57 protein-coding genes and 3 pseudogenes (1 of these 60 cut by a window edge) are annotated in these 55,366 nt (G+C 69.6%); 29 read left to right on the top strand and 31 right to left on the bottom strand.

Features of this window, described 5'->3' with window-relative positions:
• On the bottom strand, positions 1 to 641 hold the beginning of the coding sequence (dnaK, locus tag AC07B0_RS38210) for a molecular chaperone DnaK (RefSeq protein WP_356878969.1). It extends 1,261 nt beyond the left edge of the window; the window shows 641 of its 1,902 coding nt (coding positions 1-641); its start codon is at positions 639 to 641; the stop codon falls past the left edge of the window.
• A gap of 315 nt (positions 642 to 956) precedes the next feature.
• Between dnaK and AC07B0_RS38205 the strand changes: the two genes are divergently transcribed.
• Positions 957 to 2,744 (top strand): PucR family transcriptional regulator, encoded by a 1,788-nt coding sequence (locus tag AC07B0_RS38205; protein ID WP_469382434.1) that lies wholly within the window; start codon positions 957 to 959, stop codon positions 2,742 to 2,744.
• 69 nt (positions 2,745 to 2,813) lie between these two features.
• Here the strand turns inward: AC07B0_RS38205 and uvrA are convergent, their stop codons facing one another.
• The 4 genes and pseudogenes from uvrA to AC07B0_RS38185 form a co-directional block, all read right to left on the bottom strand.
• A complete protein-coding gene (gene uvrA / locus AC07B0_RS38200; RefSeq protein ID WP_469382433.1) occupies positions 2,814 to 5,282 on the bottom strand; it encodes an excinuclease ABC subunit UvrA in 2,469 nt (822 codons plus the stop codon).
• A gap of 729 nt (positions 5,283 to 6,011) precedes the next feature.
• Positions 6,012 to 6,173: pseudogene (locus AC07B0_RS38195) on the bottom strand (pirin); the annotation flags it as partial.
• Between the two features lie 229 nt (positions 6,174 to 6,402).
• Complete coding sequence (locus AC07B0_RS38190) at positions 6,403 to 7,227, bottom strand: hypothetical protein (protein ID WP_469382432.1); 825 nt, start codon at positions 7,225 to 7,227, stop codon at positions 6,403 to 6,405.
• A gap of 865 nt (positions 7,228 to 8,092) precedes the next feature.
• Entirely contained in the window at positions 8,093 to 8,770 is a 678-nt protein-coding gene (locus AC07B0_RS38185) for a hypothetical protein (RefSeq protein WP_469382431.1), read from the bottom strand.
• A gap of 524 nt (positions 8,771 to 9,294) precedes the next feature.
• On the opposite strand from AC07B0_RS38185, the gene AC07B0_RS38180 reads away from it, so the two are divergent.
• Both AC07B0_RS38180 and AC07B0_RS38175 read left to right on the top strand, forming a co-directional pair.
• Positions 9,295 to 9,453, top strand: a complete 159-nt coding sequence (locus AC07B0_RS38180) for a hypothetical protein (protein ID WP_469382430.1) — start codon at positions 9,295 to 9,297, stop codon at positions 9,451 to 9,453.
• A 99-nt stretch (positions 9,454 to 9,552) separates the two neighbouring features.
• Positions 9,553 to 9,786, top strand: a complete 234-nt coding sequence (locus AC07B0_RS38175; protein WP_469382429.1) for a GlsB/YeaQ/YmgE family stress response membrane protein — start codon at positions 9,553 to 9,555, stop codon at positions 9,784 to 9,786.
• A gap of 233 nt (positions 9,787 to 10,019) precedes the next feature.
• Here the strand turns inward: AC07B0_RS38175 and AC07B0_RS38170 are convergent, their stop codons facing one another.
• The gene (locus AC07B0_RS38170) at positions 10,020 to 11,552 is read right to left on the bottom strand and encodes a serine hydrolase domain-containing protein (protein WP_469382428.1); all 1,533 of its coding nucleotides are present in this window, start codon (positions 11,550 to 11,552) and stop codon (positions 10,020 to 10,022) included.
• 162 nt (positions 11,553 to 11,714) lie between these two features.
• On the opposite strand from AC07B0_RS38170, the gene AC07B0_RS38165 reads away from it, so the two are divergent.
• The 4 genes from AC07B0_RS38165 to AC07B0_RS38150 all read left to right on the top strand — a co-directional run bounded on the left by AC07B0_RS38165 (position 11,715) and on the right by AC07B0_RS38150 (position 14,072).
• Complete coding sequence (locus tag AC07B0_RS38165; protein ID WP_469382427.1) at positions 11,715 to 12,365, top strand: TetR/AcrR family transcriptional regulator; 651 nt, start codon at positions 11,715 to 11,717, stop codon at positions 12,363 to 12,365.
• Between the two features lie 41 nt (positions 12,366 to 12,406).
• A complete protein-coding gene (locus tag AC07B0_RS38160) occupies positions 12,407 to 12,571 on the top strand; it encodes a hypothetical protein (protein ID WP_469382448.1) in 165 nt (54 codons plus the stop codon).
• 169 nt (positions 12,572 to 12,740) lie between these two features.
• Positions 12,741 to 13,397 (top strand): M15 family metallopeptidase, encoded by a 657-nt coding sequence (locus AC07B0_RS38155; RefSeq protein WP_469382426.1) that lies wholly within the window; start codon positions 12,741 to 12,743, stop codon positions 13,395 to 13,397.
• Between the two features lie 378 nt (positions 13,398 to 13,775).
• On the top strand, positions 13,776 to 14,072 hold the full coding sequence (locus AC07B0_RS38150; RefSeq protein ID WP_469382425.1) for a hypothetical protein: 297 nt from the start codon (positions 13,776 to 13,778) through the stop codon (positions 14,070 to 14,072).
• A 768-nt stretch (positions 14,073 to 14,840) separates the two neighbouring features.
• Here AC07B0_RS38150 and AC07B0_RS38145 read toward each other — a convergent pair.
• Entirely contained in the window at positions 14,841 to 15,212 is a 372-nt protein-coding gene (locus AC07B0_RS38145) for a serine hydrolase (protein ID WP_469382424.1), read from the bottom strand.
• A 203-nt stretch (positions 15,213 to 15,415) separates the two neighbouring features.
• Positions 15,416 to 15,838, bottom strand: coding sequence for a winged helix-turn-helix transcriptional regulator (locus AC07B0_RS38140; protein WP_467300746.1), 423 nt, complete (start codon positions 15,836 to 15,838; stop codon positions 15,416 to 15,418).
• Between the two features lie 87 nt (positions 15,839 to 15,925).
• Between AC07B0_RS38140 and AC07B0_RS38135 the strand changes: the two genes are divergently transcribed.
• From AC07B0_RS38135 to AC07B0_RS38120, 4 genes are all read left to right on the top strand, one after another.
• Positions 15,926 to 16,741 carry an NAD(P)H-binding protein gene (locus AC07B0_RS38135; protein ID WP_469382423.1) on the top strand — a complete coding sequence of 272 codons (816 nt, stop codon included), beginning with the start codon at positions 15,926 to 15,928 and terminating at the stop codon, positions 16,739 to 16,741.
• A gap of 791 nt (positions 16,742 to 17,532) precedes the next feature.
• Positions 17,533 to 19,221, top strand: coding sequence for an SWIM zinc finger family protein (locus AC07B0_RS38130; RefSeq protein WP_478900300.1), 1,689 nt, complete (start codon positions 17,533 to 17,535; stop codon positions 19,219 to 19,221).
• 685 nt (positions 19,222 to 19,906) lie between these two features.
• Complete coding sequence (locus AC07B0_RS38125) at positions 19,907 to 20,212, top strand: barstar family protein (protein ID WP_469382421.1); 306 nt, start codon at positions 19,907 to 19,909, stop codon at positions 20,210 to 20,212.
• 196 nt (positions 20,213 to 20,408) lie between these two features.
• Positions 20,409 to 20,861 (top strand): NUDIX hydrolase, encoded by a 453-nt coding sequence (locus tag AC07B0_RS38120; RefSeq protein ID WP_469382420.1) that lies wholly within the window; start codon positions 20,409 to 20,411, stop codon positions 20,859 to 20,861.
• A 169-nt stretch (positions 20,862 to 21,030) separates the two neighbouring features.
• Here AC07B0_RS38120 and AC07B0_RS38115 read toward each other — a convergent pair whose 3' ends face one another.
• Positions 21,031 to 21,468, bottom strand: coding sequence for an NUDIX hydrolase (locus AC07B0_RS38115; RefSeq protein ID WP_469382419.1), 438 nt, complete (start codon positions 21,466 to 21,468; stop codon positions 21,031 to 21,033).
• Positions 21,469 to 21,915: 447 nt separating this feature from the next.
• Here AC07B0_RS38115 and AC07B0_RS38110 point away from each other — a divergent pair.
• The 8 genes and pseudogenes from AC07B0_RS38110 to AC07B0_RS38075 form a co-directional block, all read left to right on the top strand.
• Positions 21,916 to 22,273 (top strand): annotated as a pseudogene (locus tag AC07B0_RS38110) (hypothetical protein); the annotation flags it as partial.
• Between the two features lie 66 nt (positions 22,274 to 22,339).
• Positions 22,340 to 22,813: an NUDIX domain-containing protein gene (locus tag AC07B0_RS38105; protein WP_469382446.1), complete on the top strand. Its 474-nt coding sequence runs from the start codon at positions 22,340 to 22,342 to the stop codon at positions 22,811 to 22,813.
• Positions 22,810 to 24,108: an MFS transporter gene (locus tag AC07B0_RS38100; protein ID WP_469382418.1), complete on the top strand. Its 1,299-nt coding sequence runs from the start codon at positions 22,810 to 22,812 to the stop codon at positions 24,106 to 24,108. The genes AC07B0_RS38105 and AC07B0_RS38100 overlap by 4 nt, the downstream gene beginning before the upstream one ends.
• Positions 24,105 to 24,686, top strand: a complete 582-nt coding sequence (locus AC07B0_RS38095; RefSeq protein ID WP_469382417.1) for a class I SAM-dependent methyltransferase — start codon at positions 24,105 to 24,107, stop codon at positions 24,684 to 24,686. Before AC07B0_RS38100 ends, AC07B0_RS38095 begins: the two co-directional genes overlap by 4 nt.
• Before the next feature lie 53 nt (positions 24,687 to 24,739).
• Complete coding sequence (locus AC07B0_RS38090) at positions 24,740 to 25,894, top strand: bifunctional class I SAM-dependent methyltransferase/NUDIX hydrolase (protein ID WP_469382416.1); 1,155 nt, start codon at positions 24,740 to 24,742, stop codon at positions 25,892 to 25,894.
• Between the two features lie 203 nt (positions 25,895 to 26,097).
• Complete coding sequence (locus AC07B0_RS38085; RefSeq protein WP_469382415.1) at positions 26,098 to 26,691, top strand: NUDIX domain-containing protein; 594 nt, start codon at positions 26,098 to 26,100, stop codon at positions 26,689 to 26,691.
• Between the two features lie 50 nt (positions 26,692 to 26,741).
• A pseudogene (locus AC07B0_RS38080) lies at positions 26,742 to 27,488 on the top strand (PIG-L deacetylase family protein); the annotation flags it as partial.
• A gap of 1,061 nt (positions 27,489 to 28,549) precedes the next feature.
• Positions 28,550 to 29,362, top strand: coding sequence for a class I SAM-dependent methyltransferase (locus AC07B0_RS38075; RefSeq protein WP_469382414.1), 813 nt, complete (start codon positions 28,550 to 28,552; stop codon positions 29,360 to 29,362).
• Here the strand turns inward: AC07B0_RS38075 and AC07B0_RS38070 are convergent.
• A complete protein-coding gene (locus AC07B0_RS38070) occupies positions 29,349 to 29,540 on the bottom strand; it encodes a hypothetical protein (RefSeq protein ID WP_469382413.1) in 192 nt (63 codons plus the stop codon). The two genes, AC07B0_RS38075 and AC07B0_RS38070, sit on opposite strands and share 14 nt — an antisense overlap.
• A 1,077-nt stretch (positions 29,541 to 30,617) precedes the next feature.
• Here AC07B0_RS38070 and AC07B0_RS38065 point away from each other — a divergent pair.
• From AC07B0_RS38065 to AC07B0_RS38050, 4 genes are all read left to right on the top strand, one after another.
• Complete coding sequence (locus AC07B0_RS38065; protein WP_469382412.1) at positions 30,618 to 31,361, top strand: DUF1775 domain-containing protein; 744 nt, start codon at positions 30,618 to 30,620, stop codon at positions 31,359 to 31,361.
• 309 nt (positions 31,362 to 31,670) lie between these two features.
• Positions 31,671 to 32,006, top strand: a complete 336-nt coding sequence (locus AC07B0_RS38060; RefSeq protein ID WP_356878351.1) for an ArsR/SmtB family transcription factor — start codon at positions 31,671 to 31,673, stop codon at positions 32,004 to 32,006.
• Positions 32,006 to 32,773 carry a cation diffusion facilitator family transporter gene (locus AC07B0_RS38055; RefSeq protein WP_469382411.1) on the top strand — a complete coding sequence of 256 codons (768 nt, stop codon included), beginning with the start codon at positions 32,006 to 32,008 and terminating at the stop codon, positions 32,771 to 32,773. Before AC07B0_RS38060 ends, AC07B0_RS38055 begins: the two co-directional genes overlap by 1 nt.
• Complete coding sequence (locus tag AC07B0_RS38050; protein WP_469382410.1) at positions 32,770 to 33,402, top strand: methyltransferase family protein; 633 nt, start codon at positions 32,770 to 32,772, stop codon at positions 33,400 to 33,402. Before AC07B0_RS38055 ends, AC07B0_RS38050 begins: the two co-directional genes overlap by 4 nt.
• Here AC07B0_RS38050 and AC07B0_RS38045 read toward each other — a convergent pair.
• A complete protein-coding gene (locus tag AC07B0_RS38045) occupies positions 33,333 to 33,815 on the bottom strand; it encodes an alpha/beta fold hydrolase (RefSeq protein WP_469382409.1) in 483 nt (160 codons plus the stop codon). The genes AC07B0_RS38050 and AC07B0_RS38045 overlap by 70 nt on opposite strands.
• A 38-nt stretch (positions 33,816 to 33,853) precedes the next feature.
• Between AC07B0_RS38045 and AC07B0_RS38040 the strand changes: the two genes are divergently transcribed.
• Positions 33,854 to 34,801 (top strand): cation diffusion facilitator family transporter, encoded by a 948-nt coding sequence (locus AC07B0_RS38040; RefSeq protein WP_469382408.1) that lies wholly within the window; start codon positions 33,854 to 33,856, stop codon positions 34,799 to 34,801.
• Between the two features lie 479 nt (positions 34,802 to 35,280).
• Here AC07B0_RS38040 and AC07B0_RS38035 read toward each other — a convergent pair whose 3' ends face one another.
• The 11 genes from AC07B0_RS38035 to AC07B0_RS37985 form a co-directional block, all read right to left on the bottom strand.
• Positions 35,281 to 35,742, bottom strand: coding sequence for a DUF3093 domain-containing protein (locus AC07B0_RS38035; RefSeq protein WP_469382407.1), 462 nt, complete (start codon positions 35,740 to 35,742; stop codon positions 35,281 to 35,283).
• A 50-nt stretch (positions 35,743 to 35,792) separates the two neighbouring features.
• The gene (locus tag AC07B0_RS38030; protein ID WP_469382406.1) at positions 35,793 to 36,146 is read right to left on the bottom strand and encodes a carbonic anhydrase; all 354 of its coding nucleotides are present in this window, start codon (positions 36,144 to 36,146) and stop codon (positions 35,793 to 35,795) included.
• Positions 36,143 to 36,811 carry a DsbA family protein gene (locus AC07B0_RS38025; RefSeq protein ID WP_469382405.1) on the bottom strand — a complete coding sequence of 223 codons (669 nt, stop codon included), beginning with the start codon at positions 36,809 to 36,811 and terminating at the stop codon, positions 36,143 to 36,145. Before AC07B0_RS38025 ends, AC07B0_RS38030 begins: the two co-directional genes overlap by 4 nt.
• 191 nt (positions 36,812 to 37,002) lie before the next feature.
• Positions 37,003 to 37,161 (bottom strand): cytochrome c oxidase assembly protein, encoded by a 159-nt coding sequence (locus AC07B0_RS38020; protein ID WP_469382445.1) that lies wholly within the window; start codon positions 37,159 to 37,161, stop codon positions 37,003 to 37,005.
• Positions 37,161 to 37,649 (bottom strand): copper resistance CopC family protein, encoded by a 489-nt coding sequence (locus AC07B0_RS38015; protein ID WP_469382404.1) that lies wholly within the window; start codon positions 37,647 to 37,649, stop codon positions 37,161 to 37,163. The genes AC07B0_RS38020 and AC07B0_RS38015 overlap by 1 nt, the downstream gene beginning before the upstream one ends.
• 84 nt (positions 37,650 to 37,733) lie before the next feature.
• A complete protein-coding gene (locus AC07B0_RS38010) occupies positions 37,734 to 38,408 on the bottom strand; it encodes a hypothetical protein (protein WP_469382403.1) in 675 nt (224 codons plus the stop codon).
• Positions 38,409 to 38,608: 200 nt separating this feature from the next.
• Positions 38,609 to 39,433, bottom strand: coding sequence for a CbtA family protein (locus AC07B0_RS38005; RefSeq protein ID WP_469382402.1), 825 nt, complete (start codon positions 39,431 to 39,433; stop codon positions 38,609 to 38,611).
• A gap of 20 nt (positions 39,434 to 39,453) precedes the next feature.
• Positions 39,454 to 39,678, bottom strand: a complete 225-nt coding sequence (locus AC07B0_RS38000; RefSeq protein WP_341622146.1) for a CbtB domain-containing protein — start codon at positions 39,676 to 39,678, stop codon at positions 39,454 to 39,456.
• A 545-nt stretch (positions 39,679 to 40,223) separates the two neighbouring features.
• Positions 40,224 to 42,137 (bottom strand): copper resistance CopC/CopD family protein, encoded by a 1,914-nt coding sequence (locus AC07B0_RS37995; protein WP_478900292.1) that lies wholly within the window; start codon positions 42,135 to 42,137, stop codon positions 40,224 to 40,226.
• Positions 42,138 to 42,446: 309 nt separating this feature from the next.
• A complete protein-coding gene (locus tag AC07B0_RS37990) occupies positions 42,447 to 42,977 on the bottom strand; it encodes a hypothetical protein (RefSeq protein ID WP_469382400.1) in 531 nt (176 codons plus the stop codon).
• Positions 42,978 to 42,994: 17 nt separating this feature from the next.
• Positions 42,995 to 43,252: a hypothetical protein gene (locus AC07B0_RS37985; protein WP_469382399.1), complete on the bottom strand. Its 258-nt coding sequence runs from the start codon at positions 43,250 to 43,252 to the stop codon at positions 42,995 to 42,997.
• Between the two features lie 95 nt (positions 43,253 to 43,347).
• Here AC07B0_RS37985 and AC07B0_RS37980 point away from each other — a divergent pair, with 95 nt between their 5' ends.
• From AC07B0_RS37980 to AC07B0_RS37970, 3 genes are all read left to right on the top strand, one after another.
• Positions 43,348 to 43,992, top strand: coding sequence for a hypothetical protein (locus AC07B0_RS37980; RefSeq protein ID WP_469382398.1), 645 nt, complete (start codon positions 43,348 to 43,350; stop codon positions 43,990 to 43,992).
• 488 nt (positions 43,993 to 44,480) lie between these two features.
• Complete coding sequence (locus tag AC07B0_RS37975; protein ID WP_356878365.1) at positions 44,481 to 45,029, top strand: EF-hand domain-containing protein; 549 nt, start codon at positions 44,481 to 44,483, stop codon at positions 45,027 to 45,029.
• Positions 45,023 to 46,072, top strand: a complete 1,050-nt coding sequence (locus AC07B0_RS37970; RefSeq protein WP_469382397.1) for a terpene synthase family protein — start codon at positions 45,023 to 45,025, stop codon at positions 46,070 to 46,072. Before AC07B0_RS37975 ends, AC07B0_RS37970 begins: the two co-directional genes overlap by 7 nt.
• A gap of 38 nt (positions 46,073 to 46,110) precedes the next feature.
• On the opposite strand, the gene AC07B0_RS37965 is transcribed toward AC07B0_RS37970, so the two are convergent.
• The 4 genes from AC07B0_RS37965 to AC07B0_RS37950 form a co-directional block, all read right to left on the bottom strand.
• Positions 46,111 to 46,326 (bottom strand): hypothetical protein, encoded by a 216-nt coding sequence (locus AC07B0_RS37965; protein ID WP_469382396.1) that lies wholly within the window; start codon positions 46,324 to 46,326, stop codon positions 46,111 to 46,113.
• A gap of 618 nt (positions 46,327 to 46,944) precedes the next feature.
• Complete coding sequence (locus AC07B0_RS37960) at positions 46,945 to 47,175, bottom strand: DUF5133 domain-containing protein (RefSeq protein ID WP_356878368.1); 231 nt, start codon at positions 47,173 to 47,175, stop codon at positions 46,945 to 46,947.
• A gap of 455 nt (positions 47,176 to 47,630) precedes the next feature.
• Positions 47,631 to 48,095, bottom strand: coding sequence for a hypothetical protein (locus AC07B0_RS37955; protein WP_469382395.1), 465 nt, complete (start codon positions 48,093 to 48,095; stop codon positions 47,631 to 47,633).
• Positions 48,092 to 48,274 (bottom strand): DUF3693 domain-containing protein, encoded by a 183-nt coding sequence (locus AC07B0_RS37950; protein WP_469382394.1) that lies wholly within the window; start codon positions 48,272 to 48,274, stop codon positions 48,092 to 48,094. Before AC07B0_RS37950 ends, AC07B0_RS37955 begins: the two co-directional genes overlap by 4 nt.
• Positions 48,275 to 48,761: 487 nt before the next feature.
• Between AC07B0_RS37950 and AC07B0_RS37945 the strand changes: the two genes are divergently transcribed.
• Complete coding sequence (locus AC07B0_RS37945; protein ID WP_356878409.1) at positions 48,762 to 49,316, top strand: GNAT family N-acetyltransferase; 555 nt, start codon at positions 48,762 to 48,764, stop codon at positions 49,314 to 49,316.
• Positions 49,317 to 49,462: 146 nt separating this feature from the next.
• On the opposite strand, the gene AC07B0_RS37940 is transcribed toward AC07B0_RS37945, so the two are convergent.
• From AC07B0_RS37940 to AC07B0_RS37925, 4 genes are all read right to left on the bottom strand, one after another.
• Positions 49,463 to 50,323 (bottom strand): hypothetical protein, encoded by an 861-nt coding sequence (locus AC07B0_RS37940; RefSeq protein ID WP_469382393.1) that lies wholly within the window; start codon positions 50,321 to 50,323, stop codon positions 49,463 to 49,465.
• Entirely contained in the window at positions 50,320 to 50,847 is a 528-nt protein-coding gene (locus tag AC07B0_RS37935) for a SigE family RNA polymerase sigma factor (RefSeq protein ID WP_469382392.1), read from the bottom strand. Before AC07B0_RS37935 ends, AC07B0_RS37940 begins: the two co-directional genes overlap by 4 nt.
• Before the next feature lie 150 nt (positions 50,848 to 50,997).
• Positions 50,998 to 52,185, bottom strand: a complete 1,188-nt coding sequence (locus tag AC07B0_RS37930) for a right-handed parallel beta-helix repeat-containing protein (RefSeq protein ID WP_469382391.1) — start codon at positions 52,183 to 52,185, stop codon at positions 50,998 to 51,000.
• Between the two features lie 547 nt (positions 52,186 to 52,732).
• Complete coding sequence (locus tag AC07B0_RS37925; RefSeq protein ID WP_356878373.1) at positions 52,733 to 53,290, bottom strand: TetR/AcrR family transcriptional regulator; 558 nt, start codon at positions 53,288 to 53,290, stop codon at positions 52,733 to 52,735.
• A gap of 93 nt (positions 53,291 to 53,383) precedes the next feature.
• On the opposite strand from AC07B0_RS37925, the gene AC07B0_RS37920 reads away from it, so the two are divergent.
• On the top strand, positions 53,384 to 53,986 hold the full coding sequence (locus AC07B0_RS37920; protein ID WP_469382390.1) for a DUF2867 domain-containing protein: 603 nt from the start codon (positions 53,384 to 53,386) through the stop codon (positions 53,984 to 53,986).
• Here AC07B0_RS37920 and AC07B0_RS37915 read toward each other — a convergent pair.
• Positions 53,983 to 54,893, bottom strand: a protein-coding gene (locus tag AC07B0_RS37915; RefSeq protein WP_469382389.1) for an IS5 family transposase whose coding sequence is annotated in 2 segments (ribosomal slippage) — positions 53,983 to 54,545 and positions 54,545 to 54,893 — 912 coding nt in all. Because the reading frame shifts where the segments join, the coding sequence is not laid out codon by codon here. The genes AC07B0_RS37920 and AC07B0_RS37915 overlap by 4 nt on opposite strands.
• Between the last annotated feature and the right edge of the window lie 473 nt (positions 54,894 to 55,366).

Genomic DNA, 55,366 nt, shown 5'->3' with positions numbered 1-55,366 from the left:
GTGGAGCGCACCTCCACCACGCCGTCGCCGACGTCGAGGATGCTCACGTCGAAGGTGCCGCCGCCCAGGTCAAAGACGAGGACGGTCTCGTGCTCCTTCTTGTCCACGCCGTACGCGAGGGCGGCCGCCGTCGGCTCGTTGATGATCCGCAGCACTTCCAGTCCCGCGATCCGTCCGGCGTCCTTGGTGGCGGTGCGCTGCGCGTCGTTGAAGTAGGCGGGCACCGTGATGACCGCCTCCGTAACCCGCTCCCCCAGCTGCTTGGAGGCGTCGTCCGTGAGTTTGCGCAGCACCTGTGCGCTGATCTCCTCGGGCGCGTACAGCTTGTCGCGCACCTTGAAGCGAGCCGCCCCGCCGTCGCCCTCGACGACGTCGTACGCCACCGCCCTGGCCTCGTCGGAGATCTCGTCGAAGTGCCGGCCGATGAACCGCTTGGCCGAGTAGATGGTGCCCTTGGGGTTGAGGATCGCCTGGCGCCGGGCCAGCTGGCCCACCAGGCGTTCCCCGGTGTCGGTGAAGCCCACCACGGACGGTGTCGTGCGGTTGCCCTCGCTGTTGGGCACGACGGACGGCTCTCCGCCCTCCCACACGGCAATCACCGAGTTGGTGGTGCCCAGGTCGATGCCCACTGCCTTGGCCATGAGGAACTCCTCCCGGTACGGCGCCTGCGCCGACTGTCCGGATCACGTTCGTTCAGGTACGGGCGCAGGTACGGGCGGGACCTCTGCCAGTGCTCTGCAGCCCGCCGATCAGCCCTGCGGCCTCGTCGGAGACTCCTCGTCCACGACGCCCTCAGGGTGGCGGGCCCAGCGGCTCCACGCCTGCGCCTGGCGGGTCGGAAAGGCACGGGGCCGGTCACCCCACGAGTACGAGAGGAGGAATCCGAACTTCTCGCACGAGCAGCCCGACCACGCACCACCGCTCGGCTGTAGGCTCGAAGAGGACGGAGTGATCCCATGGCCAGCAGCCGGGCGCCTAACCTGTACCGCCGCCGCTGCGACCGGGAGAGCAGCCTTCCGCGGCACAGCGGCGGGCGGCTCCCCATGGCCGCGCGTAGAGGGTCTCTCCCGGCCGACCGCGTCCCCCACGAGCTGATGGTGTTCTCCAGCGCCCTGCTCGACACTGTGGACACCCTGGACGAAGGCGAGATCCTGAGCCTGGCCATGGACCACGTAGCCGCCGCAGGGCCGTACGGCGCCGAGGCCGGATACCTCGAGGTGGACGGCGCCCTGGTCCCCAGCCCGAAGAACGGGCAGGTCCATGCCGTGGCCGTGGACCGGAGGGTACGGGAGCTGACCGGGGAGGACGGCCCGGTGAGCGTGCCCGGCCGACCCTGGGGCCGGGCCCTGGGGCTGCGCGGGTTCGGGAGGCTCCACGGCTACCTCGTGGTGACGTCCCGCTCCCGGCCCACCGACGCCGAGCGCTCCCTGCTCGCCACGCTCGTCCGGCACACTGCCGCTGCACTGTCCGTCGCCTTCGCACACCGCCTCCGACGCGAGGATGCGCTGGAGCTGCACCGGCTGAGGGAAGAGCGGACAGCCCTCCAGGGGCAGCTGATCTCCGTCGTGGCCGAGATGGGGTACCAGCGGTCCGTTCACGCGCTCATGGCCGACGTCGCCGCCTCGGGCGGCGGCGAGGAAGCCATCACCCGCGTACTGCACGGGCTCACGGGACTCCCCGCGCTGGTCGAGGACCGCTTCGGTCGGCTGAGGTCCTGGACCGGTCCTGATCGGCCCGACCCCTATCCCGAACCGGACCCCGTGCGCCAGGACGAAATGCTGCACGCCGTTGGCCGTCAGGCCGGGCCGGTGCGGGTGAAGGACCGGCTGGTCACCCTGGTCCGCCCGCATGGCGAGATCCTGGGCGTGCTGGCCCTGGTCGACGTCCGGGGCAAGGCCGACGAGCACACCCTGCGTGCGCTGGAGGACGGCGCCGCGTCGCTCGCCCCGGAGCTGGCGCACCTGCGCAATCTGGCCGAATTGGAGTCGAGGCTGCACCGCGAGGTGGCCGACGACCTCCTGGCAGGGACGGACGAGGCGAGCGCCTACGCCCGGTCCGAGGCCGTCGGACACGACCTGCACCGCCGCCACTACGTCGTCGTGGTGCAGTGGTCGAACCGGACCGCGGACGGTCCCTTCGAGCAGACCGTGAGCCGGGCGGCCTCTGCCGTGGGCATGCACTCGCTGCTCACCCGGCGGGCCGACCACGTGGTCCTGATCGCCGACGACAGGCCGCACGCCCGCGCACTGTACGAGGCGCTCGCCCGGGAGACCGGGACACGGTCCGGGACCATCGGCGTGAGCTCCCTGTGCGACTCCCCGGATGACATCCCCCACCGCTACGAGGAGGCGCAGCGCGCCCTGGAAGTAGGCCGCCACTCCCGCGAGCACTACGGCACGACATTCTTCGACGAGCTGGGCCTCTACCGCATTCTGGGACCCGGCAACGATTACCGTGAACTGGAGACGTTCGTCCACGAGTGGCTCGGGCAGCTGATCGACTACGACTCCCGGCACCACACGGCCTTGGTGGAGACGCTGTCCCAGTACTTCGACTGCGGCGGCAACTACGACGAGACCGCCGAATCCCTCGCGATCCACCGCAGCACGCTGCGCTATCGGCTCCAGCGCATCCGCAACATCAGCGGCAACGACCTCGCGAACGTCGAAAGCCGGCTCAACCTCCAGGTGGCGACCCGGGTGTGGAAGATCGTGCTGGGCGAACAAGCAGGACGACGTCGTTGAACGCGATACAGCATGAGTCCGATCCGGCCCCGAACCCGGCTGACCGGTGCGCAGCCCCTCGCGCCGTCGTCAGGAGCGCGCGAGTCGGGCCGCGAGGTAGGGCGCGGTGGCGCTGCGGCGGGCTCTCGCCACCTTGGCCGGTGGGCCCGCCGCGACCACCCGTCCGCCCGCGTCGCCGCCGCCCGGCCCGAGGTCGATGACCCAGTCGGCGGTGGCGATCGTGTCCAGGTCGTGCTCGACGAGGACGACCGTGTTGCCGGCGTCGACGAGCCGGTGCAGCTGTCGCAGCAGCAGCGCGATGTCCGAGGGGTGGAGCCCCGCCGTCGGTTCGTCGAGCAGGTAGAGCGCGTGGCCGCGGCGGGCTCGCTGCAGTTCGGTGGCCAGTTTGATGCGTTGCGCCTCACCGCCACTGAGCTCCGTCGCGGGCTGCCCCAGCCGCAGGTACCCCAGTCCCACCTCGCGCAACGTCTCCAGACTGCGGGCGGCGGCCGGGACGGCGGACAGGAATGCGGCCGCGGCGTCGACGGACAGGCCCAGCACTTCCGCGATGTTCTTGCCTCGGTAGGTGACGTCCAGGGTTTCGGCGTTGTACCGGGCGCCGTGGCAGGTCGGGCACGGTGCGTAGGTGCCGGGCAGGAAGAGCAGTTCCACCGCGACGAATCCTTCGCCCTGGCAGGTCTCGCACCGGCCTTCGGGCACGTTGAAGGAGAACCGCCCGGCCGAGTAGCCGCGCGCCCTGGCCTCGTCCGTCGACGCGTACAGCTTGCGCACCGCGTCGAACATGCCCGTGTACGTGGCCAGGTTGGAACGGGGAGTCCGGCCGATGGGCCGTTGGTCGACCCGGACCAGCCGGTCGAACGACTCGACCCCCGACGCGTCCTGGACGTCGACCACCAGCTGCGCCTCATCAGGCTCCTCGGGTACGAGTCCGAGGTGGCCGCGGACGACCTCGGCGAGCACCTGCGTCACCAGTGTCGACTTTCCGGAACCGGACACGCCCGTCACCGCCGTCAGCACGCAGAGCGGTAGGTCGACGGACACGTCGTGCAGGTTGTGGCGGGAGACGCCGCTCAGGTGCAGCCAGCCCTGCGGTGTGCGCGGGCGGTGATCGAGCGGTTCGGCGCGCCCGAACAGGTACTGGCTCGTGGCCGACTCCGCGACCCGCTCCAGACCTGCGACGGGGCCGCTGTACAGCACGCGCCCGCCGCCCTCGCCCGCGCCGGGGCCGATGTCGACCACCCAGTCCGCGCGCCGTACGACGTCCATGTCGTGCTCCACGACGAACAGCGAGTTCCCCGCTGCCTTGAGACGCTCCAGCACGTCCAGCAGCGGTTCCGCGTCAGCGGGGTGCAGGCCCGCGGAGGGTTCGTCGAGGACGTAGACGACGCCGAACAGCCCCGAGCGCAGCTGGGTGGCGATCCGCAGGCGCTGCGCCTCGCCGGGCGACAGGGTCGTCGAGCGGCGCCCGAGGCTGAGATATCCGAGGCCCAGGTCGAGCAGTACGTCGACCCGCGCGAGAAGATCGCCGCAGATCCGGACCGCGACCTCGGTCGTCTCCCCGGATCGGGCGGTCGAGGTGGTGGCGTCGGGCTCGGACCGCCCCGCGACGGGCCGCAGCAGCCTCACGACCTCGGTGAGCGGCATCGCGTTGATCTCGGCGATGGAACGTCCGGCGAAGGTCACGGCGAGCGCCTCGGGCCGCAGTCCGCTGCCGTGGCACTCGGGGCAGGGCACGCTCCTGACGAACCGGAGCGCCCGTTCGCGCATCTTCTCGCTCTTGGAGTCGGCGAGGACGTGCATGACGTGCTTGCGGGCGCTCCAGAACTTGCCCTGGTAGCCGTAGTCGACGCGGTCCTCCTCCGGCTCGATGTACACGGAGGGCTGCTCGTCGGTGTACAGCAGCCAGTCCCGGTCCTTCTTCCTGAGCCTGCGCCACGGCCGGTCGATGTCGATCCCCAGGCCGTTCACGACACTGCGCAGGTTGGCTCCCTGCCAGGCGCCCGGCCAGGCGGCGATCGCCCCCTCGCGGATGCTCAGCGAGGGGTCCGGGACGAGCAGGTCCTCGGCGACGTCGTGCACGACGCCCAGTCCGTGGCATTCGGGGCAGGCACCGGCCGTGGTGTTGGGCGAGAACGACTCGGCTTCCAGCCGTGCCGCCCCGCGGGGATAGGTGCCGGCGCGGGAGTACAGCATGCGCAGCAGATTCGACAGCGTGGTGAGGGTGCCGACCGTCGAGCGCGAGCCGGGCGACCCGCGTCGCTGCTGCAGGGCCACGGCCGGTGGCAGTCCTGTGATCTCCCGCACGTGAGGTGCGCCGACCTGCTGCAACAGCCTTCGGGCGTACGGGGCCACGGACTCGAAATAGCGCCGCTGGGCCTCCGCGTAGAGCGTCCCGAACGCGAGCGAGGACTTGCCCGAACCGGAGACGCCGGTGAAGGCGACCATCGCGTCCCGCGGAACGTCGACGTCGATGTTCCGCAGGTTGTTCTCACTGGCGCCCCGGACATGCACGAAGGGATCGGTCGCGTCCTTGCTCACCCTTCCTGACTACCTGATCCCGCCGGGAACCGCGCGACAGGCGCCGTCCCCGGGCCTCGCTCACACGAGCGTCCGGACCGTTGATTCGATTGGACCCAGCAGCCGCAGTGCACGCGCCTGCCCTCGCGGGCCATGACACTCGTCGGCACGGGCTGGGTGATCATTACCGCACGGTACGTTCGCCAGACCCCGAGGCGGCCCGGCTCTTGGTCGACCCCGCGGCCTACACGCTGGACCATTCACCCGACCCCGCCTCTCGTACGAACCTTCCGCGACTGGTGGCTGCGCAGCAGCCAGGGAACGCACGCGCCTGGCGCGACACGGCCGGCGCCCACTGGCGCGCGTACCTCAACGGGCACGGCCAGGGCGGCAGCACTCGATAGACACCGACAGCGGCATGAATGTCGGAGCGGCCTACCTGAGTGACCGGTCGAACGCCGCAGGCAGCCCTTCATCCAGGCCATGCGACGAAACCTCAGACGACTACGCTCCGTACAACCCGTCGCACCGCGTCCGAGAACCCCACCCACGACTCCTTCACGGCCCCCGGAATCGATGAAGCGAGCTGACGAACTGTCATCAAAGTCAGCGTTGGGTCAGCATGGGTCCGGGCAGAGCTGACCCCAGCTGGAGCCTCCCGTCGCCCGCCCCGCGGGAACGATCTCCGCACGGGAAGCGGCCTCTCCTCGGCTGATGTCGACTGATCGACCTACTGCAGAAAAGCGCAGCTCAGCGCGCCCGTCCGCGTGCTTTCAGGGGAACCGCCGGGAGCTGCGGAGCGGGGATCGGGGGGCCGTCGTAGCCCTTCACTTCGCCGTAGCGGGTGCCTTCCATCCAGTCCTTGCAGGCTTGTACGAACTCCTCGATGCTCCGGCCGATCCAGTTCCAGAACCACTTTCACCCGTCACCGACAGAGGGGAAGCTGCAGCCTCGGGCACGGTGATCGGTCGCTTGTGCGTGTTCGGACCACGAGCGGAGCCGCCGCTGCCAGGAACGCGCCCTCTTGCGGGTCCTGGTGGGAAGGCAGGGCTGACGCCCGCCGGCCGCGCGAAGGGATTTCGCAGGAATGCCGCACCCAGGTTCGCCCGGGCACGGCATTCGCCGACGCGATGCCTGGGCGTCAGGGGCGCTGGGAGCTCTTCGCGAGTTCCTTCTTGGCCGGGCTGGGGTGGTTCAGCCGTGGCGATGCGCCACCCTTGACGAACGGTCCGCCGGCCACCGGCTGGATGGTGACCAGTTGCCATCTCCTCGGGGCGGTCGCGGTGCCGCAGTCGAGGGTCGTGCCGTTGGAGGAGCACTGAAGCTCGTACACGTCACCGGTCGTGGTCAGTACCTTGAAGTTCGTCACCTGACCGAGCGACGAGATGGTGGCGTCACAGACGGTGGCGGGGGCGGGGTAGCCGGGGTTCTGCGTGGGGGTGGTGAGATCCTCGCGCTTGTAGTTTCCCGTCTGAGGGTCGTCCCGGTGCCCCCCGTACGTGACACCGTTGATCAGGAAGACGCTGAATTCCTCGGTGCTGTTGGAGAGGATGGAGTCGATCGAGTTTCCGCAGCCGCTGGCCCCTGCCGGTCCGGGAGGACCCGCCGGTCCAGGAGGCCCTGCCGGTCCGGGAGGACCTGCCGGACCCGTGGCCCCCTTGCACTTGTCCCGGTCGTGACGGTCACCCCCGCCCCTTGCGTCAGGCCCGTCCTCGTCCTCCTCTTCGTCGTATCCGTAGTCGTAGTCGTAGTCGTCCTCCTCCCGCCCGTCGTGGCACTTGTCGTCACCCGATGGGCTGGTCGGCGCTGCTGCTCCGGCCGCCTGAGGCGGTTCGGGGGCCGCCTGCGCAGGGCCGGCGAAGCCGAGAACTACCGCGGCCAGCGACGCCACCACACTCCCCACGATCCGGCCGCCCTGACAGGTCAGCGGACCGAGACGTGCGACCGGCCTTCTCTCAGAACTCATGCGCTTTACTCCTCGTGGAACCGAACGGAGTGATCTTGAGGAGCTTGTGCGCCTCAGTCGGCATGGTTTTATCCGCAGGCGGAACGTGTGACCCTGCCACGCGGACCGATCAACATATTGGCCCACGTATTTGATCCAACTGAGTGGACCAGCCCGACAACCGGTCCTCCCCCTCGACATCGAGGGCCGGAGTGAAGAAGGGGTCATCCAACCGGAACGTCCTCGTACCACCACCGGAGCGCGCCACCAGGAGTTATGCCGTCGGATCCGGGCGGGCACCTCGATTTCGTGGTGGGCCAGGAGCCACGCCAGTACAGCGGCGCGGCCGAACTCCGGATGCACGTCCGTACCGGCGACCGGGTCGGGGAAGCCGCCGGGGCGACGGCGCCACCGCACCACCGGCGCGGGATACCCGGGCCTCACCAGTACGTCGAAGTCGGTCCTGCGGGCGCCGAGGCGGACCGCGGCCTGGTCGGGACCGAGGGGGAGGTGCCGGTCCAGGAGAGCCGGCAGGTCCCCCGCGGGGACGGGCGATGGAGCCGCGACTGCATGCTCCAGCTCAATGGACCGCGTGCGCGAGGCGTGGGCGCCGGCCGGGGCCCGGTGTGCGGGAGCCCCTCCGCCGGGCTCCGCCGGTCTCGCCCATGTCGGAGGCCGCCGGCATCTGGGCCCGTGCTGCCGGGTGCAGGTCCAGGATGAACCTGCGGGCGGCCTCGGTCCCGCTCGCTCCGATGCCCGAATCGGCCGCCAGGGGCTGTCGGCGATGTACTCCACCGCAATCTCATCCCGGTCAGCGGCCCAGCACCTCGGCGTCTGGCCGTGCCTTCCACACCAGGATCGCGCCCTGCAAAAAACGTCGGCTGACTCACCTACCGCCAGGCACGGTGCGTTGCTGGAGGTGCAGCCAGGCCGTCAGTGCTGCCTGGAGCTCGGCTGCTTCGCTGGGGTTGAGGGTCTGGCTGGTCGTGCTGGTGTGCAGGCGTACTCCCGTGGCCGTGACCGTCCAGGCTGGACCGCGTCGCGGCGCGGAGGTCAGGGCTCCGCCCTCGGCCAGGGTGCGCAGCGCCTCCCGTATGCGCGCGGGTACACGGCCGGTGCCGGACGGGAAGGGGGTACGGAGCCGGGCAGTCAGGCCGATCACCGTGTAGAAGGCGGTCAGGGCGTCCTCGAGCGAGCCGGGGCCGGCGGGTGCGGCGCCGGTGAAGTCGGTGATGAGTTCCGGGTGCGGGCGCGGGGCGTGCGGACCGAACGGCCTGTCGTGCAGGGGATACTCGTCGGTTTCCAGACGTACGCATGCGGGCGCGATCAGTTCGCGGGTGTAGCCGCGGGCGAGCAGGGCCGCGTAGACCCTGCGCAGCTCGGCCGCCTGGCGCGGTACCGGATGCGGGTCGGGGGTGACAGGCGGGTGGGGTTTCGCGGGCCGGGGCGCCATCCCGAGAAGGCCCGTGCTCTGGTGCAGCACGCCTGCCTGAGTGAGCACCAGCGTCGCCTGCCGCCCCTTCGTGTCCGAACCGAGCCGGAAACCGACCACCATCGTGCCCATCTCGCGCCGCCCTCCGCTGACCGCCGCATCCGTCTCACCACGCTAGCCAGACCGCACGCACTCCGGGACGGGATGGCGATGTTCCCCTGGGGCGGGAGCCGCACGTGCTAAGAACCCGCTCCGGCATCCGAGGCGCGCTCCCGGTGCGGCAAGGCCGGCTCCGGCCCTGGTCATACGCCGGGCCGGGCGACCGCGCCGGTATGCCGGTAAGCGTTGGCTGGCTGTTTCTGTTGCTGGACTGGCGGCGCCACAGGTGTACATGTACCGGTATGGCTCGTCAACGGATCTGGTGGCCCCCGAATGAATTCCGTGCCGCATGCTCTGGCTTTCACGGAGTTGGACACGGCTGCTGCGCCGAGCAGCAGAAGCGGCTGACCGAGCTCGGCGTACGGCCCACCCAGGCCCCGCCTCCGGCCCCGGCGGCCGATCGTACGGCGAAGGGGCCGAGCAAGGCGCACCAGGCATTCCAGCGGGGCCTGGCGGCCCTCACGCAATGGGTAGAGCGGGAGGGCGCGGACCGGCCGGTGCCGCACGACCACGGGGAAGAGGTCGCGGTCGAGGGCGAAACGGAGCCGGTGATCGTGATGCTGGGGGTGTGGGTCTCCGACACCAAGACCCGGCACGACAAGCTCACCACCGACCAGCTCGCAGCCCTCGCGCGGCCAGGGGTGGACTGGGCGTGACAGGTTGCCTGGCTCGTCCGGGTGCGGGTGGTTGCGGTACAGGCAGTGCCGCCGAGATTGATCATGGTCGGCTAGCACGCGGGACGCGGCTGCTGCTGGGTGGCCGGCACCCTCGCCAAAATTCTGCTACCCGGACGCGACCCCGGGGGCCTGGTCGGCACCACGGCGATCGGCGTCGCCGGAGCGTTCCTCGGCGGGTGGCCATCGGCCACCTTCCTCGCCAAGCCGGTGAAGAAGCACTTCTTCGACCTCACCACGTGGGGCGCGGCCATCGGCGGTCGCTGTCCCCTCCTGATCGGCTACCGCGTCCTCTTCGGCCAGTTGCGCGACTGACCCCCGCGTCCGCCGTGCCGCTGTGCGCAATGGCGCCCAGTCAGAATTGCCGCCTCCGTGACACCCAGGCACCCCCCCCTTGAGCCATACGCCCCTCGGGGGGGGCTCCGAGAGAGTGGCGGGAGTGGTTGAGACCCTCTTCAGCACGTTTGACGTGCGGCCCCTCCGCGGTACCGGCCCGGCGCCGGTAACGACTCGTACGTTGCGCATTTTTACAAACAGAATGGCGCTAACTATCTGGTCGCCACCGGGTGGACACTGCTGACTTCCGCCGCGTTGCGTTCGGCCCGCTCGACCCGGCCCTGCCGTCGCAGACTCGTCAGCGCCCGGATCGTCATACCAGCCCGCAGCGGCGCGAGCACCAGAGCGAGCGCCGCCGCAACGACGAGCAGCCACCCCGCATCCGGCACGAACAACAACGCCACCTTCAAGTTCCCGCCCATCTGCTGAGGGAGGACGAAACAGGTGGCCGCGGCAGTCAACATGCAGAGAGCCATCGCCGCGACACCGCCGATCACGACCCGCAAGGCGCCGCAACGCAGTTCGCGTCGGGGGTGTACGACACGGAATGCCGACCATCCGACAGCTGCGGCGAGCGCAGCCACAACCGTGCTGAGCACCACCAGGATCCACGTCAACCACGAGTCCTCATCGGCCGGCCGGGGCTCGGCACCGAGCAGGATGCGGGCGACCCCGAAAGCGGTGTTGTTGAGCAGGTTCTCCTTGGCGAGCCCGGCGGCGTTGTACTGCACGACGACCGCGAGGTTGTGCTCGGGCAACAGGACCACGATGCCGTGATAGCCGGGGGTCGCCCCCGAGTGCCAAACCATCCGTTCGTCCAGTCCGTCCATTTCGTCGTCGCGCCAGCCGAAGCCGTAGCGATGGCGGTCGTGGACGGAGACCGTACCCTCGTGCATCTGCCGGAAGCCGTCCCGGGACAGCACGCCCTTTCCACCGCCCGTCAGTTGAGCAGAGGCGAAGGCGCTCAGGTCCTTCAGACTGGCGCCCAAATAGCCGTACGGCACACCCGAGGTGTCGTACCCGAAGTCGAACCTCTTCGACTGACCGAAGAAGAACCGGTGCCCGGGGGCGAGCGCCGCCCGCTCGGCTTCCTCGCTGTTGGTGAGCGCACCGTCCATCCCCAGCGGCTTCAGCACGTTCTCCCTCAGCTGCTGATCGAACGGCTTCCCGGTGACCTCCTCCAACAGCGCCCCGAGCAACATGTAATTGGCGTTGCTGTACTCGTGCCGCTCGCCGGGCGCCGCGGACAGCGAAACGTCAGCCAGGTCCCGGGCTACGCGCTGGATGCCGCCCGGCTCGTTGTCGAAGCGGTCGGCGCGCGTGATGCCGTCCCGCTCGGACAGTCCGCTCGACTGGTTGAGCAACTGCCTTACGGTGACGGGCTTCTGTCCTTCACCCTTCGGATGGAACCAGGGTAGGTACCGCCGTACCGGCGCGTCCAATTCGACCTTGCCCGCCTCGACCTGTCGCATCACCGCGAGCGCGGTGACCGGCTTGGCCAGGGAGCCGACAAGGAAGGGCGTACGCGTGGTCACGGGATCACCCCGGCCGTCCTCCCCGTACGTCCCGCTGTGAATCAACTCGTGGCCGCGGACGACCGAGTACGCCACTCCGGGAACATCCGCGCGCTCCTTCTGCTCCCGCACGAACCGGTCCACCTTCGCGAACACCGCCCCCTCGGGTGCGGGCTCGGCAGCGGATGCGGTCGTGGGCACAAGCGACGCCAGGAACACCAGCCCCGCCACGCCGACCCCCCGCAGCAACCTCGAAGCACGCCCTCGACACCTCATGACCATCACCGCATCCCTTGCGATCCCCCCACCCCCCGGACATGGAAAGGCGGCCCTGATCACCGATTACCGTATGGCTGTACGGTTATTTTTGCAATACAGCGGTACGGTTACGTCATGCCTCGCGTAGCCGATCACGAAGAACGCCGTCAGCAGGTCGCCGCCGCCGCGGGCCGGCTCATCGCCACCAAGGGCCTGAACGCGGTGACGGTCGGCAAGACGGCCGCCGAAGCCGGTATCTCGGTCGGCCTTGTGCAGCACTACTTCCGCACTAAGGACGAGATGCTGCTCTTCACCTACCGGCACATCCTGGAGACCGTCGAACACCGCCTCGCGGAACTCGTCGTCCGCGCCGAGAAGGCCGGCACCCGCATCGAGCACATCCTGCTCGACGGTCTCGCCGAGACCATGCCGCTCGACGAACGGCGCCGCCAGGAGTGTCGTGTCGCCCTCGCCTTCACGGGCCGCGCGATCGACGACCCGCACCTCGGCGAGGTCAAGGCGGCCGCACTGCGCCGCCTGCGCTCACTCATCGCGACCGCCGTCACCAACGCCAAGGAGTGCGGAGAGGTCCCGCACGCCACGGACGCCTCTACCACCGCCGCCCGTATCGCCGCCTACGCCGACGGCCTGACCATCCACCTGTGCGCCGACGCCGACGGGCTGAACCCCGACGGCGCGCTCACCGCGCTCGGCGAGTTCCTCGCGGAAGTGTTCACCGGTGAGTGCCGACTACGGGGAATGGCGCCAGGAGTGCGCCCCGTCTGACCATCGGGGCCTGCGGACTCAACGCCGCGTTCACCGCCCGGGTGCCGCTTCGACGGGCGAAGGTCCACGGCACCCACGGCGAGGCCATCGGCCTCCGGGCGATCCGCGACCACGTCGTCGCTAAGCACCGCAACGGCCCGACCGCCACGATCACGACCGCGTTCCGGGGCCACTACCCGCGCTTCGTCGACATGCCCAGCACCTGAGGCGGACCATGCAGGGTCTCGGAGTTCGCTGCACAGTCTCACGCTCCGCTTCATATCGGCTGCTGCACTTATGAAGCGATCGTGAGACGAGCAGGTCGGAACGTTCGTTCGTTCGGGCTGCTCGGCTCCCGACTGAAGGCTGGTCGCGAGGCCACGAGATGATCGATTCATGACTGAGATAGTTCTGATGTCCGATCCGAAGGTCGCAGCCATGCCTGTCCACGAGTGCGGTGAACGGCTCGTGGACGTGCGGCGAGAACGCTTCTTGCTGGTCGACGAGCGGAAGTGGCAAGACTCCGCCGGCGCCTTCGCCCACCTGCGGGAAGGAGTGCTCGACCGGCTCCTCAAAGCACAGTCGCAGCTGCCTCAAGGAATGCGGCTGCTGTTCGTCGAGGGATACCGCCCTCCCTCCCTTCAACGTCGCTACTTCGACGAATACGCAGCCCAACTGCGCGCGGAGCACCCGGAATGGACTCCTGAACAAGTCCGCTCGGCAGCCAGCCGCTACGTGTCTCCGCCCGAGATCGCGCCGCACAGCGCCGGGGCGGCTGTCGACCTGACGCTCGCTGATGACGACGGGCGCGAGCTTGAGATGGGCACTCGGATGAACGCCACTCCGGAGGAGAGCGCGGGGGCTTGTTACACGCAGGCCGGCAGCATCAGTGACGAGGCTCGCTCTCATCGGGACATCCTGGGCACTGCGCTCACCGCTGCAGGCCTGGTCAACTACCCCACAGAGTGGTGGCACTGGTCATACGGAGACCGCTACTGGGCCTTGCAAACAGGAGCGGAAGCCGCCCACTACGGGCCCAGGGAACTCGACTGACCGCAGATCTAGCGAAGGTCTCGAATCGTAAGAAGTCGCTCTGGTTGCGGGCCGGAGGCCTCGGCCTGCAACCGAGTTAATGACACGTGCCCTGAGACAGAGTCGCCATGACATGACGTGAGGCAGCTTGAAGAGCCGCCGGTCGGGGGATGGATTCTCAGGGGTGACGGCGCCTGGCCCGGGGCACCGCCCCGCCCGCTTGTCCATTCGAAGGAGCACCCCGGCAGGCTCCTGCCCGGCTATGGGCAGCTCTCGGAGGTCGCTTTGAGGGGCTTCTAGGGGCGCAACAGGGGGCGGGTCGTATGGTCCGCGGGTTGGTGGGCGGGAAGCATGGGTGGCGTCCTTTGCCAAATCGTCCAGCACATGAAGGAGTTGGTCATGCGACGCCGCATTTCCGCCACCCTGGCCCTCGGGGCTGCTCTCGCGATCGCACCCGTGGCGACCGCTTCCGCCGCCACCCCGACCACCGTCACCGCCGACCAGTGCTTCAAGAACGGCGGCTTCTTCGGCGGCTACAACAGTGACGCCAAGGCGTTCTGCACGCGCGGCGTCTACGACGGCATCCCGTTCGACAAGGACCCGAACCAGGGGTGGTGTCCCGAGGGCCAGCACATCGTCTTCCGATACCTGCAAGGCCTGTTCTGCGTACCCAACGTGCCCACCATCAAGGGCTGACACCAGCCGCTCGGAAGTGGCATGAGCTGACAGCCCCGCAGCAGACCGGCCGCTGCGGGGCTTGCGGGCACCTGTACCCGAGGCTGCCATTCCCCCCTTGGGCCTGCGTCATCGACCGACGTGCCGCATGCCGTGCCGCTCCCCCGGCCGTAACCACCCAGCAGGCCCGGGCCGAGCCCCAGGCCGAGGGAAGGCTACGGGGAGGCGGAGGTGAGCGAGATCCGCGCCTCCACGCCGACGCGCCCCGATGCCGGCGCCGGACAGCAGCCGGCTCCTCGTCGATTGGCGTTCCGCAGGCCAAGCAGAAGGCGTGGAAGGTGCGGGAGCCAGTGCTGTCGATTCCTCGGCGGTCGCAGCCCGGGCGGGTGCCGAGGAAGTCTGACACGGCCGAACTCTGCCGGGCCTCTCACGGCGTCACGAGTCCTGCAGTCACGCAGCTCTGCGGGTCGTCGCTCAGGGAGTCGGGCCTCGCCGACACGGCGCATCAGTACAGGTCGTACAACAGCTCGGGCATCGCGTTGCGTGCGTCGAGTGCCGCGGTGGCCCGTGGTCCGGCTGGGTGGCTGCCGGTCCCGCTCGGGGAGCGAGTACAGGTTCCAGGGCGCGAGGTGGCACATCTGGCCGGCCCGTCGCCTTCGGCTCGGAGGGCCTGGAGGTGGGCGGAGAGCCCTCGTCCCGAGCGGGGGCCACGCTGCCGCCGTCGCGGCCTCCCGAACGCGCGTCTCGTTGCGCACGCCCCATGCATCGGTGAGTCGCCGACGTGTGGTTTCAGCATCCGGAAGTAGGCGTGGTGGTCCTCGACGGTGAAGTCGATTCCGCCGCCGCCGGATTGGAAGGCCGGGAGCTTGCTGTGATGTCGCCCTTTGGCCGGGTCCTGCAACGTGAACTCCCCAGTCTGCGGATCGGGGGCGTACAGGGGCGGCAGCCGGTCGGTCTTGTCAGCGGGCACGTGGAGCCGATGTCCTGCATGCCCAGCAGGTCGAAAATGCGCTGGCGCAGGAACGCATCGAAGGTCTGGCCGGTCACCCGGGCGACGTGCACGCCCAGCACGTCGTCACTGACGTTGTACAGCCGCCGTTCTCCGGGCCGGTACATCGGCGGAAGCACGCCCAGGCGGCGCATCCACGCGTCCGGCTCCACAGCCGGCAGCATCCATCCGCTGCCCCGTGGCCCGGTTGCTCATGTGTGCGCTTCGGGTTCCGCCGCCCCGGTGCGCGAGGGATAGAGCGCGCGCGACATCATCCGGCCGACCTCCGCCAGTTGTCCCGGCAAGACGACACTGCGCTGAAGGAAACGGCCCGGCACAGCTGTTGCGGGTCAGCTGGTTGTTGACGCTCCAAGCGTCATCGGATCTCGTTCTCGGGGTGCTGGTTGTCGTAGGCCTGGCGGGCACGGGCGATGCTGTCTCGGTGCTCCAATGACCAGTCCGCAAGCGCCTTGACGAGGTGGGTGAGGCTCGCTCCGGTCTCCGTGAGTCGGTAGTCGACCTGAGCAGGCACGGTGGGATACACGGTCCGAAGGACCAGCCCGTCTCGCTCAAGGCGTCGCACCGTCAGTGTCAGCATCCGCTGGGAGATCCCATCGATGGCGCGCTGGAGTTGCCGAAAGCGCCGCGGTCCGTTGGCGAGTTCGACGATGACGAGGACCGACCACTTGTCCCCGACCCGGTCGAGGACGTCCCGGATCCCGCAGTCAGGGTGCTCCGGCTGCCCGCACGGCTCGAGCTCGGCGGCTCCAGCGGTTACACCGGTGTGCGTCACTGACACGAAACTGCCTCCTTGTGAGCCGACCTCGGCCGGTTGAAGATCTCACCGTAGTTACTGAACAGAACCACGGTAGGAGACAGAACCAAAATGATCATGGTGACCGGCGCCAACGGACAGCTCGCCTCCCTCACACTTCAAGAGCTGGCCAAGCGCGATGCGCCCGCAGTGGGCGGGAGTCGATCGCCCGTCGACGGACAGCGCCGCCTCGACTTCGATGACCTCGCAACCCTCGACCTCACTGGAGTTTCCACGCTGGTCCTGGTATCGGCGGGGTATGCCGAAGACGACCAGGTCGTTGCCCGCCACCGGGCCGTTCTTGACGCTGCGAGCCGTGACGGAGTCTCCCACGTGGTCTACACCAGCCTGACCGGGTCAGGTGATCACCTCGGGTTCGCACTCGCCCACCGGGCCACCGAGCAGATGGTCAAGGCCAGCGGACTCGTGTGGACGATCATGCGCAACGGGCTCTACGCGGAGCTGTTCGGCGCGCTGCTGACCTGGACACCCGACGGCCTGGAATCAGCGTTCGACAAAGGTGCACTCTCCGCGGTGGCGCGCGCCGACCTGGCCGCAGCCGCGGCCATCGTGGCCGGCAACCCGACCGCGCACGCGGGGAAGACCTATGACCTGGTCGGTGAACCGATCAACGCCATCGGGGTCGCCGAACGCCTCGGCGTCACTCACCGGGCGATCGGACTCGGCGAGTACCGCAAGCGGCTCCTCACCGATGGCACCCTGTCACCGTTCCAGCCGCCGATGCTCGCCTCGATCGCGAGCAGTGTCCGCCACGGGTTCCTCAGCAACACCAACCCCGACCTCGTACTGCTGCTCGACCGACCGCTCACCGACCCGCTCACTGTCGCCGCGGAAACGGCACTCGCGATGCACCCCGGCACACGCTGACGCGGACGGTTCATCGCAGAGCGCCGCTGTCCCCCGAAGGCCGCCGAGGGCTCGGCCTACTGGATCGCCCCTCAGCTCCTCACCGCCAGCCGACTGCAACCGATGTCGACGTCGTCGCCCGGACCGCAGGTCCCCGACTCCGAGCGAGTCGGAAGGGTCTTGCTCACCGACTGCGGCATCTCGCTCCAACACGAGAGCGGCGAAACACCTCTCACCGCGGCTTCCGGAATCGTAGGGACGCCCGGCTATCTCGCGCCGGAACGCGCGCGTCGCAGAACCGACGACCGAATCAGACCTGTCTCGCTCGCCGCCACGCTCTATCACGCCGTCGAGGGGTACGGCCCCTGCGACCGAGTGCTTACGTCGCCACGCTGACCGCTCTGCTCACCGAGGAGCCCCCGCCTCCCCGCCGTGCCGTCGACCTGGAACCTGTGCTGCTGAAGTCCCTCCCGACCGCAGCGGCGGTGCTCGTCGCCGGTTCAGGATCGTGGGCAGTAGTGGCAGCTCTCAGCGACTCTGACAAGCCCGCTCCGGACTCCCCACCGGATAGACAATCGTTCATCCCCATCTGCCACTCGCTAGTCAAGACTGCCGGGTCAGATACGGACCAGATCCGACCTCGCCGTCGATCAGGCGCTCTTCCCCGACCTCACGGGAGTTCTCCGCTGACATCGGCTGACCCGGGACCCGGCCGGGCATCACCAACGGGCTGGGTACAGCACGAGTCCCTTTGGAGAGGAGCTTGTCCGATGCGGTGAAGGGCAGGGCAGCCATCCGGTTGAATGAATTCCGTGACACATGCTCTGGGTTTCACGGAGGAAGACCTGCGCCGGCTGGCAGGTGCACGTTCGTTCGAGCGCGGGCTCGGTTACCTGTCCGCGCTGTCCCGGCTGGAGATCGGGGAGCAGGCGATCACCGCGACCGTGGACGGCACCGACGCCTACGAGGTCGAACTGACCGAGGACGGGGACGGTGGCCTCACCGGGTGGTGCGACTGCCCGTACGGGCAGGAGGGCAACTTCTGCAAACACTGCGTGGCAGTGGGCTTGGCCGTCCTCGGCCAGGCCGAGTCCGTACCTCAGCGGCGCTCGGCCGCTGCCTCGCGTACCAGGCTGCTGGAGACCTGGCTGGAGTCCCGTGATCGCGAGGAACTACTCGCCCTGGTGAGGGAACAGCTCGCCGACGACCGTGACCTGCGCCACCGCCTCGAGCTTCGTGCGGCCACCGCCGGGGAAGACATAGGCGTCGTCCGGGAGCGCATCCTGAGCCTCCTCGACACCCGGCCCTTCGCCCGCTACGGCTACGTCGAGTACGCCGACGCCGGTGCCTATGGCCTACAGGCCGCTGAGGCGGTCACCGCCCTTCGGGCGCTGACCGCGCGAGGCCGAGCCGCGGACGCGGTGGAGGTGGCCCGAGAGGCCCTGCGGGCACTGGGCCGCACCTACGGGGAGATCGACGACTCAGACGGCCTGGTCGGGAAGGTCGCGACCGGGCTGGCCGAGGCCCATCTGGAAGCCTGCCGCGCTGCCCGGCCCGACCCGGTGGCGTGCGCCGAGTGGCTCGTGGGCCACCTGTTGGACGAAGTGAACGACGCCACGGACATCGATCTCTTCGACTATCGGGACGTGCTGGGTGAGCGGGGCCTGGCCCGGGCGCGCGATCTGGTGGTGGCCGCCTGGCGGGCCAACCCCAAGAGGTGGGCGGAGAAGTCGCTCATGGAGCGGCTCCTGAAGGCGGATGGTGGCAGCGTGGACATGCTGGTCGCGGTCCATGCGACGGACCTCGCCCCGAACGGACACACCCACCTGGTCATCGCCCGGGAACTGGAGACGGCGGGCCGCACGGCCGAGGCTCTGGAGTGGGCCGAACGCGGCCTGCGGGAGGCCGGGTCCGACTGTGTGCCGGACGACGAGCTGATCGCCTTCGTCTGCGAACGGTACTCGCGGGCCGACCGCCTGGCCGACGCCGTCACGGTCCGGCGGAACATGCTGCGGGTCCACCCGTCACTGGCCACCTACAGCCATCTGCGTACGGCGGCCCGGACGGCCGGCGCCTGGGAGGGCGCCGAGCGCACCGACGCCCTCAAGGTACTCAAGGCTGTCCCCCAGCCCAAGACCGGCCACGGGTACAGCGGCTCGGTACTGGTCGACGCGCTCATCGACGACGCCGACCTCGACGCCGCCTGGCAGGCCGCCGAAGACGGGTACGCGGACCAGCGGCAGTGGCTCGCCCTCGCCGACCGGATCCGCGACCAGCGACCGGCCGACGCGCTGACCGTCTACCTGCGCTGGATCGACCCGCTGCGTACGCGGACCGGCGACACCACGTACGAACGCATGGCGAAACTGCTGCTCAGCGTCCGCGCCTGCCACCACTCGCTGGGCACGGAGGCCGAGTTCGCCGACTACCTGGCCACCCTGCGCGCCGACCAGAAACGCAAACGGAAGCTGATGGCGACCCTTGACCTGTACGGGCTCTGAGCGGCCGGCGGCACGCGGTCGTTCGGCCCGGGGCGACCTCGCGCAGGACGGGTGTCTCCGTACGAATCGGGCGTCGGCGAGGGGCAGCGGGTACGGGAACGGCAGTCGGAGGGCGGGGCCCGTGGGAAATTCGGGTCGGCGGGGAGCAGGCCGGTGTCGCCGAGGGGCGGCGGGGTGATCCTCCACCCGGACGACGTGGACGCCTGGGTGCAGGCGATCGAGTCCACCGACCGGCCCCGCCTTGGTGCCGAGGCACTCACACGCGCGGTGCCGCTGGTCCGTCCGTCAGTGCCTAGCCGAGCTGGCCGCCGCGGGACTGATTCCCCGCGGCTTTCCTGCAGGAACTGGGCGTCTCCCTCTCGGCCCGCAGAAGCCAGAGAGGGTGGGTCTCTCCCATTTCGCTCACGCGGTGGGAGGGACCCGCTTTCGATATCTCCAACATGGGATGCGGCTATGACGGTACGTCCGGAGTCAGCTACCTGCTCCAGCCACCCCTCCGGCCGCAAGGGCTACCCGCACCCGGACGAGGCCATCACCGCCGTCCCCTCACCCCGCACCTCGCGTCGTGGTGGGCGCCACCCCGACAGCGCGAAACGCACGACGCCACCGACGGATCAGGAGACGCGCCAGGGCCTGTCTCTTGGTAGCTCTGACATCTCGGAAGAGGGCCGACTACTCTGCTGTGATGGCCAAGAGGATTAAGTCGGAACTGGTGGTTGACCTGCGAGGTAGGCCGATCGAGACACTCGACGATTTCTGGGACGCCGTGGCTGAGCCTTGCGAACTGCCGGACTGGTTCGGTCGGAACACGGAAGCCTGGCGGGACGCCATCCAGACGCGGGGCATCTCCGAAGTCGTCGATAGCCATGACGTCCTGGTCGTACACGTGGACAAACGAGGGGTCTTCGCTACCCGGACCCGCGAGGCCCGAGCTCTGCGAAGCGCCTTCTCGGGTAAGCAATCCCGCCTGGTCGTGCACGAGCTGCTCTGATCACCGCGTCGAGCGGGACCAGATCAGGATCGCTGCCGCACCGAACCACCATGCAGGGTCTCCCTCCCCCAGCCACTGTTCCAGCTTCCCCCGGACACCGACCCGATCACGGGTCGACCACAGGACAAGCAGGCGCTGGTCCTCCACCAGGCCCGGGCTCGTGGACCATTTCCTGTACCAAGTGGAGGTTGCCGCTGTGCCCGAGAAGGCCACGAAGGAGAAGGTCCTCGTCTACGTCGTCCGTGACGGACGCCTGCTGGTGTTCCGCCACACCGACTACTCCTATGAAGAGGTCGGCATCCAGGTGCCCGCCGGCAGCATCCGCCCCGGTGAGACCCCGGAAGCCGCTGCCCTGCGCGAGGCCCGCGAGGAGACCGGACTGTCGGAGTTCAAGATCGTCCGCAAGCTCGGCGAGACCGAGTACGACATCAGCCCGTACCGGTTCGAGATCCAGCACCGGCACGTCTTCCACCTGGAGCTGACCGAGCCGACACCGGAGCGCTGGATGAGCCAGGAGGACCACGACGGCAAGCAGGCGCCAATCTGTTTCGAGTGTTTCTGGATCCCGCTGGAGGCCGCGCACATTCTCCAGGCCGGCCAAGGCGCGCTGCTGGGGCGTCTGTCCGACCACGGTCCGGAACCCCACTGACACAGCCTTCTGCGTGTTGAGATCCCTTGGCCGACACCCGCAGTCTGGCCCGTGCCAACACACTGGGTCCGTCCCGACGCGAGCAGCTCACAACGACCAGCAGCCGCACGCCGTCGGGACCGATGCACTTCGGCGTTGGTCCCGACGGCAAGTTCACAATGCCGGGCGGCTACTTCGCAGCCTCTGCCTGACCAATGCCGGCGCCAATGGCACCCCGGAGGACGTCAGCGATCTCCTCGGGCTTGAGGTCGATTCCGTCGACCCCCTCGACGGTGAGCGGGATTTCCTCCAGCGCGTATGCGCCGCGGCCCTCGGCACTGAACTCGGGCCCGGAGCGGTCCTCGAAGGACCAGGTGGCGATGCGGGCGAGGTAGAAGAGCTGACGCTCGTCCTCGGACTCCATCGTGTGAAGGAGTCGGACGATGTCGGCCTTCCCCGCAATCTCCTCGTGGATCTCCCGATGAAGGGCGGCCTCCCGCGACTCGTCGCTGGGTTCGACGCCGCCGCCAGGGAGCACCCAGTAGTCGGGGATGTCGGGCTTCGTGCGGCGGATGACCAGCATCGTGTCGTCAGCAGTGACGAGGACGGCGCGGACTCGTTCCTTCATTTCGGTCTGTCTCCTTGCTTGTTGGCGTCTCAGTACAGCAGCCAGCCGCCGTCGACGTGATCGGATTACCCAGTGATGAACGACGCGGAGGAGCCCACGAGGAACGCCACCAGGGCCGCGACATCTTCGAGCCGACCCCAGGAGGGAACGTACTGGCGCTTGATCTGGTCCTCCGGGCGCGCGAGGGGCTGGGCGGGGATGGCGTTCTCGGCCTCGACCCCGACATGCGCCGGGGAGCCCGTTGTCTTGCGGCACTTGAGACCCTCGGCGATTCGGCCAACCCCCTTTCGTGGCTTGGCGGTTATGGGGGGCGGGTCGGTGTAGCGCCCACGATCCGACAGGCCCGTCATTCCAGGATTTCATGGCCGACCGAAACACATGTGTTCGAAGAATCGGCGGCTGTCGTTGAGCTTCCGACAGCAGCCGAACGGCGATCCAGGGGGCCCGATGACCACATCCGGACTGCATGGCAAACCGGCCGACACACCGCCTCCACCGCCGCCGGCGGAGAGCACCTACAGCGGGCAGTACTCCGTCCATCCGCTCGCCGAGGTCTCCGTCCGAAAGATGTGCGCCACGCTCCCTTCCGTCCTGGCCCGGATCGGCCGCCTGTCGTGGCGGACCGACCGGCAGGCCGTCCGGCTCCTGATCGGGTGCCAAATCATCACGGGCGTATCCGCCGCGGTGCTGCTGGAGGCGGCCGAAATGGGGGGTGGTCCGCACCCACGTGATGGTCACCGACGCCCAGCGCTTCATGTCCTCGCTGATCCGCCCGGTCACCACCGGCGGCGTCCTGTCCCTGCTACGGAGACGGGCTCGTCACGGCGCGGGGCCGGTGGACCCTGGACCGCCTCATGAGGGAGGACCGCCCGTGAACGTCGTACACCGCAGCATCGGCAACGTCATGGTTCTGCTCCAGCGCCCCGGCGACGGCCGGGTCCTGACCGTGCGGCACCGGGAGACGTCGTGGCACTCCCCCGGGATGCTGACCGTGGTCGGGGGACTCCTGGAGGAAGGCGAGTTCCTCGACGAGGGTGCGGCGCGGGAGCTCGCCGAGGAAGTCGGCGTCCACCTCGCCCCGGACCGGCTGCGGTTTTGCCAGCTGCCCCACTTCCACGCGGCGGACGGCGAGCGGGTGATCGGCGCCGTCTTCACGGTGCGGGAGTGGGAGGGCACCCCGTACAACCGCGAGCCGCAGACGCACAACGAGCTCGTGTGGGTCGATCCTGCTGCGCCACCGCCCGACTGCCATCCGTTCACACGTGAGGTCCTGACCCATTTCGCCACCGGCCGGCTCTACGCGAACGTGATCGCCCCGGAGATGCGCGGAGGTGAGGCCGGGTGACGACCTCCACCCAGCCGGCCAAGGTCCGCAAGCCCGTCTCCCCGGATCTGCGGCGCCTCGTCGGCAGCGAGTGCGCGAGCCTGTCGGGCTCGGCGGTCAGCACCGTCGCCCTCCCCACCCTGGCCGTGCTCGACCTCGATGCCTCCACCACCCAGATCGCGCTGCTCGCCTTCCTCGGCCAGCTCCCGAACGCCATCGTGGCGCTCCCGGCCGGCGCGTTCTCGGACCGGCACGCCAAGCGCCCCATGATGATCGCCGCGGACCTCACCGCTGCCGCAGTCCTCGTGACCATTCCGGCCGCAGCCTTCGCCGGCGTGCTCGGCATCGGCCAGCTCTACGCGGTCGCCGTCGTCCTCGGCATCGCCAAGATCGTGCACAGTTCGGCGTCCATCAGCTATCTGCCGGTCCTCGTCGAGGCCGACCTGCTGCAGCACGCGAACTCGCGTCTGGGCGCGGCCTCGTCGGTGGCCGACAGCGCCGGCAACACCGTGGGCGCCGCACTGGTCGGCGCCGTCGGCGCCGCCCGCTCGGTCCTCGCCGACGTCCTGTCCTACCTCGTCTCCGCATTCCTCGTCTGGCGCATCCGCACCCCCGAGCCGGCCGCCGCACCGCGTCGCGAGGGCCGCGGCAGCCTCGCGCGGGACATCAGTGAGGGCCTGCGCTACGTCGCCGGGCAGCCCACCATCCGTACGGTGATCGCCGCCCTGTCCACGCTCAGTTTCGGCCTCGCGGTCATGAACACGTACTGGGCGTACTACCTGCTGACCGGACTGCGCATGTCCCCGACCGCGTTCGGCGTGATGATGGGGGTGGGCGGGGCCGGCAGCCTGGCCGGGGCGCTCCTCGCCCCGCGCATCGCCTCCCGTATCGGCATCGGACCGACGATCATCATCGGCTTCGCTGTCAGCCCGCTGGCCCAAATCCCCCTCCTGCTCGCCGGACCCGGCCTCACCTGGCAGATCGCCCTCGCAGCGGCGCTGGCCGCCCAGTTGTTCTGGGCAACGGCCTCCGGTACGAGCCAGAGATCCCTGCGGCAGACCTTGTGCGAGCCACGCTTCCAGGGCCGCATGCAGGCCGCGAGCACCACGCTCACCGCCGGAGCCCGACCCGTCGCCGCCGCGGTCGCCGGCGCTCTGGTCCTCCTTCTGGGCGTACGCGGCACCCTCGCCGTCGGCGCGGTCCTCCAGACCGTACCCGTCGTCCTCCTGCTCCTCTCCCCCGTTCGCACGCTGCGGGAGATGCCTTCCCCGCTCGCGCGGACCGCCGTTCCGCCCTCTCGTGAAGGAGCATCGTGACTACGACGATCGTGAACGCCGGCTACTGGGAGGCCCTGTGGTCCGGGGGCCGGCGTTACCGGCACCTGGACGGTACCGAAGCGCGTGTGATGGACGAGCGCCTCGGCGCCGGCCGCGGGCGCCCGGCCCTCGACATCGGCTGCGGCGACGGCTCCCTGGCCCGCCACCTCCACCACGAGCTCGGATACCGCGCCACCGGCATCGACATCTCCCCCACCGCCGTAGACCTTGCCGCCTCCCATGCCACACCGTCCGGCTCGGGGCCGGCCTGGCAGTGCACCGATGTCACCGCCGGTGACCTCACGGCCCTACCGGACCCCGCGTACGCGGTCATCACCTGCCGTCTGGTCTACCGGTGGATGGACGACAAAGGGGCCTTCCTCAGCCGCGTCCGCCACCTCCTCGCACCCGGAGGGGTCTTCTGGGTGGTCACCGAGATCGCAGGCCGTCGCGAGGACACCGACCCCCTCCACAGCCTCGGTATCAGCCCCGCCGAGACCGAACTCCTCACCTCCGGCTGGTCCAGCGTCCAGACCGCCGACCTCGACGTGCTCCGCTGCTTCGCCCTATGCCCCTGAGCCCCGCAGCCCCTGAGCCCCTGCCCCGCTTTCTGAAGGAGGACTTGTCGACCATGGAGAAGGACACCGTCGCGCTCTGGAACACCTACGGGACACACCAACTGGCCCGTGGGATCGAGGTGCCCGAACTGGAGCAGTGGCACTGGGGCGTCGAGGGCGCCGGGCCCGGCGTCGAGGTCCTCGGCGAGGTAGCGGGACTGCGGGTCCTCGACCTCGGCAGCGGTCTCGGACGGCATGCCGCCCGCCTGGCCGCCGCGGGCGCCGACGTCACCGCCGTGGACGCCTCCCCCGCACAGCACGAGCGTGCTCTGGCCCGGTACCCGCAGACTCCTGGCCTGCGCCTGGTGTGCGCGGACGCCGTGGACCACCTGCGGGACGCTCATCCGTACGACCTGATCTACTCCGTCTGCTCGGTCCCGTACCTGGACCCGGCCCGGCTCCTGCCCGCCCTCACGAACGGTCTTCGGCCCGGCGGGCGCCTGCTCTTCTCCGCGCTGCACACGAACTCCGCCGGCGTCGGCCCCGCTACCGAGGTGGCTGCGCGGCCCGAGATCCTGCGGCTGCCCGGCACCACCGAGGACCATCCCGTGAACATGTGGACGCTGACTCCGCAGCTGTGGGAGGACCTCCTCGGCGAGCGCGGCCTCGTCGTGGAGTCGGTCACCGCGATCGACTCCCCTCAGCCGGACAGCACGGTCTCCTACCGGCTGTACTCGGCACGCCGCCCCAACCGGGTACCGAGCCGCCCCCGCGGCAGCGCTCCACCCGCACCGACGGCCGCCCTGGGCGTCGGCGTGATCGTCCACGGCCCGCAGGGCGTCCTGTTCGGGCTGCACCGCCGCGGAGCCTGGGAGCTCGCTGGCGGAACCGTGGAGCCAGGCGAAAGCCTTGCCGAGGCCGCTGTCCGTGAACTCCACGAGGAGGCCGGGATCGTGGCCGAACCCGATGCCGTGCAGGTGCTGGGCACACTCCTGGACCGGGTGGGCGACGTCGTCCGGATCACGGTCCCCGTCCTCGTCACCCGCTGGACCGGCACCCCCCGCCAGCGTGAGGAAGCCCTGGGGTCCTGGAGGTTCTGGCCCGCCGACGCGCTGCCCCAGCCGCTCTTCGTACCGAGCGCCCAGTGCCTGACGGCCTGGGATCCCGCCCTCCCCCTCGATCACCCGCCCGCCCACTTCCAGCCCTACCAACGGCCCGTCCAGCCTTAGCCCTACCGCGCCACGCGGGCGCGCGTGAGCCTTGGGCCTTCGGGACCGCAAGACCGCCCTCACCACCTTGGGAGTGCCATGCCCTCGTACACGTTCCACGCCATTTCGCCGCGCATCCAGCGTGCTTCGCCGGGCAGGCGGGTCGCCCGCCGAGCAGCCTTGGCCGTCCAGCCGGTGGAGCAGTCCCAGACGAAGGAGTCGGCATGATCGACGGCTGGACCACCGTCTCGTCGACCGTCCAGTACACGGGAGTCCGGGTGGTGGTGCGCCGGGACTCCGTACGGCGCACCGACCAGAGCATGGGGACGTACGAGTACACCGAATCCGCCGACGGGGTTCGCGTCGTGGCCCTTGACGACCGCGGCCGGATCGCCCTGGTCAAGGAGAACGTCTACGTCTGCGGACAACGGCTCCTGATGTGCCCCGGCGGCGGATGCCAGCCCGGCGAAGATCCCCTGTCGGCCGCACGACGAGAACTCGCCGAGGAAGCCGGGATCCGCGCCTCCGAGTTCGAGCTGCTGACGATGATGTGGCGGATGCCTGCCGGCGCGCGTACCCGCGAGCACCTGTACCTCGCCCGGGGCCTGAGCATCGGGGAGCACCACCGGGATCCGAGCGAGGCCGACATGGAGCTGCGCTGGATCACCTCGGACGAAGCGGTGGCGATGTGCGGCGACGGCCGGATCACCGAGGCCGGCACCCTCGCGGCGATCTTGCTGACCGCGCAGCGCACCACCGCCGGGTCCGCTGCCCCGCCCGCCGCAGCCACCGAGAAGGGCTCGGCACCTAACCCGTAGCCGCCAGCCACCCCGTCCCCGCACACCGACCCCTCTGTCTGGAGACACCCGTGACACAACCGAAGCCCTCCCTCCTCGCAGTCTTCGCACACCCCGACGACGAAGCGCTCCTCGCCGGCGGCGTCCTCGCACAGCACGCCGCCGCGGGCGCGGCGACCGCCGTGGTCACCGCCACGTGGGCTGCCGACACGCACCGGGCCGCCGAACTCGCCGACGCCCTCGCGATCCTGGGGGCCGGGAAACCCCGGATGCTCGGCTACGCCGACGCCCGCGTTCCCGAGTCCGCGCCGGGCCGGCCCCGCCTGTGTGAAGCACCCCTCGATGAGGTGGTCGGGCGGATCGTCGGCCACATCCGTGAGCTGCGGCCGGACATCGTGATCACCCACGACCAGTACGGCCAGCTGACCGGCCACCCCGACCATCTGCACACCCACCGCGTCACCCAGCTCGCCGTTCACGCCGCCGGTCTCCCCCACCTCTACCCCGAGGCAGGCGAACCCTGGACGCCAGGCGCCCTGTACCTGGCGACGCACCCGCAGTCGGGCGTCGGCGACCTCGGCCCGCTTCTCTCGCGCGTCGGCAAGACGGTCCGGAATGCCCCCGACGACCAGGTCACCGCGAGCGTCGACGTGGGGCCCGTGGCGGCGACGAAGTGGGAGGCCATCCTCGCGCACCGGAGTCAAGTCGAAGGCCAGCGTGCCCTGCCCGCTCTTCTTTCCGGCGCCCCGGTCGACGTCCGGCACCGGATCCTGGCCACCGAGTGGTACACCCGCCTGGACACCAGCCCTCTGGCCGGCCCCGTGCAGGGCTCCCTCACGCAGCAGCCGCCGTACCCGGCCGTGTGGGACACGATCGGCACGCTCGGCCAACTGTTCAACGGCCTGGACACCGAGCGCGGGATGACCCCGGAGCAGCAGTGGACGCTACAGGTCCTCAAACTCACCGAAGAGGTCGGCGAATCCGCGCAGGCGGTGGTCGGCGCCTGGGGGACGAACCCGCGAAAGACGCAAGGTTCCTGGCTGCATGTCCAGGAGGAAGTCGCGGACACCGCGATCACCAGCATGGTCACGCTGTACCGAATGCTCGGCGCCCAGGCACCCGGGTTCCTCGCCGAGGTACTCGCCCGGAAGTCCGCAAGGTTCACGGAGCCGCGATGCGGAGATTCATGAGGCCAGAGCGGCTGTGGGGTGGATCGTAGTTCTGGACGCAGATCCACCCCAGGTCCGCTCGCTCCGCAGCACCCGCGCGGGCTCGGACCCTTGCTACGGTCGTGCAGTTGGCGAGGAGGTTTGAGGGTCGGCTCCGTACCCGCTGCCGTGGACTTGCTCCACCAGTCCGTTGAGGGGGTACTGATCCGAGTGGAGCATGGCCTGAACCTCCGGCTGAACCGAGACACCGTAGTGCGTAAGCGACGTTCCGTCGGAGCCCGTACGGAGCGGAGGACCTGGGTATGTTTCCTGGCGGAGACGGCGTCGGGGGCGTTGGGCGCGGATCTGGTGAGGCGGTCCGCCCGGTCGACGTGCGAAGGGCTTCCGGCGGCTCCGCTGCCCAGGCTGCCGCCTTGCCCGCCACTGGGCCGGGCATGCGGCCGTGGCCTGAGCTGAAGGGTCCCCGTCTGACCCGCGCTCCCGGACAACCTGCTGTGCGGGGCGTCCGGATCGTGGCGACGGGCGCAGCTCGGCGCGCCCTGGCCTCCGCACCCTGCGCCCCCGGGGAGTACCACATCCCCACCGACGCCGAGCCGCGTTCGTGCGAGCGGGCAGGATCCGCCGTGTTGAGCCGCCGAAAATCGCAGTGATCACTTCGTCATGTCCCCTACCCTGCCGGAGACCACTCCCGACAGGATGAGGTCTCCCCGATGACGAGAACCCCCGCTGTACGCCCGGAGATCATCGACTTCTACACCCGCTCCGACGAAGCTGCACGACTGCACGCGACTGCCACGGGCACCCTGGAACTCGCACGCACTCGCGAGTTACTCCGCCGCCACCTCCCACCCGCCCCAGCCCGCGTACTCGATGTCGGTGGCGGCCCCGGAACCCACGCCCGCTGGCTCGCCGACGACGGCTACTCGGTGCACGTCGTGGACCCAGTACCCAAGCACATCAGCCAGGCCGGCGCCCTTGACGGCGTGACCGCCGAGCTGGGCGACGCCCGCGCCCTCACCGCCGCAGCCGATTCGTACGACGTGGTGCTGCTCCTCGGTCCGCTGTACCACCTCCACGACAAGGCCGACCGGTTCTTGGCGCTGGCCGAAGCGGCCCGCGTAGCACGGCCGGGAGGTGTCGTCGCTGCCGCCGCGATCTCCCGCTACTCCCCCCTGCTCGACTACATCGCCACCACCGGCATGACCGAGCCCGCCATCCAGGACGGAGTACGCGACACACTCGACCAGGGCCGCTACGCCGGACAGCGCGGTTTCACCGTCGCCTACTTCCAGACCTCGGACGAACTCTGCGAGGAAATCACCGAAGCGGGACTCGCCGACCCCACCCTGTATGGCGTTGAGGGACCCGGCTGGGTGGCGGTCAAGGCCATCGAGAAGTACACCGCCACCAACCTCTTGGACACGGCGATGTACGACGCTGCCCTCGCCGCAGCTCGGCTCGCAGAACCCCACACTGCGCTCACCGACGCCTCTGCGCACATCCTTGCCATCACCCGGCCCTGAACTCCCAAGTCAGCATGGGCAAACAGGAGGCGCCGACGGATGGACGCGTGACGCCGATCCGGATCCCGATCCCGAAGGTCTTGTCCCCGAGGCTGTAGTGCTCGGGTGCGACGACAGCGACGACGGTCGGCTTCCGGTTCTCGCTGGGCCACTCCGCCATCGTCTTCGCTCTCGGCATCCTGCTCTCCCTCGGCATCAAGGCTCTCGCCGGCCCATGCCACCGCGTAGCTCTGCCAGAAGTACTCGACCGCGCGCTCCAGATCGTGTTCGGACTGAAGCGTGAGTTCCCAGGCCGCCGGTGCCGTGGTGGCCGAGCCCCGTCACATCGCGTGCGAAGCCGGGGACGAGGTCGACCGTCGCCGGGTCAGCCTGCAGGTAGACCACCAGCTTGGCCTACTTCGACGGGACCGGGCACGCACAGTTCTCCATGCGCCGGTAGGCGGGGGGGGAGCCTGTCGGCGGAGATCGTCAATTCGGGAAAACTGCTCCGCAATTGACAGTTGGGGTCTGAGGTCAGCCGACCCGGGTGGATGATGGGCCGACATGGCCGAAGCCTCTGCCCAGATGCGTTCGTGTCCGCAGCCTGTGGGGTGGGGCGGACGGGGGCTGCGGGCTGCTGTCTTCACGCTGCTCAGCTCCGTTTTGGCGGTCGTCGGCCATCACCTGGCCTCGGAGGATCCGGTGTCCTGGCAGTGGCCGGCTGTTGCTACGGCGGTCGTTTTCGCTCTCTCGTGGCTCGCGGCCCGACCGGGCCGGCCCGGGTGGCACGTGGTCATGGCGACCGGGATGGCGCAACTGCTGCTGCACCGCGCCCTGTCGGTGCAGGCGGCGGGTGCGGGACACACGGAGGCGCACGGCAGTGTGCTGGAGATCGGACGCCGGGCACACCACAGCACGGGGACGATGACAGCAGCTCATTGCGTGGCCGCCTGCGTCATGGCTCTGCTCATGCACCGGGCGGACCGGACTCTGAGCCGCCTGCCGGAAACCGTGGGCAGATGGGTCCAGGCGGCTGTTGCGGCGGCCATCGCGACGTTCGGTCTCCGCAGTCGGCCAGGGGCACGGCCGCGCTTGCGGACCGTACCCGTTGCGCTCAGCGGCGTGGCCGTGCGGCCCATGGCGGCAACGATGCTTTGTCACGCGGTGGTGCGTCGAGGGCCTCCTGCCGGATGTGCAGGAGACGTTCCCCTGACCCTGGCGGGCTCTTCAGCTGCAGGTTGAGACCCGTCCCGCGTACCGAGAGGGCTCCTCCATCATGAACGGATCACACACTCGCCTCCAGCTCCGCAGGCTGGGCATCGCGACCGCCGGCGCCCTGGTGGTTGTCGGCGCGGCCGCCGGTCCTGCCGCCGCGCACGCAGAGGTCACCGCCTCCGACCCGCGCGCGCTCGCCGAGAACGTCACGCTGTCCTTCACCTCCGAGGCCGAGTCGGAGACCGCGGGGATTTCGGAGTTGCGGGTGGTCCTGCCGAAAGGTATCGCTCCGGACGCCGTGGCGGTGAAGGACGCTCCCAAGGAGTGGAAGCTGACCGCCACGCCGGACGGGTACACGATCGGCGGCCCGGCCCTGGCCGTCGGCACGGACGCCGAGTACAGCGTCACCGTGCGCCAGCTGCCGGACGAGAAGTCCCTGGCCTTCAAGACGCTGGAGACCTACAGCGACGGAAAGGTCTCCCGCTGGATCGAGGTGCCCACCAACGGCGAGAAGGTCGACAACCCCGCCCCCGTGCTCGAGTTGAAGGCCGCAGCCCCAGGGGCCAAACCGATCGTACCCAGCCCGTCACCGTCACCGTCACCAGCGACAGGTTCTTCCGCCCCCTCCGTTCAGCCCTCGGTGGAGGCCCCCACGGCTCCTGTCGCGGCAGCGAACACGCAGGCGACCAGCGACAAGGGTTCGGGCGGCAGCGCAGGGACCGTGATCGGCGTGCTCGCCGCCGTACTGCTGCTTGCTGCCGCCGGCACCTTCTGGTGGGTACGCCGCAACCGTAGCCAGGCCTGACGCGACCGGGCGGGGCCGGGACAGGGCGGATGCCGTGTCCCGACCCCGCCCGCGAGTCCACTCGAGGCCCTGATTCCTGTGTGGTGCGGGTGTCCTTCGTGCGGCGCGGCGTACCGGCGCACCGCCAGGGGCGGCATAGGACAGCGTCAGGCCGTGCGTGAGTGGAAGTGAGCACGGAGACGTCCTGGGCCACGGCGGCAGGTGCCGCCTTGGCGGGGAGGCCGAGCGGCGGGTGGGGAGGGACCGCTCGCCCACCCCGGTCGACAGTTCAGGATTCCCTGAATCCACGAAACGATGTACTGTCGAGGCGTGCTGAACATCGCCGAAGACATCGAGGTCTTGGCGCGCTTCGGGCGCGCGCTGGCCGATCCCATCCGCTGCCGTCTGCTCCTCGAAATCCGCGAGGCCCCGGCGCATCCTTCCGACCTCGCCGACAAGCTGGGCATCTCCCGCACCCGGCTGTCCAACCACCTCGCCTGCCTGCGCGACTGCGGCCTCGTCGTCGCCGTCCCCGAAGGCCGCCGCACCCGCTACGAGTTGGCCGACTCCCGCCTCGGCCATGCCCTGGACGACCTGCGCTCCGCGGTGGTCACGGTGGCCGCCGACCGGACCTGTGTCGAGGCGGACGAGAAGGGCTGCTGCTGATGGCGACCTTATCGCTCGGCCCCTCACCGGCTCAGGGCGATGCGCTGGCCCGGCGCGATGCGCTGGCCCGCCGCATACGTCTGCTCGTGGCCGTCACGATCACGTACAACGTGGTCGAGGCGGTCGTCGCCCTCACCGCGGGCACCATGGCCTCCTCCACCGCGTTGGTCGGCTTCGGTCTCGACTCGATCATCGAGGTGTCCTCCGCCGCGGCGGTCGCCTGGCAGTTCTCCGCCAAGGATCACGCGGTCCGGGAGGCCCGTGAGCACCGGGCGCTGAGGATCATCGCCGTCTCCTTCTTCGCGCTCGCCGCCTACGTCGCTGTCGACGCGGTGCGGGCTCTGACCGGCGCGGGCGAGGCTTCTTCCTCCCTGCCGGGCATCGTCCTGGCCGCCCTGTCGCTCGCGGTGATGCCGTTCCTGTCCGCCGCCCAGCGCAGCGCGGGGCGCGAGCTGGGCTCCGCGTCGGCCGTGGCCGACTCCAAGCAGACCCTGCTCTGCACCTACCTTTCCGCTGTCGTCCTCGCCGGCCTCGTCCTCAACGCCACTCTCGGCTGGACCTGGGCGGATCCGATCGCCGCCCTCGTCATCGCCGTCATCGCCGTCAAGGAAGGCCGCGACGCGTGGCAGGGCAAGAGCTGCTGCGCACCTACCCCGCCGGGAGCACTGTCCGCACCCTCCGCTGCGGAGGGCGGAGGGCGCGCTGCCGGGCCGATCAGCACGTGCTGCACCACCGATGCGAAGGTGAAGACGGAGGAGGAGCGGTGAACAACTGGGCATGGACCGCACTGGCGTTGTTCGCCCTCTGGGCGGTAACCGCGTTCGGCATTCGCGCCGCCGTGCAACGGCGCCGCACCGGTGACGCCGGCTTCCGGGGCATCTCGGGCCGGCCCGGATCCGCCTCGTGGTGGGCCGGCGTCCTCTTCGTCCTCGCGCTCCTGGGCGGTGCGGCGGCTCCCGCGGCCGCACTGGCCGGAATGCCCGCGCTGCCCGGCGCGGGCGACAGTACGGCCCTTCGCTGGACGGGGCTCGCCGTGGCCCTGGCGGGAATGGCCGCCACGCTGGTGGCGCAGAGCGGGATGGGCACCTCCTGGCGGGTCGGCGTGGACGCCACCGAGCGCACGGAACTCGTGACCTCCGGACTCTTCGCGTACGTACGCAACCCGGTCTTCACCGCCATGACCGTGACCGCCGCGGGACTGGCGCTGATGGTGCCGAATGCCCTGTCCGTCCTCGCGTGGCTCGTGCTCGTCCTCGCCATCGAGCTCCAGGTCCGTGTGGTGGAGGAGCCGTACCTGGCCGGGGTCCACGGCCGTGCCTACGTCAACTACACCGCGCGGGCGGGCCGGTTCGTGCCCGGCGTCGGCCGCCAGTACGCCGGCGCCGCCGGGGCCTGATCGAGTCCGGGCTCAGGAAGGCGTGAGGAAACCGAGGATGGCGGCCGTGGTCTCAGCAGGGGGTGAGGAGCATCTACAGCCGCGGGAAGCCGACCGGTCACCCCGATCAGCTCGGCTTCGGCGTCCAGCACCGCCTCCAGCACTGCCGTCACGGGCCCCGCGCCGGCCATCAGCACCATCGAACGCACGAGGTCGGGGCGCGTGCGGACCAGCAGTTCGGCCGTGAAGCTCCCCAGTGAATACCCGATCACCCCAGCATTCCGGGTGCCGAGTGCGTCCAGCAGGCCTGCGAGGTCACCGGCCATGTCGGCCATCGGGTACGGAGCGGGCGGGGCATCGAAGTCGGAAGGCCCTTGCCGGAACATCCCCGTGGCGTCCGCGGCTTCGGGCCCCACCAATGCCAGGCTGACCACGGGCTCAGCCGGCGCCACAGATCAGGAGGAACAGCATCATGGGACACGGCCACAGCCACGGCTCCTCGCCCGGGGACGACGGCGGTGACGGGCACTCTCACGGCCCGCGGATCGGCAGCGCCGGCGAGCGCCACCAGAAGCCGTTGGCCATCGCCTTCTCCATCACCGCGGCGTACGCCCTGGTGGAGGTCGTGGCCGGCGTCATCACCGGCTCCCTGGCCCTGATCAGCGACGCCGCCCACATGGGCACCGATGTCCTGGGCCTCGGTCTGGCCCTCGCCGCGATCCGTCTCGCGAAGCGCCCGGCGTCGGGCCAGCGCACGTACGGCACCTACAGACTCGAAGTCCTGGCCGCCATCATCAACGGCCTGCTGCTGTTCGGCGTGGCCTTCTATGTCCTCTACGAAGCCGTGCAACGCTTCCGCGACCCGTCCGAGGTCCCCGGCCTCCCCGTGCTGGTCGTCGCCGTCATCGGCCTCGTCATCAACCTCATCTCCTTCCGCCTGCTCACCGCCGGCGCCAAGGAGAGCCTCAACGTCAAGGGCGCCTACTTCGAAGTCCTCGCCGACATGCTCGGTTCCATCGGCGTGATCATCGGAGCCCTCGTCATCTGGACCACCGGCTTCGAGTACGCCGACCCGATCATCGGCGCCGCCATCGGCCTGTTCATCCTTCCGCGCACCTGGAAGCTGATGCGCCAGGCGCTGCGGATCATCATGGAAGTGGCGCCACCCGGCGTCGACGTCGAGGCGGCGGAACGCGACCTCGCCGCCATCCCGGGCGTCCAGCAGGTGCACGACCTGCACATCTGGACCATCACCAGCGGCATGGAAGCCGCATCGGCACACGTGATGATCAAGGACGGCGCCGACTGGCACGCCGTCCTCGACCAGAGCCGCGAGATCCTCGCCGAGCGGTACGGCGTCACGCACCCCACGATCCAGGTCGAGCCCGCCGACCACACGGAGGAGCCGGTCGGATTCTGACTGGGCCGTCGGGCAGCAAGCCGGTCAGGACCTGCCGTGCTGGCGCCCTTGGCCGGCACGGCAGGTCCTTCACGAACGAGCCGATCGGCGTCCCGCGGGTGTAGAGGACGTGCGCCTTGTCGTCGGTCGGCAGCAAGGCGAGGACCTTCGTGCCGTGGGACGAGGTGACCGTGCCGACGTGGTGGACGTTGCCACGTCGGCGGCCGGGGCTGACGTCATACCGCAGTCCCGCTCGCCTCCCATCGCACCACCGTCCTCGACGCCGACTGTGGTGGTCGGTGGCGAAACTGATGGCGCTGCGGCGGCCGTTGCGGGAGCAGGCCGGTGGCACACCGTGACGGCGAGCAGGCGTGCGGCAACACAGCACAACCAGCTCAGCAGCGCACGCCACCGCGACGCCCGAATGGGCGGCGGGAGCGTCGATGTGATCGTCATGGCGTGCAGCAGATCCTGGTGAGAGCGAGGCAACAGCGGTGGTTTCAGAGGGTCCTGTCTGCTTCCAGGGCTTCGGCCAGCGCCTGCGGGGTGCGGGTCGACAGGTAGACGTACGGTGTCGGGTCGCCCGGGTCGGTGTTCTCGATGCGGACCGCCCCGGTGATGTAGCTGCGCATCATCATGTGGGCCCGCATGTCCGCCTTGTACGTCCGCCAGGCCCGCGCCTCTTCGGCCTCCAGGACGTGAACCTCGCCCAGCGCACTGAGCGGAATCCGTGCGTCGTCGGCGACCAGCAGCCCGCTCGTGACACGGATGCGGCAGGAGCCCTGTGCGCTGACCCACATGCAGGCGATGAGGGTGCCGACGGCGAATCCGCCCAGGGCGGCGAGGCCTCCGTAGGGCATGACGATGAGTGCCATGGCGAAGCCGACAGCGACGGCGATCAGCCACCAGGTTCGTGGTGCGGTAAGCCGTTCGTCGTAGGAGAGCGGTGCGGGTGAGGTCATGGGGGCAGGTCCTCGCTCGTACGGGGTGGTGTCGGTGGCGGGGTAGTGGGTCACAGGGGCAGGAAGGCGCCGACGTCGGGCCGGAAGCGAAGCGTGGCCCTGGTCCCCGGCTCGTGGTACCAGGCGTGCAGGCGGAGGGTGCCGTCCGCGACGCGGGGCGCCATGCAGGCGTAGTCGCTCAGCACGTCCAGCTGCCGCAGCGCATGGCTGTGGCCTGGCGGCAGTGAAGTCGCCGGCAGCTCGGGCGCCAGCCGGGCGTCGGAGCAGGCAACGACCATCACCCGGGGGTGCCGGCCGTCCGACAGGTCGGTCAGTTCGGTCCTCAGTGCGGAAACGCGGTCCGGGTAGCCGCGAGCCTCACTGGTCCTGCGGGCCAGTTCCGGCCCCTCCTTGGCCCCTGTCATGTGGCCAGCCGTTCGTCGATCAGCGCCTTGAACGCCTCGTACGTGCGGGGCGTCTGGATGCGCTCGCCGTCGAGGAAGAAAGTGGGAGTGCCCTGCACGTTCAGGCCCATGCCGTCCCGCTGGTCGGCCTTGACCCGTTCCTCGGTCGCCGGGTCCTTCACTGCCGCGTCGTACTTGTTCATGTCGAGGCCGAGTTGCTCGGCATAGGTACGGAAGAGGTCCGCCTGGGAGTTCTGGAGCTCTCCCCATTCCTTCTGGGTGGCGAACATCTTCTTGTACATGTCCTCGAACTTGCCCTGCTGGGCCGCGGCCTCGACGGCGACGGCCGCGGTCCGGCTGTTGCGGTGGCCGGGCATCGGGAAGTAGCGGGCCACGAAGGTGACCCGGTCGCCGTACTCCTCGCGAAGCCGCTCGACCGTCGGGTGGACGGCTCCGCAGGCCTCGCACTCGAAGTCGAGGAACTCGACGAGGGTCATCTCGCTGCGCTGCGGATCGGTCAACCGGTGACTGTCCTCGCGTACGGCCCGCGCCTCGCCCGCGGCGGGCAGGGGCGGAGCCGCTGTGGCCGAGTCGTCCGGCTTCACCAGCAGAAACGTCCCGAAGGCGGCGGCCAGCACGGCGACAATGGCAGCGAGGGCCAGCAGGTTCTTCTTGAATTTCGTCATGATTTCCTCTACGTGGTCCGGTCTTCGGCCGTGTCGGCCCGGCGGGCGGGCTGGGCTGTCGGCCGCTGCGGGCGGCGGTCGCGGGTGAGGAGACTCGCCAGGTACGCGTTGTAGGCGGCCAGCGGGTCGCCGGAATCGCCGCGGTCGATGTGCCGGTCGACCCGGCGGGCCTCACGGCGGTCGGAGCGGACCTACTGCACGGCCAGGGTGATCGTGGTGATCAGGGCAGGGATGTCGCCGGTGGCCCAGGCGATCGCACCGCCGTTGTACTGGTCCTGGGCCAGGTCCGGCCCCCAGGTGCGGCCCACCGCCTCCCACCGGCCGACGCCGATGATGCCGGTGGAGCTCATCACGGACAAGCCGCGGCACCGGCCTCGGCAGACGCCTTCGGCGAAGACGGCGTGCGACTCGACGGCGCCGCCGGGGCCGCCGGGGCCGCCGGGGCCGCCGCCCGAACGGTGAAGCTGCAGGAGCCGGACACGGGATGGCCGTCGGCCGAGACCACCCGGTAGCCGACGGTGTACCTGCCCGACGGCAGGGCCGGCTTCATGGCGAGGGAGGTGCTCTTGCCCTCGACCCATGGCTCCCCGGCACCCGCCGGGGTTCCGTCCGGTGCGGTCAGAGCGACCTTGGCGTACTCCTGCGACATGTCGTCGCTGAAGGTCAGCCCGATGCTTGCGGGCAGGGCGTCCAGGGTCGTGCCGTCGGCCGGCGTGCTGGAGGTCAGGTCGGTGTGTGCCGACGCGGTCGGAGCGGCAGCCCACAGGAGGGCTGCGCTCAGGGGTACGGCCAGGGTGCGGGCCGCCGCACGGGCGGCACGCCGAGAAAAGGAGTGCATGAAAAGGGAGAGGTCTCTCTGTGCTCCCCGGACCAGCCGGAGCAGGACACGCCGCCGCCCGCGGACGGCCTCTCCCCTCGGCCGCTAGGCCAGGCAGAAACCTCCACCGGACGACAGCCCGGTCGTCGGGAGAGGGGCACGCCACAGGACGGCGTGCCCGGACCTCGGCGGTGCGCGTCCGGCGTGCAGCCGGACCACGATCGCGGACGGCGGCATCGCGCCCGGCTCCAGATCCCGCAAGGCCGCCTTCGGCCCGTTGCCTGCGGGCAGGGGCGGCCAGACGAACATCAGCAGGGCGCGCAGCGCCTCAAGGACCGGTCCGCCGCGCCACAGCAGCCGTTCGGTGAGCCCGAACAAGTGCGCGGCGAGTACCAGCATGGCCAGGTGCCCGGCGAAGAAGACCTCCGGCGGGACACCCGCCGCGGAGGCGTGTTCGACCAGGGCCATGGGTTCCCGCGAACCGCCTACGGCCGCGCAGGCTCCCGGCAGCGAGTACGCCGCGTGGTAGGCCAACTGGGCACCGGCCAACGCTGCCATGAGCTGGGTGTCGGAGAGTTTGCGCCGGGTCAGCAGCACCGCACTGGGTACGGCGATCGCGGCCATGCCCAGCAGCAGCGCCCACCGGGGCATGTGCCCCTGCGCGAGCAGGTGCCCCGCCAACGGCAGCAATACGCACAACGCCGCCAGGGCGCCGGCCCGCAAACCGCGCACCACTCCGCGGGCCGGCGAAGGCGGCCACGGTACGAGGGTGGCGGACATGGGCTGCTGCGCTTTCGGGAGACGTTCCAGGGCGGGCCCGTGACTCGCAAGGAGCCTGAGGACCTCCCGCAGGGTATCCCGGTGCCCTGCTGTCGTCGCAGCCGGATCCGATTCCGCCCTGCGAGCCCGGGACACGACGGTCCCGGATACGAAGGAGGGGTCCACCGGCTTCAGCTGGTGGACCCCTCCTTCCGCTTCGCTCAGGCCGCGGATGCGGCCGCTCGCTCCGCCGCCGGACTGTCGTCCGACGCGGCGTCCCGGGACCCCAGGACCCGCGCTGCCAGCGCCCCGAAGATCAGGCCGAAGGCCACCCACAGCACTGCCTGGACGGTCAGGGAGGCCATCCTGAACTCCCACAGCAGTGCGGCCGGGAAGCTCTCCCGGACCGCGTCGCCGTTGGTTGGGAGGAAGACGAACGCGAGCGTGACGGCTGCGGCGAAGCCGAGGCCGGCCACGACCGTGGCGTTCCAGTTGCCCAGGCGCGGCGCCAGGCGCCGGCCCGCGATCACCGCTCCCAGTCCGAGCAGGACGCTCAGCAGGATCATCAGGAAGAACAAGGTGGTGCGCTTGCCGATGGTGTCGGGATTGCCGACGGCCGGCGGGGTCGCCGGGTACTTGAGGAACGGCACCAGGTAGACGGTGGTGAAGACCCCGGCCGCGGTGAGGGCGGCGGTCGCCCGAGGGCTGAACCTCCCGATCCGGTTGAGGGCGAAGCTGAAGGCCAGCGAGGCGATGCCGCCGAGCGCGACGCCGTAGACGAGCGTCCCGGTGGCCAGGCCGAACGTCGACTGGACCGGTCGGCTCACGAGCTCTTCTTCCTCTTCCGCCGGAGCAGGAGCCGCGGCGGCGTCGCCACCGTGCTGACCATGCCCGGCGGCAGGCGCGGCCTCCGCCTCCTCCAACGCGATGGAGGAACGGACCGACGGCTCGCCCAGGACGTAGGCGACGGCGAACGCCATCAATCCGGCCAGGAGGCCCGCGATCATTCCGCGGACGAGAAGCCTTCTTACGGTTGCTGCATGCATGAGATCGGTTCCCTACGAGGTCAGTGGCAGGGGAAACCGAGCAGGTGACGACCGTCGTGCACCCATTCGTGCACCCCCTCGCCGGCGAAGACGGCGGTGGCACCCTGCTCGGCGCCGACGAAGTAGAGGGCGACGATCATCAGCAGACCGACGAACACGGCCCAGGGCAGCACGGCGCGGACCGGCAGCGGGGCGTCGGAACCCAGGGCGGGGGCAACAGGAGCGGAAACGGTGGACTGAGCCATGGCGGCAAGACCTCCCTGGGAACAGCGCGTCCCAATACGGTGGAGCTCGGACGACGGCCCTCGGGTCTGACTCACCGGCATCGACCGCTCCGAAAAGGCGTCGGGTCCGGCTATACAGTGGCGCGACCGTGCCGGAATCTCACCGGACTTCCGTCGTGCCGTCGTTGTTGTCGCAGCGAAACGTACCGTGCACATGCCACCCCGCCAAGTGCTCTCACCTGCTGAGATCACCGTCACAGCGGCCTCATGCGCCACTCCAGCACCTATCGCGCAGCGTTTGAACAGCTCATGAGGCCAGACAGGGGGCGCTCGGAGCGCTCGGGTTAGGGCCGATGGCTGCGCTCTCGGCGGATGCCTCGGCGTTGGGCTGGGCGTTGGGCTGGGCGTCCCCGGCGCAGCCGGCGATCAGCAGCGCGCAGGCGGCGGCCAGCGCCAGCGGCATCGGTGCGCGACGGCGCCGCGTACCGGCGTCGCGGGTGGGTACCGCGTGGGACGGTCTGGCAGCGGTCGACGTTCCCTCCCTGGGACGTTTCAGGCAGGGGCCATTACCTCGATACCGGCGTGATGCGGACGGACTCGCGCACGGTCACCTGGTCGATGTCAGTGGTACGCACCGTGATGTTCAGGGTCCACTCACCGGGCATGGGCAGCCGCAGGTCATAGGTGGCCCAGTACCCCTTCTGGTCCTTGAGCTTGGCGTCGAGCGGGCCGATCCCGAGGGCCTCCTGGGTGAGGGTGAGGCGGAGTTCCGGGACTGCGGCGAGGCCGCCGTCCGCGGTGAAGACGACGGCTTCGACCGTGTTCTCTCCGACCTGCCCCGGCGCCAACGTGATCTGCACCGCGCCGCGGTGATCGGCCTGGCCCATGTCGAAGGGGACCGTGACCACCTTCACCCGCGGTTCCTCGACGGAGGTCGCCGAGGCCCTCTCGTCGGCGGCGCGGCTGGGCTGGGTGCCGGTGAGCAGGGTGGTGATCGCCAGGACCATGACACCGAGTACGGCTTCGGCAGTCACCAGGCGACGCAGGCTCCGCCGGCCGGTGTCGCCCTCAGGGACGGACGGCTCGGCTTCGTCGCTCAGCCCTTCCCCGGCCGACCCAGCGGACAGGTTGTCGGAGCGGCTTCCCACCGGTGAGGTGGCAGCCCCGACCGTTTGGGCGAGCGGCATCCGCTCGGAGGCGGGCACCGTCATCACCTCCTTCGCCGACAACAACGCCTCGTGCACGAGGCGGGCGGTCCAGCGGCGGGAGAAGGAGGCGACGCACAGCACCAGGACCACAGCGGCGACCTTCACTACGAGGGTCCTGCCGTACGCCGTGGTCGACAGCGCTTCCCAGGAGCCGACCTGCCGCCAGGACTGGTACACCCCGGTGCCGACCAGGACCACGACGGCGCGAAAGGCCAGCGTCGAGAAGCGGCCGATTGCGGACGCCGGGATGTCCCGGCTGCCGTGTCCTCGGCGCCGCAGGAGGAGCAGCAGGGTGAGCAGGCCGCCCAGCCAGACCCCCATGGCCAACAAGTGCAGTACGGATACCGGCATGGCCAGTGCCACCTGGAGGCCGGCGGAGGCGTGTTCGGCCGCGGCCCATGTGACCGCCAGGGCCACGGCGAGCGACAAGCCGGCCAGGCGGACGCGGACCCCCAGGTCCCGCGACGATCCGTCACCGGCAGCTTCGCGCTGTGGGACCAGCCGCCGGAGGTACACCGCGGTGGCGGCCAGGAGCACGAGCCGTGCGATGAGGGCGACGCCGGACTTACCGCTGGCGGTCCGGACCAGCTGAGCCGGATCGAACGCCGAAGTCACCGCGCCAGCAGTCTCGTAGGGGGCGCGCAACAGGAACATGGCCACCGTGGACGCCGTCATTGCCACCCACCCCGCTGCCAGCAGGACGCGTACCGGACGCGTGGCGCCTGCGGCAGGCCAGCACAGCAGGACGAACCCGGCAGCCCCGACGAGGAGGGCCAGGCCGCTGTAGGCGACGTAGCGGAAGACGCCGTACAGGCGGCCGACCGCTGTGTCGTCCGGTGAGTCGCTCGCCACCACGGCGGCGGTCTCGGACGGCTTGCCGATGGAGAAGACGAAGGCGCCGGAGATCGGATGCCCGTCGGCGGAGACCACGCGCCATGCCACCGTGTAGGTGCCCTGGGGCAGCTTGCCGGTCAGCTCCACCCGTGCGGTGTTCTCCTTGCCGTCCACGTGCTGCGCGGGGCGGGGATTGACCCGCTCGTTCTCCGGCGACAGCACTCTGAGTGAGTCTTCGGCGAAGCTGACCGACTCGGTGAACGTGAGCGTGACGTGCCTGGGTTCCGTCTTGAGGACGCTACCGTCGCCAGGGTCTGAGCCGCTCAGGCTGGCATGTGCGGATGCCGCGCCAGCCCCGCTGAGGAGCAGTGCGAACGTGGCGGCAACCAGCGCCAGGATGGTCAATGACCTCCTCGCAGAAAATGATCCACTGGGCATGAAGGCACGGTCTCCGGCGGCAGTCGTCAACGGCGGCACCACCGCCCGGAAATCCCTTCGGCGATGGAGAGTTGTGGACGATAGTGCGGCTGAGGAAGAGACCGAGCTGTTCTAGCAACTTCGGCTAAAGACAGCGCAGAGGGTGCAACTCGGGTCACTTTCCCTGTATGGCTACGAGGCCGCGGGCTGTCCCATCTGGAGACGGGTTCCTCTTCCGCGACTCAAGCCGTGACTGACTGACCCCCACCCCAGGTGGGGCCAGCGCGGGAGCAGGGAACACAACATCGTTCCAGCAGAGCATCACGCGCTCTATTCGTCGTCCTCGTCGTCCGGCTCGGACTCCCTGACGAACCAGAGGTTGAGGATGTACCTCTCCGCGTTGGGGCTCTGTCTCCACGCTGCACCGATCCGTTCCGAGCTCCACTCTTCTTGGGCCGAGCGCTGAAGGCAAGTGTTGTAGTAGGCGGCCGTGGCTCGGCGTCCGCTCCAGGCTGCGTGCCCCTCGTAGACGCCCGGTCGTGGCAGGTCCATCACCCCTGCAGGCCCGAAGGTGAGCTGGTTGACCACGAGCTGGCCGGTCTCAGACTCCAAGGACAGCGGGACCGTGCCCTCACCGTCTTCCGGGGTCTTCTGGGGGCTGTCCCAGATCCTGATGGTGACCTCTACCTCGATGTCCGGCTGGAGGCTGTGCAGGTAGAGGTGGTAGCCGTTTCCGGCGATCACCTGTGTCCTTGAACGGTCCAAGGCCTCCTCGTCACCGGGGTAGGCGTCGCTGTCGTATACCTCGACGATCCCGCGATCCGGCCGGGCGTACGTGCTGTATTCGGCGATGAGGGGCACGAGGACTCCGTCGCTACTCAGGGGGTGATCTTCACGTAGAACGCGTCCCCGTCGAGGATGCGGTTCAGCGTGAGCGTTTCATTGAGCCTAGGGCCGCCGGTTTCGCCGTCGGTTCCGTCGATGAGCCTTGCCGAGAAGCGGTTTCCTGGGGCCGCGGCGCCTTCCTTCTCCGCGTACTGCGCCGAGATTTCGTCCCACCTTCGGGCCAGGATGGCCGGAGCGGCACCAAGATCGGTGCGCTGCTTGTCACCAAGGGTGTGCCGGGAACGGGTCACTGCAACGGAACGTCGCGTTCTGTCCGATCAACCTTCGCTGTCGGTTTGTTGATCGATACAGTGAGAGGTGATTGTCGCCTCGGGGAGGGGAGCTGATGGGTCTCACAGACGAATATCAAGCTTTGGCGCGTGGGGCGCTGTTGGTTGCGGAGTCTGCCGAGGACGCCTACCGGCTGGGCGCCCTTGACCGCTTCCTCAAGCCATGGATCCGGGACAGACTTCACTCACTGGGCGGCCTGCTCAACAGTTGCGACACCAGACGTCAACTGGCAGAGGACACAAGAGCCTTGGCCCAGACAGCCGCAGAGTACTCGGAACTGCGGGAGCAACTCTTTTCCGACGTTCACCACACGCGCCCCGAGCCGCCCTGGCGGATCGTGGGACAGAAGACGATGGCGATCCGGGCGCAGTCCAAAGTGCTGCTGCGACAGCCGACGTTCGTCCTGCGGCGCCTGGATGCCGGCTCGGACGTCCTCGGCGCGGCAACATGGGACTTCACGGTGATCGCGAATCCGTCTGCCCCAGCAGACGAGGGCACGTCGTTCGTCGTCATGGTGTCGACCGGCGACCACACCGGCGGAGTACCCGTTCAGGTGTCCAAGGAGCTTGAGAGCGAACGAGCGTGGTACCAGCAACTGGAGTACGGCTTCTATGCCCTGGGAATCACGCCGTTTCTCACCGCGATTTACGACCCTGATCGTCACCGGAAGCAGGCGACCGATGACGGCTACGGCGGCTGACTCGTCAGGCGTCGAAAATGTGCGGAGTCTGGGATGTTGTCCGGCCCGCGGCCACGGTATCCCGTGGCCATCGGGTCGGACGTAGCGGTTCTGCACCGGGTTGTCAGTTGCCCGCGATGTGGGCTTCGAGGTCGGCGAACCGCCGGTCCTGGAAGGCGGCCGATCCCCTTGGTCCACTACGGGGGTGGGTAACCGGGGCTCGGGTCGCCTGCCGCGCCACCCTGCACCAGAAAGGCCGCCGTCTCCCGGGAGGAGTGGTCGCGTCGCCCGTCGGCGAGTGGGCGATGCCCGTGTCGAACCCAGGTCAGCGTTCTGCCCCTTCCTTAATGACCTGTTCAGGTTGACCCTCCTGAGCACCAGGAGCGGCCGCCTCACTGTGCCTGACTACCCGATGTCGGGTGAGGGGACCCGTAACGGGGTGTTGGGGGCGGTCGTTCTTTTGGCGGATGACCCTGAGGACGACTTCGTCCCTTTGACAGGAGTAGCACATGGCCACCGATCTGCAGGTCCGTAAGATCAACAACTCTTTTCAGCACATCGATGTGGACAACAGCGGCTATGCCGCGCTTGAGGACATGCAGGGCCTCGGTGCCCGGCTGCTCACCGGTCTGGGCGTCTCACCGGCCTCTGAACGGGGACGCGCGGTGCTGGACTCCTTCGACACCTTCTGGGACGGCCTGCTCGCCGTGGCCGATGAGAACAAGGACGGCCGGCTCTCCAGGGACGAGTTCGAGCGCTCCATGATCGTGAACTTCGTGGACGGCGACCGGTTCGACGCCCTCTTCGAGCCGGCTGCGCGCGCGGTGGTGACGGCCCTGGATCTGGATGGTGACGGCCAGGTCGACCAGCAGGAATTCAAGGTGTTCCAGGATGCCTTCGGCCGCACCGAGGCACACGCCGCGACCGCGTTCGCCAAGCTCGACCGCGACGGCGACGGACAGCTCACCGTCACCGAACTGCTGACTGCGACCCGGGAGTACTACACCTCCGCCGACCCCGACGCCGTGGGCAACTTCCTCTTCGGCGAACCTTGCTGACCTACGCGAGCCCCCAGGCGGCGCTGGTCGCGCAGGTCCCCGCACTCCGCGGAAGCTGCCGCCTGCACCCGGACACCGAGCGGGCCGGCCACCTGGCGCGCGCCTGGGCACGGGAAGTGGGCCTGGCCGCCGACGACGCGGGCGAACACCGCCTGCGCGGCATCGGCGGCCACCGCCTGGCCGGCCGGATGTTCAGCGAGCTGAGCTTCGGACAGCTGGCCCTACTCACCCGCTGGTGCACCTGGATCGGCCTGCTCGACGACCACTGGGACGAACGGATGCGCCCCGCGAGCGCCCGGGAGGTGGACGACACCTTCAACAGCTTCATCCACTGCACCGAGCACGACGGAGAGCTTGCCTCGCGCGCGCCCCTCGTGAAGGCCTTCGACGAGCTCTGGCGCGCCACGGCGCCGCCGATGAGCCCAGCCTGGCGCGGCCGGTTTCGCGCTGGTCTGGAGAACACCCGCAAAGCCACCCTCTGGGAACTCGAAACGCGGCAGGCCGGCCTTCCCGCCTCGCTCGCCGCGTATCCGGCCCACCGCCGGGCCACCTTCGCCACGTTCATCTACGAGGTCGGCGAGGCCATCCTGGGGACCGAGCTTCCCCATGCCCTGGCGACCGCGCAGGCCTGGACCGACGTCGCGGACGCGGCCAACGACGCCGCCGCCTGGTGCAACGACCTCGTCTCACTGGCCAGGGAACAGCAGGCCGGCAGCCTCACCAACCATGTCCTGGTCGCCGAGCACGAACTCGGGCTCTCGCGCGCCGAGGCCATCGACTGGGTCATCCACCGGACCGCCGAGCGGATGAACGACCTGCACCTAGCGGCCCGGGCCCTGTCGCCCCTGTACTCCCGGCTGGCGCTGACCCCCGCCACGGCCCGCGCCGCCAGCAAAGTCGCCTGCGCCTACCTGCTCGTGCCCCACGCCAACCTGGAATGGATGACCGAAGCAGGCCGCTACCACGCAGCCCCACACGGCACCGGGACCCCGCACTACGGGGAAGAAGCATGCTCCAGCGACACATCAGGCCAGCAAGCCTGACCTCCTCTGCGGCCAGGAGGCAAACGTCCCCGGAAGTGTCACGCCTCCGGGGCGAGTTCTACAGTGACAGTTCTGATCATCGGCGGCACGGCTTCCTCGGGACCGAGCTCGTCCAGCAGGACGCATTCGACGCCCTCGCCGCGGATACGGGCCGGACCTGCCGACGGGGAGGCGACGAGACCCCTCAGTGCCCGGTGCCCGGAGGCGTTCTCCACCGTGACCGGGCCGGCTCCCAGCCCGATGACGACGATCACGGCGGGCTGCCAGCACCCGCATGTCCAGCCCGCTGCCCGTAAGTTCCCGGGACCCGGCCATCCGTACACCGTCGAGAGAGGTTCCGCCCAGAGGGCGGGCGACCTCCCAGCCGTCGTCAGCAGTGCGCTCCGGGGGTGTGTCCCCCGCGTCGTCTCTGGGGTCGACGACAGGACGGTCCGGACCAGGTCAGGTCCGGTCCTACGCCCAGCTCGCTCTCAGCACAGGGCAGGGCGCTTTGCCGGCCCGCTGCCCCCAGGGGAACGTACGCCCGGCCATCCACCGGACGCACCCAAAAAACCGGCAGCACCCAGCAAAAAGGCCCGACCTCCAGAAGGAGGCCGGGCCTTGACTGAGCGCTGGGCAGGCCTTGCACCTGCATTCCCCCACGGGAAGTGGGGTGTCTTTCCTTGGACCACCAACGCCAGACCCGGCAACCGTTGTTCACGGCCGCGAGCTCAAGATCCAATATACAACAGCGACTGGCCGTGCCGGCACCGGCTCTGCCGGCGAAGTGCCCCCGCTGACCACCTAACCGGACCGGAAGTTCCGCGGGCGGTATCCCCCGCTCCACAGCGCGCCTCTTTGAGGGCGAGGGCAGCGGATGGGCTCTCAGCCGTTCAGTGAGAGGCGAGCAGGGAGTCGTCGAGGACGCCGGCCCCGGGGAGCTGATGACGCGCGGCGATCAAGGCGGCGTGGATGTCGATGGTGCCGGTGGCCACACACAGGGCCCTCTCGACGTCCGCAAGCTCCCGGCCCACCGGTGAGCCGTCTTCCGCGGCGTCGAGTACGGCCAGCGCCCAGTAGCGTTCGACGAGACCAGGGAGCACCGCCGGGTGAGCCATCAGCATGAGCAGTACCTTTCGCCAACAGGATCATCAGGTCACCGCCGCCTACCCGGCCGATCACCGTTGAACCCCCTCCGCCCGCCCGTATCTCCACCCGGTAGCCGTCACCGGCCTTGCGACGCGTCCGTGCCCCGACGGGCCGGTCTCCGCTTCGCGGGCCCGGCGTGGCCCCACCCGCCGTCATGTCACGCAGCGCTCGGGACAGTTCCCTCCCGAACGTCGCTCCGCCTCCGCGGCAAGGACATCGACCAGGCGCCGAAGGTGTGGCCGCCAGTTCGGATCGCTCGGGCGGGCATCCGCGAAGGCACGGGGCGCGGACGCGGCCCCTGGCATCCCGCAGGAATCGGGAGGCCAGGGGCTGGGGGCGGTCCGGTCGTGCCCCAGAGCGCCCTGGGTTCCGGCCCTGACCCGCGTACCCGTGCCGTCACGGACTGCCCCTCACAGGGAGGTCAGCGGTTTCAGGGGGCGTTGAACCCAAGCTCCTGACGGTTGCTGTTCCTGGCCTGAGGGCTGTTGATGTTGCTGTTCGTGCTGATGTTGTTGAAGAACGGGAGGACGCCGTTGAGGTTGACGGGCAGGATCGAGCCACCGCCCCCGTTGCCGTTGTCATCGTCGTCGCAGTCACCGCCCGTGATGGTCGTAGGGTCGCTGTACGAGTCCGCCGGGCTGCCTCCGCCTGAGACGGTGACCGTATTGGTGACCGTGCAGGGGGCGTCGGCCGCGACGTTGACCGTCAGTTCGATGATGGGGTAGGACTCGAACGGGCCCACCACGCTGCTGTTGGTGCACGTGATCGACGTCGTGGAGAGATCACAGTCCCAGGAGGCCTCCGAAAGCGTGCCCTGCACGGTGAGGCCCTGCGGGAGGGTGTCCGTGAGGGTCACCGTTCCCGTCGTCGGGTCAGAGGTGGAGCGGTTGCTCACCTGGAAGCGGTACACCCCGGTTTCCCCCTGGCGAAGCCGCCCGTGTGGAACTTCGCCACGTCGAGCACGGGCGCGGCGTGCGCCGGTGTCGCGCCCGCGACGAAGGGCAGCGCGACGCCGGTACCGATCACCGTGGCCAGGGAGGCCATCCGCCGGCCCAGCCGATTCCACATGCTCATGATCATTCTCCTGTTGTGTGGGGTACCGCGCAGCCCGGCCCGCCGTCTGAGGCCAGGGCGCCAGGAACGCTGGGACTGCAGACACAACGTTTCACCTGCGAAACGGTGAACACGATGAACGCCCAGATCGCCCGATCGCCCCCACAAAGCCCTCGCATGCAAGAGAAACCCGCCCCTGCCCACACGCCTCGAAGTGCTGCCGACACTCATCGACACAACAGGGGCCACTTCTACCGGCACCTGCTTTGCCGGCGAGGTGCCGTCCCCTGACGCCGTGGAACTTGCCAAGGACAGCACCCGCTCTTTCCCCTACCTCGCCGCCGGCGCCTACTGGTTCAACGACGACACCGCCGACAGCCAGTACGGCCCCAACAGCGGCATCCACACCTGACCAGCGCGGCTGCCGAGGGTCCCGGACCTCCAGGGCGTGGATCGAAAGTGCCTGGTGATGATGGCGGAGACCCAGTTCGTGATCCAAAATGATTGGATGGTCACGCTTGAAACTCCCCGATTGATCCTGCGTCGCTGGCGCGAAGAGGACGTTGCGCCCATGGCTGCCGTCAATGCCGACCCCGAGGTCATGCGGTGGATCCGTGACGGCAGCGTCCGTGACGAGCAGCAGACTCGCCGCGGGATCCAGGCGTGGGAGAGCGAGTGGGAGTCACGGGGCTTCGGCCTGTTCGCCGTGGAGATCCGGTCCACTGGCGAGCTGGCCGGGTTCACCGGCCTTTCGGTGCCCGAGTTCTTGCCGGAAGTACTGCCGGCGGTGGAGGTCGGCTGGCGGCTGGGACGTTCCCACTGGGGGCAGGGCTTGGCCACCGAGGCCGCTGCGGCCGCTGTCCGGTTCGGGTTCGAAGAGCGAGGGCTGGAGCGGATCGTCAGCATCACTCAAGTGGGCAACGACGCCTCCGAACGGATCATGACCAAACTGGGGATGCATCCGGTTCGTGAGACCGTCAATCCCACAGGAGGCCGGCGAGTTCGCGTGTTCGAGTTGTCGTCGGACCAGTACGTCACAACCAGCGGAGCTGCGGGCGCGTGAACAGCGCATCCACGCGGGCAGCGGGATTGATCGGGTCGACGACGTTCTTCCGGACTTGACGCTGAGCCGGAACTCAGGCCGGTTTGATGCGGTCTTCGCCACCGCTGCGGGGACCGAGGCGCCCCCAACACCCCCCACCCCCGCCGTCACGTGGTGCGGGCGAAGTCACCCCCCACCCTGAAGGTTGACCGGGCGGCGCCGGCGGTGGCCTCGTACCGGTCGGCCACCGCGTTGCGGCCGCTCGTCGTGTGGTCGTACTGGCCGGCGAACACGTGGGTTCCCGCAGGCACCGTACGGCCGGCCTTGAGCTCCCAGCGGTAAACCAGCGTGCCGCTCTGTTCGTGTACGGAGAAGGTGAAGTCGGCCCCGGGCAGGGTCTGCCACGAGCCGCTGCTCTTGACGCCGCCCGTTTGCGCCACCCGCAGTTCGACGGTGAGCGCGGTGAGCGGCTGTCGGGTCTTGAGGGTGACGTTGCTCTGCGACCAGTGGGTCCTGCTGCCCGGGTCGACGGAGCCGTCGGCCCACAGCGGACCGTCCTCCGTCCGTCCTCCGCCGGAGGGCAGGGACGGTGAAGGCGCGCCGGTCGTGGCGGGTGGGGCGGTGCGGCCCGGGTCGGGATCCGGTGTGGGGGCGGGTGGGGTGGGCGTGGGTACGGGTGTGTGGCCCGGCTCGCCCGGAGTGCTTCGGTCCGGCTGCGGATGCGGGGTCGCCTGCCCGAACGTACCGGGACCGGGGTCGGCCGGTAGCGGGGCCGCGCCCGTGTCGTGCCGCGGCACCGTGTCCTGGACGGCCTCGGCCGTGACGTAGCCGGCGACCAGCAGGGCACCGGCCGCGGCCATCGTGGCGAGCGTGACCCGGGACCAGGGCGCCGCCGCCGTCCGGCGGCGCCGGTACGGTCGCGCGAGGCCGGGGCCGGCCGTACCGCGTTGCACCCGGGCCAGTATCCGGGCGCGGTCGGGCTGGTGTGACTCGGCCGCCTTCCGCAGCTGTTCGCCCAAGTCGGTCATCGCTGAACCCTTTCCAGGAGTGCGCCCGCGTCTCGTGCCGCCAGCAGTCGTTCCAGCTCCGTCATGCCCTTGGACGTCTGGCTCTTGACGGTACCGACCGATATGCCCAGGGCCAGGGCCGTGTCCTTCTCGGACAGGTCGAAGGCGTGCCGCAGGACGACGCACGCCCGCTTGCGGAAGGGCAGCCGGGCCAGGGCCTGGCGCACGTCCACCACCACCGCCACGTCCGGGTCGTGCACGCGCTCGGCACGCACGGACCAGAACAGTGCGACGCGACGGCGCTCACGGACCGCGGCACGGATGCGGGCGCGTGCCAGGTTGGCGACGACACCGCGGGCATAGGCGACCGGGTGCTCGGCCGACCGCAGCCGGTCCCACCGGTGCCAGAGCGCGACCAGCGCGTCAGCGGCGAGATCGTCGGCGGCGTCCGCTTCGCCGGTCAGGAGGTGGGCGAGCCGGGCGAGTTCGGCGTAGTGCCGCTCGAAGAAGGCGTGGAACTCCTCGGACGCGTCCTCTGCGAGCATGTGCGGGGTTGCCTCTCACTGTGCTGTGGCCACCCGTGACCGAGTGCCGAGCCGGGCTGGTCCGGGCCGTGCGGGCCGTGTGTGTGATCCGGCACGTCGTCCCGCGATTCTCGCGTCGGCACGCCGCGGTGCGGGGGCCTGTGCCGGGTCTCACTTCATCGCCGCGCCGATGTCTTCGGTCCCGGTGGTGAGGAAGGTGGTCTCCGGAAGGGATCCGTCGGCCTTGCGCGGGCCGTAGGCCGTTGTCGCGTCGATGCTGCGCAGGAAGGAGCGCCCGTCCGGGAAGGGGCCGCCCTCGCCCTTGGCGTCCCAGCTGTTCGCGGCGCTCACGGCGCGGTGCCCCAGCTTGGCCGTGCCCCCGGCGTTCTGCGCGGCGAGGTTCCGGGACAGGCGCGAGGGCGAGGAGGCGAAGAAGAATCCGTCCGCGTGGTTGGCGTACGCCGTGTTGCGGTGCAGGATCAGAGCCCCCGGGTTGCTGTTCTCGGTGAACCCGTGGAGCCGGTTGTTCCAGGCGGCGTTGCCGGTGACGACGTGCGCGGCGCTCGCACCGCCCCCGCCCAGCTTGAAGCCGTTGCCGTTGCCCTCGAAGGCAGGGTCGTTCCAACGGTTCTCCCCGTTACCGTACGCCCAGCTGTTCTCGATCCGTACCGGACTGGCCCACTGCCACAGGTCGAGGCCGTCGTCGGCGTTGTTCCACAGCCGGGCGCCGACGACCTTGTTGTTCGTGCCCGACCCGAACTTGATGGCCAGGCCGTCCGCGTTCTGGCCGTGGGTCCTGGGGTCGTAGTTGTCGTGGGAGTCCAGGTTCTGGATGAGGTTGTCGTTGGTGCCGTCACCGCGCAGGGTGAATCCGGAGTCGCCGTTGCCGTGGGTCCGCAGGTTCTTGAAGACCCCGCCGACGGAGGAGGTCAGCACCACCCCGTGCGAGGGTGAGTTCCGGAACGTCAGGTTCGACAGCGTCCAGTGGTCGCCGCCTATCGCCACCAGCCACTCTCGCGCGGGGAGCTTGGAGCCGTCGACCGTCGCCTTCTCCGTGCCGTGGGCGGTGACGGTGATCCGCCGCGTCGGGGTTCCGTCGGCCTGGCTCTTGAGCGTGCGCGTGGGAAGGTACGTGCCTCCACGCAGCTGGATCGTGGTCCCGGGCCCCGCCTCGGCGAAGGCCCGCTCCAGGGCGGCGGTCGTGGAGACGACCACCGGCCGCGCACTCCCGGCCGCGGCGGCCTCTCCCCCACCGGGCGCGACGGCCAGGTACACCCCGCCGGCACCGGCCGTCAGGGCGAGAACTGCCGCGACCGGGAGCGTACGGGTCCTGCGGTGGCGTCCTGCACTGGTTGTCATCGTGAGGGATCCTCTGCGCGTATCGGGAAGGCCGGCGCCCCTCAAGGGGCCGTTTACCCGTGCAGTTGCCGCCGACGACCGAAAGGTTGCCGTCCCGGCAGACATTTTTCCGCCGTCCACCGTTCCGCCGCTCACCTTTCCGTCGGGTACCGGCACGGCGGCCGGAGCCGGCGTGCGGCCGCGGGGGGGGCGGGCAGGTCGCCAGTTCCGGCCGTTCCTTGGTGCGTACGGCGGGCAGCCACGTCGCGGGGGCGTGGAGCCGGCCGGGAGGCGCACGCGGACCTGCGGTTCGGGATGGATTCCGACGAGGTGAAGGGGCCGCCCTGGCGTCACCGGCGGCCTCCGCAGCCGCCGCGACACCTCCACGAACGAGTTCCCCGCCGCGCGCTCAAGCACGATCCGCGGCCGCTGGGCCAAGGCCTGGACCGTCGTACGACGGCGTAACCAGCCCGCCAGTACCGCCCGCTGGGCATCGGTCGCCGACAACGGAGGAATCCTTGGACCCGGACGGCTCGTACCCAAACCAACGGCAAACCGACTCAGGTCACTAGCGCAGCAGTCGGTCCCGGGTCAGTTCCATCACCTCGGCCCGGCTGCGGGTGCCGTGGTCCGCGGCGATGAAGTACTCGCCGATCCGCAGCGAGAAGGCGAACATGCAGCGGATCTCCACCTCGTCCTCGTCAGGGCAGAATGCGCTGAACAGAGAACGCAGGTAGTCCATACGGCGGTTGTCGACGCGTCGCAGCCGCTCCGCGACGGACGCGTCACGCCGGGCCCAGTCACGGATCGCCAGCTCGGCCGCCACGCCCATCGTCGGCCCTTCGGCGGACGAGGCGATCGTGAACAACCGCTCCAGCTTGGCCCTGGGCTCGCCACCCTCGCTCTCAACCTGTTCGATCACGGCTTCGGCCACCGCGCGCTCCCAGGTGTCGAGCATCTCGTCGAGCAGCGCGTCCCGGTTGCGGAAGTACCCGTAGAAGCCGCCTTTGCTGACCCCTAGGGCCTGCGCCAGCGGTTCGATCCGGACAGCCTCCGGGCCACCGGCGGCAAGCGCACGCAGGCCCTCCTCGATCCACTTGCCGCGCGGTGTGCGGGTCACGCCCACGATGTGCTCCTCCCTCACGCCCATTTTTCTATACGGCACCGTATAGAAGGGTGCTAGTCTTCTATACGGCATCGTATAGATAGGGGCTTGCTCGTGAGACTTCCGATTTCCGCGCACACCTCCCGCCCATGGCGGATCCACGAGATCACCCGCGACTTCCGCATCGAGGACGTCTGGCAGCTGCCCACGCCAGGCGGCCCCGATGATCTCCCCCTGCTCGTCGCCCAGTTCACGAGCGGAAAGGGGGACCCCGTGCCCTCTCCTGTGGGGCGGGCGCTCTTCGCGATCCGCTGGAAGCTCGGCGCCCTGCTCGGCTGGGACGAACCCTCCAGCGGTCTCGACGGCCGAGTGCCGACCCTGCGCGACCGCCTCCCCGCGGACCTACGCGAGGGCCCGCGGGGACCGGACGCCAAGTCCGTTCCGTTCACCTCCGTCTTCTTGACGCACGACGAGTGGGCGGCAGAGATGGCCAACCGGACCATGCACGGGGTGATGCACATCGGCTGGGTCCCGGACGGGGCCGGCGGCCACCGCGGGCAGATGGCGGTGCTGGTGAAACCGAACGGGCGACTCGGCGCCCTGTACATGCTGGGGATCAAGCCGTTCCGCTACCTCGGCGTCTACCCGACGCTGATCCGCAGTATCGGCCGCGAGTGGCAGGCGGGCGCCGCCGCACGCGAGCGTGGCGCCGCCTAGAGGGTGTCTGACAAAGAATCTTGGTTGGGTTCGCGGAGCCAGAGGATGAGTGCGGCAAGGTGGACTCCGGCCTTGTAGCGGGCGGCGAGTTTGTCGAAGCGGGTGGCGATCGCGCGGAACTGCTTGAGGCGGTTGAAGCAGCGTTCGACCACGTTGCGGGCCTTGTAGAGCTCGAGGTCGAAGGCTGGCGGCCTGCCGCCGGCCTTTCCTCGCCGCAGCCGGTTGGCCTTCTGGTCCGCCCGCTCCGGGATCGCCGCCCGGATGCCTCTGCTCCGCAGAGACTGACGGATTGCCCGAGACGAGTACGCCTTGTCCGCGATCACCGCGTCCGGCCTGCGGCGGGGGCGCCCGGCGCCGGTCCGGGGAACCCTCAGCTCGTCCATGACCGTGTCGAAGACGGTGGAGTCGTTGACGTTGCCGGGCGTGACAACGACAGCCAGGGGCAGGCCACGCCCGTCGCAGGCAAGGTGGAGCTTGGTGGTCAGCCCGCCGCGGGACCGGCCGAGCGCCTGGCCCACCGACGCGCATGCCGGATCTTCCAGTTCGTCCCCCGCAGTCGCCCCTTTTTGCGGGCGCCGCCAGCGTGCTGGTGGGCTCGGTCGATTGTGGAGTCGACTGACACGGTCCACTCCACGGCTCCGACGGAGTCGTCACGGACCCGAGCCTGTTCGAGCAGACGGGCCCAGGTTCCGTCCACTTCCCAGCGGGCGAACCGTTCATAGGCCGTCTGCCAGGGCCCGTAGCGTTCCGGCAGGTCACGTCGCGGAGCACTGGTCCGCAACCGCCACAGCACCCCGTTGATCACCTGCCGGTGATCACACCAAGGACGACCACGCCCATCCATCTGCGACAGCAGGGGCTCTGTTCGCTCCCACGCCGCATCCGTCAACTCACCTCGACCTGCCACAAGATCAATGATCAGAGTGCTCGTGCTCGGGCGCCCGCGCGGGGTCCGTCACGAAACGGCTCAGCCGGTAGGTGGTCGGCAGCCCCAGGCGTCCGCACAGCGTGTCGATCCGGATCATCGACCCGTCGGCTCCTGCCTCCTGAAGGCGGCGCAAACGCGTACGCATCTCTGCTTGGTCCAGAGTCTCAACAACAAGTTCCCACTGTCCCGCGTCCGGCGCGGTACGAGCAGCAAGCCGCTGCCGCGTGTCCTCTTGCCGCCGCCTTCTTTTCCCCTGTCCTGGCACCCGCCCAGAATCACTGGCCGGGCGCCAGGCTGACAAGGCAATTGGGTCGAGCGCGCACATCCCAACTCGGTGATCATTTGTCAGACAGGACCTAGGCACTGTCTTCAAAGGGTTCTGATGGGGGATCATGTGCCGCATGGTGCGTCGTCATGAACTGTCGGATCTGGAGTGGGAAGCGTTGTCCGCG

This window comes from Streptomyces sp. NPDC044704 (assembly GCF_056433525.1).
This window is presented reverse-complemented; position numbering and strand designations above follow the sequence as displayed.

Excerpts from the sequence above, each read along its gene's own strand:
- AC07B0_RS38005 (WP_469382402.1), bottom strand. The coding sequence starts at position 39,433 with ATGCATGCAGCAACCGTAAGAAGGCTTCTCGTCCGCGGAATGATCGCG.
- AC07B0_RS38000 (WP_341622146.1), bottom strand. The coding sequence starts at position 39,678 with ATGGCTCAGTCCACCGTTTCCGCTCCTGTTGCCCCCGCCCTGGGTTCC.
- AC07B0_RS38155 (WP_469382426.1), top strand. The coding sequence starts at position 12,741 with ATGACTGAGATAGTTCTGATGTCCGATCCGAAGGTCGCAGCCATGCCT.
- AC07B0_RS38015 (WP_469382404.1), bottom strand. The coding sequence starts at position 37,649 with ATGCACTCCTTTTCTCGGCGTGCCGCCCGTGCGGCGGCCCGCACCCTG.
- AC07B0_RS37960 (WP_356878368.1), bottom strand. The coding sequence starts at position 47,175 with ATGCTGATGGCTCACCCGGCGGTGCTCCCTGGTCTCGTCGAACGCTAC.
- AC07B0_RS38165 (WP_469382427.1), top strand. The coding sequence starts at position 11,715 with ATGCCTCGCGTAGCCGATCACGAAGAACGCCGTCAGCAGGTCGCCGCC.
- AC07B0_RS37995 (WP_478900292.1), bottom strand. The coding sequence starts at position 42,137 with ATGCCCAGTGGATCATTTTCTGCGAGGAGGTCATTGACCATCCTGGCG.
- AC07B0_RS38035 (WP_469382407.1), bottom strand. The coding sequence starts at position 35,742 with ATGACCTCACCCGCACCGCTCTCCTACGACGAACGGCTTACCGCACCA.
- AC07B0_RS37930 (WP_469382391.1), bottom strand. The coding sequence starts at position 52,185 with ATGACAACCAGTGCAGGACGCCACCGCAGGACCCGTACGCTCCCGGTC.
- AC07B0_RS38125 (WP_469382421.1), top strand. The coding sequence starts at position 19,907 with ATGGCCAAGAGGATTAAGTCGGAACTGGTGGTTGACCTGCGAGGTAGG.
- AC07B0_RS38020 (WP_469382445.1), bottom strand. The coding sequence starts at position 37,161 with ATGAGCTCCACCGGCATCATCGGCGTCGGCCGGTGGGAGGCGGTGGGC.
- AC07B0_RS38025 (WP_469382405.1), bottom strand. The coding sequence starts at position 36,811 with ATGACGAAATTCAAGAAGAACCTGCTGGCCCTCGCTGCCATTGTCGCC.
- AC07B0_RS38090 (WP_469382416.1), top strand. The coding sequence starts at position 24,740 with ATGGAGAAGGACACCGTCGCGCTCTGGAACACCTACGGGACACACCAA.
- AC07B0_RS38135 (WP_469382423.1), top strand. The coding sequence starts at position 15,926 with ATGATCATGGTGACCGGCGCCAACGGACAGCTCGCCTCCCTCACACTT.
- AC07B0_RS38150 (WP_469382425.1), top strand. The coding sequence starts at position 13,776 with ATGCGACGCCGCATTTCCGCCACCCTGGCCCTCGGGGCTGCTCTCGCG.
- AC07B0_RS38055 (WP_469382411.1), top strand. The coding sequence starts at position 32,006 with ATGGCGACCTTATCGCTCGGCCCCTCACCGGCTCAGGGCGATGCGCTG.
- AC07B0_RS38205 (WP_469382434.1), top strand. The coding sequence starts at position 957 with ATGGCCAGCAGCCGGGCGCCTAACCTGTACCGCCGCCGCTGCGACCGG.
- AC07B0_RS38070 (WP_469382413.1), bottom strand. The coding sequence starts at position 29,540 with ATGCCGAGAGCGAAGACGATGGCGGAGTGGCCCAGCGAGAACCGGAAG.
- AC07B0_RS37935 (WP_469382392.1), bottom strand. The coding sequence starts at position 50,847 with ATGCTCGCAGAGGACGCGTCCGAGGAGTTCCACGCCTTCTTCGAGCGG.
- AC07B0_RS37945 (WP_356878409.1), top strand. The coding sequence starts at position 48,762 with ATGGTCACGCTTGAAACTCCCCGATTGATCCTGCGTCGCTGGCGCGAA.
- AC07B0_RS37975 (WP_356878365.1), top strand. The coding sequence starts at position 44,481 with ATGGCCACCGATCTGCAGGTCCGTAAGATCAACAACTCTTTTCAGCAC.
- AC07B0_RS38075 (WP_469382414.1), top strand. The coding sequence starts at position 28,550 with ATGACGAGAACCCCCGCTGTACGCCCGGAGATCATCGACTTCTACACC.
- AC07B0_RS37980 (WP_469382398.1), top strand. The coding sequence starts at position 43,348 with ATGGGTCTCACAGACGAATATCAAGCTTTGGCGCGTGGGGCGCTGTTG.
- AC07B0_RS37940 (WP_469382393.1), bottom strand. The coding sequence starts at position 50,323 with ATGACCGACTTGGGCGAACAGCTGCGGAAGGCGGCCGAGTCACACCAG.
- AC07B0_RS38190 (WP_469382432.1), bottom strand. The coding sequence starts at position 7,227 with ATGAGTTCTGAGAGAAGGCCGGTCGCACGTCTCGGTCCGCTGACCTGT.
- AC07B0_RS38115 (WP_469382419.1), bottom strand. The coding sequence starts at position 21,468 with ATGAAGGAACGAGTCCGCGCCGTCCTCGTCACTGCTGACGACACGATG.
- AC07B0_RS38065 (WP_469382412.1), top strand. The coding sequence starts at position 30,618 with ATGAACGGATCACACACTCGCCTCCAGCTCCGCAGGCTGGGCATCGCG.
- AC07B0_RS38085 (WP_469382415.1), top strand. The coding sequence starts at position 26,098 with ATGATCGACGGCTGGACCACCGTCTCGTCGACCGTCCAGTACACGGGA.
- AC07B0_RS38030 (WP_469382406.1), bottom strand. The coding sequence starts at position 36,146 with ATGACAGGGGCCAAGGAGGGGCCGGAACTGGCCCGCAGGACCAGTGAG.
- AC07B0_RS38010 (WP_469382403.1), bottom strand. The coding sequence starts at position 38,408 with ATGTCCGCCACCCTCGTACCGTGGCCGCCTTCGCCGGCCCGCGGAGTG.
- AC07B0_RS37950 (WP_469382394.1), bottom strand. The coding sequence starts at position 48,274 with ATGAGCATGTGGAATCGGCTGGGCCGGCGGATGGCCTCCCTGGCCACG.
- AC07B0_RS38040 (WP_469382408.1), top strand. The coding sequence starts at position 33,854 with ATGGGACACGGCCACAGCCACGGCTCCTCGCCCGGGGACGACGGCGGT.
- AC07B0_RS38185 (WP_469382431.1), bottom strand. The coding sequence starts at position 8,770 with ATGGGCACGATGGTGGTCGGTTTCCGGCTCGGTTCGGACACGAAGGGG.